Raw genomic sequence first — 52,219 nt, forward strand, 5'->3', positions numbered from 1 at the left:
TTTGAAAGAAATTTCAAAAATTTCAGACGGCCTTGATATTTTAAAGGTTAAGCCGATAAATTACGCTTCTTTTGTTTCAACTGCTTTCTGACGCAGACGCAGGCTCAATTCGCGAAGTTGTTTGTCGTCGACCACATTAGGTGCATTGGTCAGCAGACATTGTGCACGTTGTGTTTTCGGGAAGGCAATCACATCGCGGATGGATTCGGCACCGGTCATCAGCGTTACCAGACGGTCGAGGCCGAATGCAAGGCCGCCGTGAGGAGGCGCACCGAATTTCAGGTTGTCCAAGAGGAAGCCGAATTTCTCTTGTTGCTCTTCAGGGCTGATTTTCAGCGCGGCAAACACTTTCTCTTGTACGTCTGCACGGTGGATACGGATAGAGCCACCGCCGATTTCCCAGCCGTTCAATACCATATCGTAGGCACGGGCCAGGCAGTTTGCAGGGTCGGAGACCATCAGGTCTTCATGACCTTCTTTAGGCGCCGTAAACGGATGGTGTACGGCAACGTAGCGGTCGGCTTCTTCGTCGTATTCGAACATTGGGAAATCGACAACCCACAAAGGCTTCCATTCGTCTACGAAGTAGCCGTTGTCTTTGCCGTGTTCCAAGCCGACTTTGATACGCAATGCGCCGATGGCTTCGTTCACGACTTTGGTTTTGTCCGCACCGAAGAAGATGATGTCGCCGTTTTGTGCGCCGGTACGCTCGATGATTTCTTTCAGGGCGTTTTCGGACAGGAATTTCACGATTGGAGATTGCAGGCCGCTGTCTTCGCCGTTGGAAAGGTTGCTGATATCGTTTACTTTGATGTATGCCAGACCTTTCGCGCCGTAGATGCCGACAAATTTAGTATATTCGTCGATTTCTTTGCGGCTGAATTTCGCGCCGTTAGGCACGCGCAGAGCGACTACGCGGCCGCCTTTCATGTCGGCTGCACCACGGAAGACTTTGAATTCTTCGGTCTTCATTAGGTCGGTCAACTCGGTGAATTTCAAGTTGATGCGCATATCCGGTTTGTCAGAGCCGTAGTAGAACATGGCTTCAGAATAAGGCATGCGTGGGAAGTCGCCCAAATCTACGTTCAAAGCATCTTTGAAGACTTGTTTGGCCATGCCTTCGGTGATGTCCATGATTTCATCCTCGTTCAAGAACGAGGTTTCCAAGTCGATTTGGGTAAATTCAGGTTGACGGTCGGCACGCAAATCTTCGTCACGGAAACATTTGGTGATTTGGTAGTAACGGTCGAAACCGGCAACCATCAACAGTTGTTTAAACAATTGTGGAGATTGCGGCAGAGCGAAGAATTCGCCCGGATGAACGCGGCTTGGTACGAGGTAGTCGCGTGCGCCTTCTGGAGTGGAGCGGGTCAGCATCGGTGTTTCAATGTCGATGAAGCCTTGCGCGTCCAAGTAGCGGCGAACGCCCATAGCGACTTGGTAACGCAGGCGCAGGTTGCGTTGCATGGTAGGACGGCGCAAGTCGATAACGCGGTTGGTCAGGCGAACGTTTTCGCTGATGTTTTCATCGTCGATTTGGAACGGAGGCGTAGCGGCAGCGTTCAAGACTTCGATTTCTTTGGCAAGGATTTCGATTTTGCCGGAAATCATTTTGTCGTTGGTTGTACCTTCAGGACGGTTGCGTACGCGGCCGGTAATGCTCAAAACGTATTCGTTGCGGGAAGAGTCGGCAGCGGCAAATGCTTCCGGAGTGTCAGGGTCGATAACGACTTGAACGATGCCTTCGCGGTCGCGCAGGTCAATAAAAATCACACCGCCGTGGTCGCGTCGGCGGTGTACCCAGCCTTTGACGGTAACGGTTTGGTCTAAGTATTGCTCGCTGATAAGGCCGCAATAGTTGGTACGCATATTATTTCCTTGTTTATATATTGAAGTGTTTAATTTATAACTAAGAAATTGGTAATTATGGTGTCCAACCAATTTCTGTAATTTGAATCACATTTTTAATTTTTTTAAAGCCTACTTCCATTCCTGAGTTTTCGGCTTCGGGATAAGTCTGTGCTACAAACACATGATTCTTATTTTTCCAATTAATATTAATTTCTACTTCATTTCTAGAAGTTTTATATCGACGATTTTTATTTGGAAGAACGTTTGGGGCCTCGCCTAGATTTTGAGTTAGATTGCGATATTCTTGATAAGCTTCATTTATAGATGATCCATGATAAGTACAATTCCTTTTCCAACCCTCTGTTACATTAATGGGTATGATTTTTTTGCATGAAAGCTCCCCTGATGAAAATGCTAGTGAGCTATATGTAGCTAGAAAAATAATAGATAGTATTTCCCGTTTCATGATTATCCCTGTGAGTAAAATGTGAGGAGATTTATTTACGGATTAGTGCTGTGGTAATGATATTGGCATGGTTGTGTGAGTCATTCTCTTTGCCTTGTGTAACCATGCTTAAAGTATTTCCTAAATATCTTTGAAATTAAATATGCAGGGGGCTATTCCAGTTACTGCGCAGTTCTCCGCTTTATAATAACTACGTTTCCAAAAATTCGCAAAATTACTATTACATTCAATCATATTTAGATACTTCTAGTAAGTTCGCAGTCTGTGTAGGTTGTCAGTCATCATGAATTAGTAAGTGCGAGCTTTGTGGTAATTCCTTAGTGGTTATATTTTTTGGGATAGGCTAAATATTATGATTAATGGATATTTATGCATTATTCTGTTGTTAAGAATTTGATTAATAAGTGCTATAAACTATCAGTTTTTTTATCTTGGATGGTTTTAATTTGTATTTCATCCGGCATCACCATGCCCAGTGAAATCACATATTTCAATGCCTGATCCACACTCATGTCCAGCTCGCGAACGTCGCTTTTTTTAACCATGATGTAATAGCCGCCGGTCGGGTTGGGCGTGGTTGGGACGTAAACGGAAATATAGTCGTCGTCTTGCGGCAGGCTGCCTTTGAGTTTGTCGGGGATATGGCCGGAAACAAAGGCTATCGTCCAAATGCCCGGTTGCGGAAAGGGAACCAGTACGGGGGTTTTGAACGAGCGGCTGCTGTCGGAGAGCAGGGATTCGGAAACTTTTTTAACGCTGGAGTAGATGGATTTGACGACGGGAATCCGACCCAAAAGGCTGTCCCATGCGCCGAGAATCCGTCTGCCCAATACGTTGGCGGCGAATACACCGGTAACGAACAAGACGACTGTGGCGGCGACGATGCCCAAGCCGGGAATGTTGAACCCCCAGAAATGCTGGGGCTGCCAGCTTTCTGGTAATAGGTTGATTAGTCTGTCGGTGGCGGAGATGATATAGCTCATCGCCCAGATGGTTACGGCAATCGGCAACCAAACCAGTACGCCTGTAATTAGGTATTTCTTTAAAGCCTTGGCGATTTTTCCGCTTTCGGCTGCGGCTTCTGTCATCTTTGTTTCATTCCGGCAAGTTTTGCCCAAACTTTGCATTATACGCGTTTGGACGCTAGGAAACGAGTATTTTAAACGAATGGCTTGTTTTGTTTTATTGTTTCAGACGACCGCCTTGATTGCAAAGGCCGTCTGAAACAATATGGGGTCATTTAGATGCCGTCCCAGTCGTTGAACATCAGGCCGAAGCCGATGCCGTTTTGTTTGTGGTTGTAGTCAATCAAGCTTTCGCCGTAGCCGTGGAAGCCGCGGACAACGCCTTTGAGTTTGCCTTTGATGGGGAAGGTATAAGCAGCTTCAACGGCACCACGTCCGCTTTTCGGGTTGTAACGCAGGACGGAATAAACATTTTGTTTGTCATTGAGGCGGTATTGGACTTTCAAGTCGCCGTAGCCCATGTATTTGTTGATGTCCGGATTGTCGTCGTCCTCTCCTTTTTGGTCGAAGGCGCGCATCCAAACCCTGGGAATGACGGTCAGCTTGCCCCATTCCATGCCTGCCATGGCGTAAACCCGGTTCCATGAGCGTGATTCGGGGCGGCTTTGACCGTTGGATTGGTGAACAAAACCTGCGCCAACCATACGCAGTTTGCCGCCGAAAGGCAGGTCTGCTTTAACGGGTTGGGTAATGAAGATTTCGGGCTCGTAGTCGGTATTGCGGAACGGAGCGGATTTGCGGCCTTGGTTGAAGATTTGCCAGTCGGATTTTTGGGTGTAGCCAAACCATACGTCGGCACGGGTTTTGAATAAATCTTCGGCAATCTTGCTTTTGAAGGAAACCTGCATTTTGGTTTCTAGGCGTTTTTGCTCGCTGAATTTTTCCTGTGTGGTTACGCCGCGGCTGGGGGATTCCGGGTAATAGTTGGGGCTGCTGTTGTACCAAACTGGCATGAGGTACATAGGGTTGTGCTCGCGTACGCTCAACAGGCCGCGTGTGTCGTTTTTATCCAAATCGTACATCAGGCTTAAAGGTGTGTAGCTGTCGGCAGTTTCGCTTAATACGTCGTCTGAAATATTCGGATGGGTAGGGTTGTCGAATACGATGGCCGCTTCTTTTTTCTCGATGCTCTTGCGCACGCTTTTTTCGAGGTCAACTGGTGTTTTGACGGTTTCGGTTTGCGCTTGCGGCAGTGGGGATTGAGGGGGAAGTTGCGCCGAGTAGATGTTGTCGTAACACGCCAAACGGGTGGCGTTGTCTTGAATGGTGGTGCAGTGTAGGGCGGTATCGGCGGCAGCCAGTGGGGCGGCGACAATGAATCCGATACTTAGGGAATGTTTCAACATCTTGTTCATGAGAGTTTCCGTTGTTTTTCAGACGGCCTGATGAAAGGGTAAATGGTTTTATTCAGTCGGTTTGGGCGGTGAATACGGCAATGCCCCTGAAAGGCAGGACCTCAGGGGCATCGTATCAGCTCGATTCATCCTGTTTTGATTGTCAGGATTTCCGGCATCTGCGTCAGTATTAAGCCAAAGCTTTTACTTTAGCAGACAGACGGCTTTTATGACGGGCTGCTTTGTTTTTGTGGAATACGCCTTTGTCAGCGATACGGTCGATGACTTTAACGGATTCTTGGTAAACTGCTTGAGCAGCAGCTTTGTCGCCGGTTTCAACTGCTTTCAACACTTTTTTCACAGCGGTACGGAATGCAGTACGCAGGCTGGCGTTGTGGGCGCGTTGTTTAACCGACTGGCGGGCACGTTTGCGGGCTTGTGCGCTGTTTGCCATATTGAATATCTCCTGAAAAATAAATTCTGTAAACGCGCAATTTTAAAGACAGATTTCCTTGTATGCAAGCTTTTTCTCTATAAACGCGCGCAAATCAGCCGTATTTTGCCCAAAAACGACAGCCGGTGCAACGCTTTTGGTAAAAAGATGGTGTTGCTTTGCCTTATTTCAATAAAAATCAGATGGATATTGCTTTGCGTTTGCTTACGTTTCCATTACAATAGCCTAACTCTGCGCCGGGGTGTTTATGGGGTGCAGGGTTTCTTATTTATTGACATTAACCACTCTTTCATCAGGAATCTGCCCGTATGAAAAAATCTGTATTAGCCGTATTGGCCGCATTGTCTTTGGCCGCGTGCGGCGGTGGCGAGAAAAAAGCCGAGCAACCTCAAGCAGGCAGCGCGCCTGCTGCCAATGCCGAAGCAGCCGCCACCGATACTTTGAATATCTACAACTGGTCAAACTACGTTGACGAAAGTACAGTCGAAGACTTCAAAAAAGCCAACAATTTGAAGCTGACTTACGATTTGTATGAAAACAATGAAACGCTGGAAGCCAAAATGCTGACCGGTAAATCCGGCTATGACTTGGTTGTGCCCGGTATTGCCTTCCTGCCGCGTCAAATTGAGGCGGGTGCATACCAAAAAATCAATAAGGACTTGATTCCGAACTACAAAAACATCGATCCTGAATTGCTGAAGATGTTGGAAACCGCCGATCCGGGCAATCAATACGCCGTTCCATACTTCTCAGGTGTGAATACGATTGCGATTACGGCGAAGGGCAAGGAGCTTTTGGGCGGAAAATTGCCTGAAAACGGCTGGGATTTGCTGTTCAAACCTGAATACACCAACAAGCTGAAATCTTGCGGCATCGCTTTGTGGGATACCCCGAGCGAAATGTTCCCAATCTTGTTGAATTACTTGGGTAAAGATCCTAAAGGCTCGAATCCTGAAGATTTGAAAGCGGCTGCAGAAGTTTTGAAAACCATCCGTCCTGACGTGAAACGTTTCAGCCCCTCCATCATTGACGAATTGGCGCGCGGCGACATCTGCTTGGCGGCAGGTAACGGCGGCGACTTGAACTTGGCCAAAGCGCGTTCCGAAGAAGTGAAGAACAATGTCGGCGTCGAAGTATTGACTCCGAAAGGCATGGGCTTCTGGATTGAATCTTGGTTGATTCCGGCCGATGCGAAAAACATCGTCAATGCCCACAAATACATCAACTACACGCTTGATCCAGAAGTGGCTGCGAAAAACGGTATTGCCGTAACCTTCGCCCCAGCCAGCAAACCTGCACGCGAAAAAATGCCTGCCGAGCTGGTGAACACACGTTCTATTTTCCCGAACGAGCAAGATATGAAAGACGGTTTCGTCATGCCTCAAATGAGCGCAGATGCGAAAAAACTGTCTGTCAACTTGTGGCAAAAAATCAAAGTCGGTTCAAATTAATTGTGAGCTGATTGTTTGAAGCAAAGCAAAGGCCGTCTGAAATTTTTCAGACGGCCTTTTTTTGATATCCCAATCTTTATCGTTTCAAAGCCAAAGTCAATACGCCTGCGGTTACCAAGCCTAAGCCTATCCATTCCTGCGTGCTTGGGCGTTCGTCTAAGAAAACGACGGCCATCAGGGCGACCAAGACCAGGCTAAATTTGTCGACGGGTGCGACTTGCGAGGCGTTGCCCAGTTGCAAGGCTTTGAAGTAGGCGAGCCAAGATGCGCCGGTAGCGAGGCCGGATAGGATGAGGAATGTCCAGTTGCGGCCGGTAAAGCCGTTCACGCCCTGCCATTTGCCGGTGTAGGTTAAAAACAGTACCAAAGCGGCGAGGATGACCAAGGTACGGATAAAGGTGGCGAAATCTGAATCTATACCCTGTAAACCCATTTTGGCGAAAATGGCGGTCAATGAGGCGAAGCCTGCCGATGCCAATGCCCAAAACAGCCATGCGTTGCTGCTCATGTTTTATTCCTTTGTTTTAAATTGTTGACAATATGAATCCGCTTGTTGATGAAATATCGAAATTTTCACTGCGGTTTGTCTTTGGAAAACGCTATAATAGAACGAATATTCTTTTTCTTCCAGCCGTCTTTATTATATTGTTTCAGACGGCCTTTCCCTCTCTCAATAAAGGAAAATCATGAGCTTCAAAACCGATGCTGAAATTGCCCAGTCTTCCACCATGCGCCCGATTGGTGAAATTGCCGCCAAGCTGGGTTTGAACGTTGACAACATCGAGCCCTATGGTCATTACAAAGCCAAAATCAATCCCGCCGAGGCATTCAAGCTGCCGCAAAAACAAGGCCGTCTGATTTTGGTGACCGCCATTAATCCGACTCCTGCGGGTGAGGGTAAAACCACTGTAACCATTGGTTTGGCGGACGCATTACGCCACATCGGCAAAGACTCGGTTATCGCCCTGCGCGAGCCTTCTTTGGGACCGGTGTTCGGTGTTAAAGGCGGCGCGGCAGGCGGCGGCTATGCCCAAGTGTTGCCGATGGAAGACATCAACCTGCACTTCACCGGCGACTTTCACGCCATCGGCGCGGCGAATAACTTGCTCGCTGCCATGCTTGATAACCATATCTACCAAGGCAACGAGTTGAACATCGATCCGAAACGCGTCCTGTGGCGTCGCGTGGTCGATATGAACGACCGTCAGTTGCGCAACATCATCGACGGCATGGGCAAACCTGTTGACGGCGTGATGCGTCCTGACGGTTTCGACATTACCGTTGCTTCCGAAGTGATGGCGGTATTCTGTCTTGCCAAAGACATCAGCGATTTGAAAGAGCGTTTGGGTAACATCCTTGTCGCTTACGCTAAAGACGGCAGCCCTGTTTACGCCAAAGATTTGAAAGCAAATGGCGCGATGGCGGCATTGCTCAAAGATGCGATTAAGCCTAACTTGGTACAAACCATCGAAGGCACGCCGGCCTTTGTACACGGCGGCCCATTCGCCAACATCGCCCACGGCTGTAACTCCGTTACCGCCACCCGACTGGCGAAACACCTTGCCGATTACGCAGTAACCGAAGCAGGCTTCGGTGCGGATTTGGGCGCGGAAAAATTCTGCGACATCAAATGCCGTCTAGCTGATTTGAGACCTGATGCGGCTGTTGTCGTCGCCACCGTCCGTGCTTTGAAATACAACGGCGGCGTAGAACGTGCCAACCTCGGCGAAGAAAACCTCGACGCTTTGGCAAAAGGTCTGCCTAATCTCTTGAAACATATTTCCAACCTGAAAAACGTATTCGGCCTGCCCGTCGTCGTCGCCATCAACCGCTTCGTGTCCGACTCCGATGCCGAGTTGGCCATGATTGAAAAAGCCTGCGCGGAACACGGCGTTGAAGTTTCCCTGACCGAAGTATGGGGCAAAGGCGGCGCGGGTGGTGCAGACTTGGCGCACAAAGTCGTCAACGCCATCGAAAACCAACCGAATAACTTCAAGTTTGCCTACGATGTTGAGTTGAGCATTAAAGACAAAATCCGTGCGATTGCCCAAAAAGTGTACGGCGCGGAAGATGTTGATTTCAGCGCGGAAGCGTCTGCCGAAATCGCTTCACTGGAAAAACTGGGTTTGGACAAAATGCCGATCTGCATGGCGAAAACCCAATATTCTTTGAGCGACAACGCCAAACTTTTGGGCTGCCCCGAAGGCTTCCGCATTACCGTGCGCGGTATCACTGTTTCCGCAGGCGCAGGTTTCATCGTTGCGTTGTGCGGCAATATGATGAAGATGCCGGGCCTGCCGAAAGTTCCGGCTGCCGAGAAAATTGATGTGGACGCAGAAGGCGTGATTCATGGCTTGTTCTGATTTAGATTGCTCTTGAAATAGACAAAGGCCGTCTGAAACTTAGGTTTCAGACGGCCTTTTATGATTTAAGTGAATTTCAACTGGCTTTTTAAGAAATTGAAGAACTTGTCTATCATGTCGAACATGGTATTGCGGTCTTCGCCAAACAATGAAATGCTGCGGTCTTTGCTGATTCTGTCATAGGCGGCAAAAATGGTTTTCAGCTCTTCAGTGGTCAAGCGCAGTTGCTTTTCGTACAAGATGCGGCTTAAGAGCGTTACTTCCGTCGCATTCAAATCAGGGAAGAGATGACTGATCCACAACTCCATGGTGTATTGGACGGATCTGTTGATTTTGTCTCTTTTTTTGCTTTCTTGAGTTGTGTGTATCCTGTATGACAACAAAGGCTCGGGCAGGTTGGCAAAGGTTTTGCCATGTAGGGCGCATTGCACCCACATATGGAAATCGGGTGCGGTTTCCGTCGCGGTGTAGTTTATTCCGAGGTTTTTAATGCTGTCGTGCCGCCACATGGTGGTGGGGTTGAACATGTTTTGGGCGGCAAAGGAGAGAAAGGCTTTAATGTCTTTGTCGAGCAGGGGGAGGTCGCTTAAAACGGGTTCTCTTCCGGTTTGGTCATCAAAAAAGATGGTGGCTTGGCTGCCGACAATATCGATTTCGGGATGGCTGTCTAAGAATTGAATCTGTTTTTCAAAACGATCCAAGGCGCAAATATCGTCCGCGTCCATTCGTGCCACATATTCGACTTCTACGTCTTTGAGCATATCCATGGCAAATTGGCAGGCAAACGGCTCGCCCCTGTTTTCCGGAAGGTGGAAAACCTGCAAACGTGAATCTTTGGCTGCGTAAGCCTCGAGGATTTCGCCGGTTTTGTCTGTTGAAGCATCGTTGATGGCGATGACGAAAAAGTCGCGGAATGTTTGATTCAATACCGAGTCCAAGCATTCGGGCAAATAAGCTTCGGCGCAATAGGCCGGCAAAATAACGGCGAGTTTCATGTTTGCTTTCGATGTGTTTTGATGTGTAGTCGGTGGAAGATTTTACTATAAATTTCCCAAAAGCTAAGGCCGTCTGAAACCTTATTGCCAAGTTTTCAGACGGCCTTAGTGTTAATCCGATCTACGGATTATTTAACGATTTGGTTCAATTCGCCTTTGGCGTATTTGGTTGCCATTTTTTCCAAAGAAATCGGTTTGATTTTGTCGGCTTGGCCTTCGCAACCGAATGCGAGGTAGCGGTCAAGACAGATTTGTTTCATGGCTTCGACGGTTTTGCTCAAGTATTTGCGCGGGTCGAATTCGGCTGGGTTTTCTGCCATGAAGCGGCGGATGGCGCCGGTAGAGGCGAGGCGCAAGTCGGTGTCGATGTTGACTTTGCGCACGCCGTGTTTGATGCCTTCGACGATTTCTTCAACCGGTACGCCGTAGGTTTCACCGATTTTGCCGCCGTGTTCGTTGATGACTTTCAGCCATTCTTGCGGAACGGAGCTGGAGCCGTGCATTACGATGTGGGTGTTGGGCAGGGCTTGGTGGATTTCTTTGATGCGGTCGATACGCAATACGTCGCCTGTGGGCGGACGGGTGAATTTGTATGCGCCGTGGCTGGTACCAACGGCAATAGCCAATGCGTCAACGCCGGTATCTTTAACGAAACGTACGGCATCTTCAACGCTGGTCAGCATTTGGTCGTGGGAAAGTTTGCCCACTGCGCCGACGCCGTCTTCTTCGCCGGCTTCGCCAGTTTCGAGGTTGCCCAATACGCCGATTTCGCCTTCAACGGACACGCCGCAAGCGTGGGAGAAGTTGACCACGGTACGGGTGGCGTTGACGTTGTATTCGTAAGAAGAAGGGGTTTTGCCATCTTCCATCAGCGAGCCGTCCATCATCACGGAGGAGAAGCCCAGTTGAATGGAGCGTTGGCATACATCAGGAGATGCGCCGTGGTCTTGGTGCATCACGACAGGGATATGCGGGAATTCTTCGACTGCGGCCAAAATCAGATGGCGCAGGAATGGGGCACCTGCGTATTTGCGTGCGCCTGCGGATGCTTGAACGATAACGGGGGCGTTGACTTGGTCGGCCGCCTCCATGATGGCGCGCATCTGTTCGAGGTTGTTAACGTTGAATGCGGGCAGACCGTAGCTGTTTTCGGCAGCATGGTCCAACAGTTGGCGCATGGATACGAGTGCCATGAGAAGCTCCTGAAGTAGTGAAGGGTAAATTTATCCGATAAATTATAATGTTTTTTGCTATGAAAAACTACAAGCTGCTACATTGTTTTTATATATTAACGAACAGGGTCTCGGTTTATAATGGCAGAGTATTGAAAACGGGTGTGTAAAATGGATAGGATTTCGGTGGCCGAGTGTGATAAGCCTTTGTTTCAGACGGACTTGATGGTGCAGGTGGGCGATGTGAACTATGGCGGCCATCTGGCGAACGATGCGGTGTTGCGTTTGTGCCATGAAGTGAGGATGCGTTGGCTGGCGAAGCTGGGTTGGAGTGAAATGGATGCCGGAGGGGCTGGCCTGATTATGGCGGATGCGGCGGTGCAGTATTTGGCGCAAGGTCATCATGGCGATGAGCTGTCGGTGGAAATGGGGGCGGCGGGTGTGGCCGGAGTGGGCTTTTCTTTGTTGTACCGTATCCGCAGGATTTCAGATGGCCTTGTGCTGGCGAAAGTGCAGACAGGTATGGTGTGTTTCGATTATGGCAAGCAGCGTGTCTGCCGTTTGCCTTCGGCATTGAAAACAGCATTGGAGGCCGTCTGAAATGGCGGAATCAAACAATTTTGCGCCCCATTTTGAACGCTATCTGAAAACCTTGCTGCAACAAGGCAAGTCGGAGCATACCGTTTCCGCTTATCGGCGCGATTTGAGTGAGTTGATGCGCCTGTTGCCCGATAATCTGGAAAACGGCCTGCCAACGCGCCGTGATTTTGTGGCGGTATTGAAAAAGCTGTCGCAAAAGGGCTTGAGCGAAAGTAGCTTGGCGCGGAAATTGTCGGTGTGGCGGCAGTATTGCAGTTGGCTGGTGCAGATAGAAGTCATGGAAAGCGACCCGACATTTAATATGAAAGCGCCGCACCTGCCCGAACGCCTGCCCAAAGCGCTGCCGCAAGAGCCTTTAAACCATATCCTTGACCATGCGCCGGTTGATGATGAGTTGGATGTACGCGATAAGGCCATGTTTGAATTGATGTATGGTAGCGGCTTGCGCCTGAGCGAGATACAAGGTTTGAATCTGGACGGTATCGTTTTGGACGAAGGTTGGGTCAGTGTGAATGGTAAAGGCGGCAAGCAACGGCAAGTGCCGTTGGTAGCTAAAAGCATTGCAGCATTGCATGATTATTTGGCAGTGCGTATTGCCAAAGAGGGCGAGCAGGCCTTGTTCACCAATAAGAACGGCGGCAGGCTGGGGCAACGTCAAATCCAAAAACGCCTGCAGGCGTGGGCAGTGCGCGTGGGCAGTGCCAGCCATATCTCACCGCACATGATGCGCCACAGCTATGCAACCCATCTTTTGCAGGCATCGGGCGATATCCGTGCTGTGCAGGAATTGTTGGGACACAGCAACCTTTCCGCTACGCAAGTTTATACAAAGCTGGATTTTGATCACTTAGCGCGCGTTTATGATGAGGCGCACCCAAGGGCGAAACGGAAAAAATGATTTTGTTTGAATCAGGCCGTCTGAAAGAATGTTTTCAGACGGCCTGATGTTTTATGGATAAAAAATACAGATTATTTGAAACCATTTGAATTTTTATCGGTCTGATGAGGTTTCGATATTGATTTAATGTGCGGATAGCATAAACGCCGGAAGAATAGGCTGTTTTGTCTTACCGCTTATCTTTTAAAACGACCTTTTGTTTGATAATATTAGTAATGAGAGCTAATATCATATTATGATATGCAGCCTTTAAAACAGCAGGTCTATAAACTTTCTCTATAAGCATTAATGCTTATTTTGACTGTAAAACGACTTGCAAACGGGAATTGTTGCTATTAACATAACGGAATTATGGATAAAAAACGAATTTTAACTCCAGCCGTCGTGACTTCCGTTGCGTTGATTCACGTCGGCTTGGTTGCACTTTTATGGCACGCGCACAAACCGCCTCCTGTCGAAATGGCGAATATTGAATTTGTCGATTTGGGCGATTTCGGCGGAGGCGACGGCAGCCCTGAGGGCGAAGGCGCACCTGCCGCACCCGAGCCAACCCCCGAACAACCGAAACCCAAGCCGAAACCCAAACCTAAGCCTGTCGAGCCGCCCAAACCTGTTATCAAACCTGTGGTAACGAAAAAAGAAAAAGCGGATATCGTACAGCAAAAGGAAAAACCGAAACCTATCGAGAAACCTAAGCCCGAGCCTAAGCCGGAACCTAAACCTGAGCCGAAGCCCGAGCCAAAACCTGAACCAAAACCAGAGCCGAAGGCAGAACCTAAACCGTCTCCAAAAGCATCGGAATACTCAGGCAGCAAAACCGGGCCGAACACTGCTGAAAACGGTAAAGGCAACGGCGAAGGCAAAGCCTTGGGCGGAGAAGGAAAAGGCAACGGCGGCGGTACGAAAGGTACAGGCAGCGGCCGTGGCGAAGGCAGCGGATCCGGCAGCGGCGGTGCGAAAGGCGAACATGGCTCCGGTACCGGCGGTGGCGGAGGTGGTGGCAGCGGTACAGGTGCCGGCAGCAGTAAAGGCAATCCGGCAAAAGGAACCTGCCATATTCCGAGACCTCCGTATCCTTCACTGTCCACTGAAAATGGCGAAGAGGGCTTGGTTGTTTTGAAAGTCTTGGTTGGTCCCGGCGGTAAAGTGGATTCAATTAGTGTGAATAAATCAAGTGGTTATAGCCGTCTGGATAATGCAGCGCGTAAAGCCGTTAAAGATGGTAGCTGTCATGCAAGCGTTTGGACTGAATTTAAAGTACCTGTCAAATTCACGCTTGAATAAGTATCTAGGACTAAGCTGATTGATTGGAAAATATATGCTGTTGGGAAATATTTTTAAATGACCCGATAGAAATTTTAATTTTATTTTTAACTTGGAAAAATTATGGATTTAAGTTTAGTTTTCAAATCAGGTGATGTGGTACTGATTGGTGTATTTGTCCTGATGTTGTTGATGAGTGTGGTGACTTGGAGTGTCATTGTGATTCGCTGCATCAAATACCGCAAAGCGAAAAAAGGCAATGCTCAGGTAAAAGAGTTGATGTTGAATGCGTTTACGCTGGCCGATGCTGTACAGAAAGCCAAAGCGGTAGAAGCACCAATGAGCAATGTTGCCGATGAGTCTCTGCGCGCATACCAAAACTACCGTCAAACGACAAGCAAATCGCTGATTGACGAATTGCCTTTGAACGAATACTTGGTTGTTCACATCCGCAACAGCATGTCCCAAACCATGCGTCAGTTTGACTACGGCATGACCGCGTTGGCCTCCATCGGCGCAACCGCTCCGTTTATCGGCCTGTTGGGTACTGTTTGGGGTATTTACCATGCCCTGATCGGCATCAGCGAAAGCGGTCAAATGAGCATTGCTGCGGTAGCCGGTCCGATTGGTGAGGCTTTGGTATCGACTGCTGTCGGCCTGTTTGTGGCGATTCCGGCCGTATTGGCGTACAACTTCCTCAATCGCGGTACAAAAACCATCGCGCAAGATATGGACGCATTTGCACATGACCTGCATGTCCGCCTGCTGAACCAAAAGGATTAAACCATGGCTTTCGGATCAATGAATTCCGGCGATGATGCGCCGATGTCGGATATCAACGTTACGCCTTTGGTGGACGTGATGCTGGTGTTGCTGATTGTATTTATGATTACCATGCCGGTGCTGACCCACTCAATTCCTTTGGAGTTGCCGACTGCTTCGGAAAAAGCGGCGAAAGAGGATAAGCAGCAGCCTAAAGATCCTTTGCGTTTGAATATTGATGCCAACGGTGCTTATGTCGTTGGCGGCGATTCCGATACCAAAGTGGATTTGGCAACGGTAACTGCCAAGCTGAAAGAAGCCAAAGCGAAAAACGAAGATGTGATTGTGGCGATTGCGGCGGATAAAGCGGTTGAATACGATTACGTCAACCAAGCCCTGCAAGCGGCGCGCGAAGCCGGTATCAGCAAAATCGGTTTTGTAACGGAAACTAAAGCGCAATAATCTCTTTGAATAAGGGGTAAGCGGATTAAATGGTTGATCTTACCTTTGCATGAGAGTGAGACAGACTAGCATCTCATCGGATTATCTGGTTGATGCTTCACCTACTGCTGGTGCATGTTTCCTTCGCTAATTCCAGCAAGAACCCCACACGCCTCAACTTCCCGGTCATCGTTGCAACTCGCTCTCAGTGAAACGAGTTGTTTCTCAAGCGCTTGCAGAGCGGTTATCTGCGACCGCACATGAGAGATGTGATCATCGAGCAAGGCGTTGACGGCGGTACAAGGCTGATGAGGGTCGTCCTGATAGCTCTGTAGTTCGTGAATCTCAGCCAGTGACAGGCCCAGGATTCTGCAGCGACGGATGAAGGCCAGCCCCTCACCATGCTTCTCGGTATAGACACGGTAACCGTTGTCCTGCCGATCAGGCGGCGGCAATAAGCCCTGCTGTTCATAGAAGCGGATCGTCTGTGTTTCGACCCCTACCAACTGCGCCAACTGACCAATGCGCATCAGCCTCCTCCCCAACGGATTCTTTACTCTATTGACCTTATAGTAGCTTTATAGTTTAAAATGGTACCACAACATTGTTCAAGTGGAGTCATATTATGAGCAAATCCTGTGGTGGCGCCTGTGGCGGTGATGCAACGTCCGCAGCGGATACCGATATACAGGCCTCCTCCGAGGCGACAGGGAGATGGGTCAGTGTTTATGCAGTGCCGAAGATGGACTGTCCATCAGAAGAACGAATGATTCGCCTAGCCCTGAACGGCTTTGAGGAGATTCGGGCGCTGTCCTTCGACTTGTCGAACCGCCGGCTGAAGGTCGTGCATGACGGCGAGATCGAGCCCGTCACCTCGAAACTGAAGACCTTGGGGCTAGGCGCCTCGCTTCAGGAAACCGTCGCTGCAAATCCAGAGACCATCAAGGCCGCCGAGTTTTCGGCAGCTTCTGCTAAGCAAGAATCCTGGACCCTGCGCTGGTTGCTCGGCATCAATGCACTTCTGTTCGTAGTGGAAATGACTGCCGGTCTGATCGCCCAGTCCACCGGCCTGATTGGAGAATCCCTGGACAATTTTTCCGATGCGGCGGTGTACGGGCTTGCCCTTTATGCGGTTGGACATAGCGTGAAAATGCAGGTACGTGCCGCGCATCTTGCTGGTGTACTGCAACTGATCTTGGCTGTGGGCGTGCTCGTAGAGGTGGTGAGACGCTTTGTATTCGGTAGTGAGCCTGAATCTCTGGTGATGATGGCTATCGCATTCGTCGCATTGATTGCCAATACCAGTTGTCTGCTGCTCATATCCAAACATCGGGAAGGCGGGGCGCACATGAAGGCAAGCTTGATATTCTCGGCCAACGACGTGGTGATCAACCTGGGGGGCATCACCGCCGGCGCCCTGGTCGCGTGGACCGGTTCCAATTATCCAGATCTGATTATCGGCACCATCACGGGGGTGATTGTACTTAACGGTGCCAGACGCATTTTGGCGTTGAAGGGTTAAATAATGCTCATTATTGGCAAAAAGCTCTCGCCGTATGCCCTATTGTCCATATCGGGCCTGCTGGCAGCGTCTGATCAGGCTGTAAAGTGGCTGGTGCAGCAATCAATGGCCTATGGCGAGTATGTTTCGGTGACCCCGTTCTTTAACTGGGTGCACCTATGGAACACCGGTGCCGCATTCAGTCTTTTTGCGAATGGTGGAGGCTGGCAGCGCTACTTTTTTATCGGAATCGCGGTAGTGGTCTCGATTTTTCTGATCAAGCTGATCCTTGAAAATCGTCATAAAGGAGAAGCCATCGCTTACAGTCTTATCCTCGGTGGCGCCATGGGCAACCTGATTGACCGGGTCTTTCGCGGCTATGTTGTGGATTCCTTTGATTTCTATTGGCGAGACTGGCATTGGCCGGCCTTCAACCTGGCTGATATTGCAATTGTCCTCGGTGCCTTACTTTTCGTTTCCAGCAGCTTGTTGGGTAAAAAAGCAAACACCAATGCCGAGTCGGATGGATCTGACTGACACCTACGCCTATACAACACCATGACCGAACTTCCCGACAACATCCTTCACCTGCCGCAATACCAAGTACTGGGCTGCAAATCAACCGACGACGAAATGCACTTCCAGGTGGACGTGCCCGATCCCATCGCCTGCGAGGAATGCGGCGTGCAGGGTGAGTTCGTACGGTTCGGCAAGCGTGACGTTCCCTATCGTGATCTGCCCATCCACGGCAAGCGGGTCACTCTCTGGGTGGTCCGCCGCCGATACACCTGCCGGGCCTGCAAGACAACATTCAGGCCCCAGCTACCGGAGATGGTGGACGGATTCCGTATGACACTGCGGCTGCATGAGTACGTGGAGAAGGAATCCTTCAACCACCCCTACACCTTTGTGGCGGCACAGACCGGCCTGGACGAGAAGACGGTGCGCGACATCTTCAACGCCCGCGCCGAGTTCCTGGGGCGCTGGCACCGCTTCGAGACGCCCCGCATCCTGGGCATTGACGAGCTATACCTGAACAAGCGCTACCGCTGCATTCTGACCAACATTGAGGAGCGAACCCTGCTCGACCTGCTGGCCACCCGCCGCCAGGACGTGGTGACCAACTACCTGATGAAGCTGAAAGACCGGCAGAAGGTCGAGATCGTCAGCATGGACATGTGGAACCCCTACCGGGCAGCGGTCAAGGCTGTACTGCCCCAGGCCCGTATCGTGGTCGATAAGTTCCATGTGGTGCGCATGGCCAACGATGCCCTAGAGAGAGTGCGCAAGGGCCTCAGAAAGGAGCTGAAACCGTCCCAGAGCCGGACTCTCAAGGGAGACCGGAAAATCCTGCTGAAACGCGCTCACGAAGTCTCAGACCGGGAGCGCCTCATCATGGAGACCTGGACAGGCGCGTTCCCGCAACTGCTGGCCGCCTACGAGCACAAGGAGCGCTTCTACGGCATCTGGGACGCCACCACACGGCTCCAGGCAGAAGCCGCCCTGGACGAGTGGATAGCCACCATCCCGAAGGGCCAAAAGGAAGTCTGGAGCGATCTGGTCAGGGCAGTGGGAAACTGGCGTGAAGAGACCATGACCTACTTCGAGATGGACATGCCCGTCACCAACGCTTACACGGAGTCCATCAACCGACTGGCCAAGGACAAGAACCGTGAAGGGCGCGGTTACTCCTTCGAGGTGATGCGGGCACGAATGCTCTACACCACGAAGCACAAGAAGAAGGCACCGACTGCGAAGGTCTCTCCTTTCTACAAGAAAACCATCGGTTACGGACTGCCGGACTTCGCAGAGGAACTCAACTACGGAGTCGATCTATCAACCATCTGAGGGTGGTATCAGATTGATGGGGTGAAGGTGCCCCATCAACCATTAAATCCGTATACCCTGAATAAGTAAAGGCCGTCTGAAATTTGAGTAAAGTTTCAGACGGCCTTTTGTTGTATTTGGTAACTATATGTCCAAGCTGTATAATTAGCGGATTAAATTGAATAATGACAATACAGGAACCACTATGACAGAAACCATCGAGCGCGACAGTATGCAATACGATGTCGTGATTGTCGGCGCAGGCCCGTCGGGTTTGTCTGCCGCCATCAAACTCAAGCAGCTTGCCGAAAAGAATGGACGTGAAATCAGCGTTTGCGTGGTGGAGAAGGGTTCGGAGGCCGGTGCGCACTCGCTTGCCGGTGCCATCATCGATCCGATTTCTTTGAATGAGCTGATTCCTGATTGGAAAGAAAAAGGCGCGCCGCTGACGCGTACAGTGAAGAAGGACAGGGTTTTGTTCCTGACCGAGAAAAAAGCCTTCAACTTGCCGGTTACCCCGAATTTCGACAACCATGCGAACTATATTGCCAGCTTGGGCGAAGTCGTGCGCTGGCTGGCGGAGCAGGCGGAAAATTTGGGCGTGGAAATCTATCCGGGCTTTGCCGCCGCCGAAGTGCTGTATCACGAAGACGGTTCGGTCAAAGGCATTGCGACCGGCAATATGGGCATCGGCAAAGACGGCGAGCCAACCGACAGTTTCCAACCCGGCATGGAGCTTTGGGCGCAGCAAACCATATTTGCCGAAGGCTGCCGCGGTTCGCTTTCCAAACAAGTCATAGAACGCTTCAAACTCGACCAAAACAGTCAGCCGCAAACTTACGGCTTGGGCATCAAAGAGATTTGGGAAGTGCCGTCTGAAAAACATCAGCCAGGTTTGGTGATGCACAGCGCAGGCTGGCCGCTCGACAGCAAAACCTACGGCGGCTCGTTTATTTATCATTTTGACGACAACAAAGTCGCTGTCGGCTTTGTGGTCGGTTTGGATTATCAAAACCCGTATCTGTCGCCGTTTGAAGAGTTCCAACGTTTCAAAACCCATCCTGAAATCCGCAAAACCTTTGAAGGTGGCCGCCGTATCGCGTATGGCGCGCGTTCGCTGATTGAAGGCGGTTTGCAAAGCCTGCCGAAACTCTCGTTTAAAGGCGGCGTTTTGGTCGGCGATGCCGCAGGTTTCCTGAATATGCCACGCATCAAAGGCATCCATACGGCCATGAAATCCGCCATGCTTGCCGCAGAAGCAGTGTTCCCTATGTTGGAAAACCTCGAAGAAGTGGAAAGCTTCGACAGCGGCAAAGAGGCCACCGATTATCAGCAACGTTTTGAACAAAGCTGGCTGTATCAAGAGCTTTACGCCGCGCGCAATGTCCGTCCGTCATTCAAATGGGGCGTTTACCTCGGATCAATCTATACCGGTATCGACCAAATGATTTTCAGAGGCAAAGCCCCTTGGACTTTGAAACATCACGGCAAAGACAACGAGCAGCTCAAAAAAGCCTCCGAATGCAAGCCGATTGATTATCCGAAGCCCGACGGTGTTTTGACCTTTGACCGTTTGAGTAGTGTTTTCCTTGCCAACCTTGCGCACGAAGAAAACCAGCCCGACCATTTGGTGCTGAAAAATCCGCAGGTCATGATAGACGTAAACTACAAAGAATACGCCTCGCCCGAAACGCGCTATTGTCCGGCCGGCGTATATGAGATCGTCGAAGAAAACGGCAGCCCGCGCCTGCAAATCAACGCCGCCAACTGCGTTCATTGCAAAACGTGCGACATCAAAGACCCGACGCAAAACATCACTTGGATTTGTCCTGAGGGTGCGAGCGGACCGAATTACGGCGGAATGTAATTTACTGTTTTGAAGTCAAAACCTAAAGGCCGTCTGAAAAGTTTCAGACGGCCTCTATCCTATTATTTCATCAATGGAAGCATTATGAACACACGCATTTGGCAGGCAGGCCGATTTGAAATCGCCTTGGACAAACCGAAAATCATGGGCATCGTCAATCTGACCCCCGATTCATTTTCCGATGGCGGCACCTATTCGCAAAATGTCCAAATAGCATTGGCACATGCCGAGCAGCTGCTGAAAGACGGTGCGGATATTCTCGATATCGGCGGCGAATCTACCCGCCCGGGTTCGGATGATGTTTCTCTCGAAGAAGAATGGTCCAGGGTGCAGCCGGTTTTGGCGGAGGTGGCCAAGTGGAATGTTCCCGTCAGCTTGGACACGCGCCGCACGGTGATTATGGAAAAAGCCTTGGCGCAAGGCGGCATCGATATTATCAACGATGTTGCCGCATTGAGTGATGAAGGTGCAGTCGCATTGCTGGCGCAACAGCCGAAGACAGGCGTGTGTCTCATGCACATGCAGGGTTTGCCCAAAACCATGCAGCTTAATCCGCAATATCAAGATGTCGTCGAAGAAGTTGTGCGTTATTTAAAAGCACGCGCGGCAGAATGCGTTCAAGCAGGTATTGCCCCTGAACGCATCACACTAGACCCCGGCTTCGGTTTCGGCAAAAACCTGCAACACAACATTACCCTGATAAAACATTTGCCTGAATTGATGGACGCAACCGGATTCCCACTTCTGATCGGCGTGTCGCGCAAACGTATGATTGGCGAACTGACAGGCGAACAAGATGCCGCCAAACGTGTACACGGCAGCGTTGCAGCCGCTTTGGCCACAGTGGCTAGAGGCGCGCAAATCATCCGTGTTCACGATGTCAAAGCAACATCGGACGCTTTGAAAGTTTGGGAAGCATTGGGCATATCGGCATAATACCCGAATAGAAAACCAACAGGCCGTCTGAAACATTTTTCGGCATTTTGAACAAGCAACAAGTTATGCTATAATCCGCGTCTACTCTTGACGGGTCTGTAGCTCAGGGGTTAGAGCAGGGGACTCATAATCCCTTGGTCGTGGGTTCGAAACCCACCGGACCCACCAAATATTAAAAATGCCCGAGGCTTTTGGCTTCGGGCATTTTTGTATTTATTGGTTTGTGAAGGGTTGGAATATAATGTCGAGTATAGCAATTCGGTTATGTCGTCCAATATGTTTTTTAGGGAAAATTCTTTTTAAAAAAGAAGGAGTAGTTTGGTGGAGTTATTGCCTTATTTTCTGTTTTTTTTAGTATTTGTGTATTTTATTGTAATTATCATTAATCTAGTAATGCTATATAAAATATCAAAATTAGAAGGGATGAATGCGGGTTTTTTTGAATATCTGTTTATTGCTAGAAGAATGCAATTTAATTTTTTCAAGGTGCTGTTTGGAGTGCAAAAAATCTCCAATAAATTTTATTTGAAAGTATTAAGAATAAATTTTACGGTTGCTATGATTATTCTTATTTTAGGTTTTTCTATTGTCTTATATTCGACATATTTAGTATAAAAATTAACCTATCGAATGAAAGTCAGCTATTTAAGTTGTAGAGTGTTTTGTAAACCAATGCCGTCTGAAAATCTTCATTTCAGACGGCATTTTTTATTATTTAAGTAATACCATTTCAGTATGACTGGATTGTTTTCAGACGGCCTGAAGATTTAGTCGGCCGTTCCGCGTATTTCGTTGATTGGGATGCGCGGTGTATAAAGTATGTCGTAAGTCGGCTTGTCCAGCAGATCTTGCAGTGAATATTGATCTAAATGATTGAAGAAGGCTTTGATGGCGCCGGTGATGATGCCGGTCAGTCGGCAGGATGGGGTGATGAGGCATTCGTTGTTATCGCCCATGCATTCAACGACCTGCATCGGCTCAAGATGGCGTACAACTGCACCGATATTGATGTTTTCAGGATTGTCTGCCAAGCGTAAACCGCCGCCTTTGCCGCGCACACTGACCAGAAAACCGCCTTTGACTAATGAGGTAACTACTTTCATCAAATGGCTTTTGGAAATATTGTAAGTCTCGGCAATGGTGCCGATATTGACGAGGGTGTCGTCGTTGATGGCGGTATAAACCAATACGCGCAATCCGTAATCGGTATGTTGGGTCAGATACATGGCTGGCTCTTTGAATATTTTTTCTTATATGTCAAAAGGGTAGTGTTTGGTAAAGGGTTGTTTGACTTTATGTGGGATTGGGTTTCATAATATCTGAAACATTTAAATTAATCCAGTTTGACAAACTGTTACCATTATAACGAACTTATGAAGCCCTTGAAACGCCATCCTGCCTTAATAGAACTTTCCCGCGAACATCATGGCTCGCTATCGTTGTGCGTCCGTCTTCTGCGTACGCCCGATCAAAGCCATCAGGCGGAGCTGGAGCCTCATTTTGTTGAGCTTGAGCCACATTTTTTGGAAGAGGAAACCATGTTTGCTCCGTATTGGGATAAAATTGACCCTGCGTTGCAGCAGCGTTTTGAAGGCGATCATGCCAAATTGCGTGCGATGATGGCGCATCCTGAATATATGAATGAATCATGGAATAAGGAGTTTGCTGTCACTTTGCGCGATCATGCGCGCTTTGAGGAGCGCGAGCTTTTCCCTGCGATTGAACCTTTTTTGCCTTTGCCTGAAAATGTGTAACAGGTAAAGGAGTCGATGGCCGTCTGAAAAGTTTCAGACGGCCTCTGTTGCTGTTTTATGATGATATAAAAATTGAAGGAACCACCATGACCGATTTGTTCAAACACCCGGTTTGGGCAATGGCCTTCCGCCCGTTTTATTCGTTGGCGGCTTTGTATGGCGCATTGTCTATACTGCTTTGGGGCTTCGGCTTTCAGGGTATGCCTGAGTTGCCGGGTTTCTATTGGCATGCCCATGAAATGATTTGGGGCTATGCCGGATTGGTTGTCATTGCATTCTTATTGACGGCCGTGGCGACTTGGACAGGCCAGCCGCCGACACGCGGTAAGGCGTTGGCCGGTTTGACCGCATTTTGGCTGTTGGCCCGCATTTGTATGTTTATTCCTGGTTGGGGGGTAACGGCAAGCGGCATATTCGGTACGATTTTTTTCTGGTATGGCGCGGTATGCATGGCTTTGCCGGTAATTCGTTCTCAAAACAAGCGCAACTATGTTGCCGTGTTCGCTATTTTTGTTTTGGGCGGCACCCATTTCGCCTTCCATCTGAAAGTGCAGCCGTTTGATGCCATTGCGCTGATGACCGGTTTGCAATCCGGTTTGATTATGGTGGCCGGATTTATCGGTTTGATCGGTATGCGGATTATCTCGTTCTTTACGTCCAAGCGCCTGAACGTGCCGCAAATTCCCAGCCCTCAATGGGTAGCGCACGCTTCACTTTGGCTGCCTATGCTGACCGCCATGTTGATGGCGCATAACATTTTGCCGGGACTGGCCGCGTTGTTTGCTCTGGCTGCCGGTGTGATTTTTACCGTGCAGGTGTACCGCTGGTGGTATAAAGCCGTGCTGAAAGAGCCTATGCTTTGGATTTTGTTTGCCGGCTATCTGTTTACCGGCTTGGGTTTGATTGCGGTCGGTCTTTCCTATTGGATTTCAAGTTTCCTGAATTTGGGCGTACACCTTATCGGCGTTGGCGGTATCGGCGTGCTGACTTTGGGCATGATGGCGCGAACTGCGCTTGGCCATACCGGTAACTCTATTTATCCGCCGCCTAAAGTGGTTCCTGTTGCCTTTTGGTTGATGATAGCCGCAACGGTTGTCCGTGTTTTGGCTACCTTTGTGAGCGGTACGGCATACACGCACAGTATCCGTTGCTCCGCCGCTTTGTTTGCCGCCTCTTTGCTGTTGTACGCATGGAAATATATTCCTTGGCTGATCCGCCCGCGTTCGGATGGTCGTCCGGGTTAACGGTTTGGCGAAATGAAAAGGCCGTCTGAAAAGTTTCAGACGGCCTTTATTATTGATAATAAAAAAGCCTTTCAGAATATGAAAGGCTTTTATTGAAACTGTGGCCTCGCCAACAGGAATCGAACCTGTATTTTACGCTTAGGAGGCATACGTTCTATCCGTTGAACTATGGCGAGGCGGTAAAGGAGGGGATTTTAAACCTTTCCGGCAAAAAAAGACAATAAGCCGGCGGCAATCAAAGGGCCGACCGGAATGCCGCCGACAAAGGCAACGCCGATGACCGTGCCGATTAATAATCCGGTTACCAGAACAGGCTGTTCGCTCATCAATGGAACGCCGCGTCCGGCAAGCCAGGCAACCAAAATGCCGATAAGGACGGCGGCAATCATTTTGAAATTGATAAACTCAGAAACCGGCGGAATCTGGATTTTACCGGAAACCAGCGGGCTCAATACACCGATGGTCAGCAGGATGATGCCCAGATGCAAACCGTGTTTTTCCACCAAGGGAAGATATTGCGACAAGGCCGTCTGCTGCATGAGCAGCAATACCGCTGCCGAAATCGTAATCGAGTTGTTGTTGCTGACAACGCCCAAAAAAATCAGCGTAACCAGAAACAAAGGGACAAAGCTGAAATTCATCGGATTAAGATACTCGGGCCAAAGATTCTTTTGCCAGTTGGATCATAGCATCTTTGACTTCGCTGTCAGGCAACACGTCCAATGAAGCGATGGCTTTGTCGACGGCTTTTTTCGCCTCGGAAATCGAATACGGCAAAGCGTCGGAGCTGACGACATAGTCGTGGATTTTTTCAAAATAGCTGCGGTCGGCATTTTCCAAAGCGTGGCGCACATCGTTTGCTGCCTGCTCGGAGCCGTTTCGCATCAGGTAAATCAATGGCAGGGTAGGTTTGCCTTCTGCCAAATCGTCGCCGACATTTTTGCCTATTTCTTCGGTTTCGCCTGAATAGTCCAATACATCGTCAATGATTTGGAAAGCCGTACCGACGTACATGCCGTAGTCTTTCAAGGCCTGTTCGTGTTCGGGGGAAGCCTTGCCCAAAATTGCGCCGACTTGCGCGGCCGCTTCAAACAGTTTTGCTGTTTTGTATTGGATAACTTGGACGTATTGCTCTTCGGTAATATCCGTATTGCCGATGTTCATCAGCTGCATGACTTCGCCTTCGGCGATGATGTTGGTTGCATCTGCCATCACTTCCAAGATACGCATGCTGCCAGAACCAACCATCAGTTGGAAGGCGCGTGTATAGAGGAAGTCGCCGACCAAAATAGCCGCCGCGTTGCCGAAGAGGTTGTTTGCGGTTTTACGGCCGCGGCGCAAATCGCTTTCATCGACGACATCGTCGTGCAGGAGGGTGGAGGTGTGGATGAATTCCACCATCGCTGCCAGCGAGTACAGTTTTTCATCGTCATGCCCGACTGCTTTGCCTGCCAAAATGGTAATAATCGGACGCAGGCGCTTACCGCCCGCGCTGATGATGTATGTGCCGATTTGCGAAATCAGCGCAACATCGGATTGAACAGCTTGGTTGATGACCGCATTAACTTTGGCAAGGTCATCGGGCAGGTGGCGTTGGAAGTAAGGCAGGTTTTCGAGCATAAAACATTCTCTGTTGATAAAACGGAGCGGTGGCTCCAATGAATCTGTTTAAACCCGTACATTCGGTCGGGGTAATAACGTTGCATAAAGATATCAGCAATCCAGCGCGTGATTATATCAGTTAAAAAGCATGCAACATATCTTTCAGATGGCATTTTCACTTGTAAATAAAATAAATTTTGACAAAACAGGCAAATAGAAATAGAATAGCTCGTTTCGCACATGGTGTGCGGAATGTTAACCTAATTCTCATGGAGTTGAGTATGTACGCGGTCGTAAAAACCGGCGGTAAACAATACAAAGTTTCCGTTGGCGAAAAATTGAAAGTAGAACAGATACCAGCCGAACTCGACAGCCAAATCGAACTGACTGAAGTTTTGATGATTGCTGACGGCGAATCTGTAAAAGTAGGCGCACCTTTTATCGAAGGCGCAAAAGTAACAGCTAAAGTCGTTGCTCATGGTCGTGGCGAGAAAGTACGCATTTTCAAAATGCGTCGTCGCAAACACTACCAAAAACGCCAAGGCCATCGCCAAAATTTCACCCAAATCGAAATCGTGGCAATCGCCTAATTTCAAGTAAGTTCAGGAGTATTACAAATGGCAAGTAAAAAAGCAGGCGGTAGCACCCGCAACGGTCGCGATTCAGAAGCCAAACGCTTGGGCGTTAAAGCCTACGGCAACGAGCTGATTCCGGCAGGCTCTATCATCGTTCGTCAACGTGGTACTAAATTCCACGCAGGTGACAACGTAGGCATGGGCAAAGACCACACTTTGTTTGCTAAAGTCGACGGTTACGTTGAATTCAAAACCAAAGGCGCGCTGAACCGTAAAACTGTCAGCATCCGTCCTTACACCGGTTCTGAAGAATAATCGTTTTACGATTGAAAGCCGCATTCCTTTTCGGAATGCGGTTTTTGTTTGTCAGACTGTTTTGTCTGTTTGATAAAATCCGTATGTCGTGAAGCTTGATTTATATTAAGGCCAAAGTAAAAACGTGCTTACAATCGATGGTCTTTGTTTTATTCTATCGACTCTTTCTATATAATCTATCAAATGCCTTTGATTTACCCTCATGTAGCTAAACACAGTAAACTTAAGGCCGTCTGAAAAAATCCGTATCAGTTGAATACAAGGAATTCCTCCCATGAGCTTACACAGTGATATTCTCGTCGTCGGCGCAGGCCCTGCCGGATTAAGTTTTGCCGCAGAGTTGGCCGGAAGCGGTTTGAACATAACCCTGATTGAAAGAAGTCCTTTAGAAGTGTTGCAAAATCCGCCATATGACGGCCGTGAAATCGCACTGACACACTTGTCGCGCGAAATCATGCAGCGATTGGGTATGTGGGATTTGATTCCAAAAGACGAAATTTATCCTTTGCGCGATGCCAAAGTGTTGAACGGCCATTCCGATTACCAGCTCCACTTCCCGCAACCGACTCAGGCGCGTGGCGAGCCTGCGGACTGCTTGGGCTATTTGATTTCCAATCACAACATCCGTAAAGCCGCTTATGAAGTCGTGTCCAAATTGGACAACGTGAAAATTCTGACCGGCACCAATGTTAAAGAAGTCAAAACTTCTGACGATGAGGCGCAAGTTATTTTGGAAAGCGGCGAAGTATTGACCGGCCGTTTGTTGTTGGCCGCCGATAGCCGCTTCTCGCAAACGCGCCGTCAATTGGGCATTTCTTCCGATATGCACGATTACAGCCGCACCATGTTTGTGTGCCGCATGAAGCATACTCTGTCCAACCTGCATACCGCATATGAATGCTTCCACTACGGCCGCACCATTGCGTTGCTGCCTTTGGAAGAACACTTGACCAATACAGTGATTACGGTGGACAGCGATAAAGCCGAAACGATTAAAAATATGTCGCCGGAAGAATTGGCAGCCAGTGTGAAAGAGCAACTCAAAGGCCGTTTGGGCGATATGGAATTGGTCAGCACCATTCACAATTATCCTTTGGTCGGTATGATTGCCCAACGTTTCTACGGCAAACGCAGCGCGTTGATCGGCGATGCCGCAGTCGGTATGCATCCGGTTACTGCGCACGGTTTCAACTTGGGTCTGGCAAGTGCCGATCTTTTGGCTAAATTGGTTCTTGAAGCCGAGCAACGCGGTCAGGATATTGGTGCGAAGAGCCTGCTGGAAAAATACAGTACCAAGCATATGCTCCACGCCCATCCGATTTACCACGGCACCAATATGCTGCTGAAACTCTTCACCAATGAAACTGCTCCGGCGAAACTGTTGCGCGGTTTGGTATTGCGTGCAAGTAATAACTTCCCGCCGCTGAAAAAACTGATTACCAAACAATTGACCGGTTAATTGTTTAAAACATAAAAGGCCGTCTGAACGATTAAAGTTTCAGACGGCCTTGTTTTTTATCTACTGCTTATTTGGCTAAAACCGATTCTGGCATTTCTTGACGGACGTTTAAGGAAGTCAGTTTTTTGGTCAAGATGCTCAATACGATGCCGTAGGCGGGCAGGAAGAAGAGGGTGCAGATGGCGAGTTTGAACAGATAATCGACAAATGCGATGCCCTGCCAGTTTGCCGCCATAAATTCATCGTTGCTCGCATAAAAGGCAACGGCGAAAAACACCAGCGTGTCCAAAGCGTTGCCGACAACGGTGGAAGCTGTGGGGGCAATCTGTGGGGTGGTGTTAGTTTTGTCATAGATATATAACGAGAAAAAAAGGCGGAAATTATTGAAAGACTAAGGAAATTTAAAAAAGTGGGGGAAATTTTAGAATTGCGAAAAAAGCGCGAAATCTGACAGTTTTTTGTCGGTTTCGCGCTTTTTTTGTCATGGGAATTATCGGGAAGTTGTTTATTTTGATATGCCGCAGCTCCAGAGGTATTTGCCGAGGATTTGGAAGTCGGCGGGGGTGGAGGCGGACAGGGTCAGTTGGGTTGTCGGGTAGATGGATTTATTTGGGTTGTCGCTGATGATGTTGAGTGTATCGGCGGTCAGGCGTTGCAGGCGTTTGACTCGGAGTTCGTCTTGTTGCCGGAAGAGGTAGATTCCTTCCCGGGTGTAGCGCGTGGCGGTTTGCCATAGGACGGTGCCTTGGTCGATTAGGGTTGGAAACATGCTGTCCCCGTCGATACGGGTACAGAAGCAGTCTGCGGGGGAGAGCTGCAGGTGTTTGAAGAAGGCGGTTCGGAACCACATGGCTTCGGGGTTGGTATCCCACGGTATTGCGCCGCTGCCTGCGCTGGCGAAGACTTCTTTGTAATAGCGGACGGGTACGATGTCGCGCGTATCCTGACGTGCCGCCCAGTCTGCGTAATCCATATTTTCGATATGCGCTACATCGGGTTGAGTGTTGCGGACTTCAAGCGGTGTGTCTGTTTCCGCGCCATCTATCAAATGGAGCAAGCCTTTTTGTTCCAATTCATCAATAACATAAGGAGGAAGAGGGTAGATTCTTTTAACACCTTTCTTCCCACCTTGTGAAGGTGCTTCTTCATATTCCCAATGTTCTCTTTCTGCCCTGTATTGAATGGCGCGTGTTGTATTCGGCAGGCTTATCAGATTCAACTGGGTAATCAAATTCTGAATTTCAGAGATGCTGAATTTTGGCTCTTTCATTTCCATGCTCCAATTAAAAACATGGAAAAAATCTTAGAAATTATTTTCATATTTAAAACAATCACTTGTTAAAACAACATAGAAAAGCATGGAAATTTTAGTTGCGAAATAATTTCCAAGTTATATAATTTTAAAAACAGCGAAACGGCAACTTTAAAACAGTATAACCGATTTTGCAGTGTTCTTTAACAATTTGGAAATAGCCAAAAAAATGACGGGTATTCGGCCCGTCAGGAAGGAGACTGTTTAACAGGTCGTCTGAAACGGTTCGGACGACCGATTAAGCGGTTTTGCTTAGATACTTTATACAGAAAGGAATCAAAATGAAGCACATTGCAAATATTATGCAGATGAACGATTGGGATATGAATCAAGAAAGTACAGTGGGGCGGATATTGGAATATGGTCGCGGGAAGACTAAAAAATTCGTCATCGAATGGTTGGGTGGAGAGAAAACCGAAGTGAAAGGCGGTTATTACGATGCCTGTGCTATAGGTTTGAATGCTGATACTTGGAACTTTATTCGTCGAATTTAATAAGGTTAAACAGGTCGTCTGAAACGGCGGACGACCTGTCTAGATAATAAAGAAAGGAAAACGATGAGTGGTATGCATCCTGAAATGATACGGGCGGAAATCAAAATGAAGGGACTGTCGCTTGCCGATGTGGCTGCGATGGCAGGTATAGGCGAAAGCACAGTGCGTCAGGCTTTGAGAAAGCCGTCGACTGCCGGCGAGATGGCGATTGCGAAAGTGTTGGGCAAGCCCTTGTATGAGCTGTGGCCTGAACGGTGGACGAAAGACGGGCGGCGCATCCGCCCCCGCTATGCTTATTTATATAAAGAGGCGGCAGCATGAAAACGCATTATTCGATTTCCGAGTTATTGGAAATGAACTTGGAAAAATTTCCTAAGACGAACAGAGCAATCTTATATAAGGTTGAACGAGAGAAGTGGTCTTTTATTGAAGCCTCTTGTCAGGGTGGGAAAAACGGCAAACGCCGCGAATATGCACCGCCCCCAGAGGTGTTGAAACTGATTCAGGCGAAGAAGCTGAACGAGGTTTTGGGCGGTTTGTCAGATTTGCCCGCCCCCCTGTCTTCTTATGAAGAAAAAGGCGGCGAGGAGGCGGGGCTGCCCTCTCCCGATGTGCGAGGGGGACAGCTTACCATCGGCGTTGCGGACGGCTCGACGGAGCAACAACGGCTGTGCGAATCGGCACGACGCGGGGTTTTGTCTGCGGTCGAGCTGGTAATGGCGGAATCGGGTGTGTCGAAGGAGGCGGCGATGACGACTGTTTTGACGCAGGCGAAGATGCCTGGCTTCGAGCATATTGCGAAGCTGTTTTCTTTGGCTGCCGACGGGCGCGGCGGCGGTGGGAAGCTGCCGAGCGTACGGACCATCAAGAGGTGGTTTGCGGCGCGGGAATCTAACAGCCTCGCGCCGAAATCTAGAACCGAGGATATGAACGTCCCGTCTTGGCTGCCTGTGTTTTTGGAATGCTACCGGCTGCCGATGAAGCCTTCTGTTTCTGAAGCTTACCGCTTGTTTGTGAACAGGCTGGAGGCTTTGCCCTCTCCCCAACCCTCTCCCACGGGGAGAGGGGGCGATGTGCCGAGTATCCATCAGGTGCGCCGGTGGTTGGGCAAGCTTGGCAATGTGGAGCGTGAACGCGGACGACGCGGCGCGCGGGATTTGAAAAATATCCTGCCGCACAAACGGCGCGATTTCCTGCACTTGAAACCTGCCGCCATCTACACCGCCGACGGTCATACGTTTGATGCGGAGGTGTTGAATCCGTTATCGGGGCTGCCGTTCAGACCTGAAATTACGACGGTTTTGGACGTTGGCACAAGACGGTGTATGGGCTGGAGCGTGGGGCTGGCGGAAAGCCGGTTTACCGTGCTTGAGGCTTTAAGCCACGCGAGCCGCGCGGCCATCGGTGCGCTTTGGTATGTGGACTGGGGTCGTGGCTTTGAAAACTTGATGATGACGGATGAGGCAACGGGTCTGATGGGCAGGCTGGGTATGACGATGACGCATTCGCGGGCTTATAACTCGCAAGCGAAGGGCGCGTCGGAACGCAGCCATAATATTTTCACACGGGCGGCGGCGAACCTGCCGTCTTTTGTGGGAAAAAATATGGACGACGAGGCGCGGCAGAAGCTGTTTAAGTTGTCGCGTAAGGAAGTCCGCCTGCACGGGAAGATTTTGAATTCGCCGATTCCTACTTGGGATGAGTTTAAGGGCTATATCGAACGGGTGGTGGACGAATATAACGACCGACCGCACCGTTCGCTGCCTAAGTTTACCGACCGCGATGGCAAACGCCGGCATATGTCGCCTAATGAGTTTTGGGCTTTGAAGGTGGCGGAGTTTGGCGAGCCGCCGAGAGTGTCGCCGGAGGAGGAAGGGTATTTGTTCCGACCGCAGGTGATGCGCACGGTACGGCGCGGAGAGGTATCGCTGTTCAGCAATACTTATTATTCCGCCGAACTGATGGAGTTCAACGGCGAAACGGTCAGGGTCGGCTACGACGTGCAGGACGCGCTTTGGGTTTGGATTTACGACGATGTCGGCCGCCTTATCTGCAAAGCGGAATGGCATGGCAACTCGACGGACTATATGCCTGTCAGCGTCTTGGAACGCGCGGAAGACAAACGCAACGACGAGCGTCTGAAACGCAACGAGCTGCAACAGCAAAACATCCTGAAAGAACGCCGCGTACCGACCATCGAACATCAGGACTCGGTCAATATCGGGGGGATGGTGCTGGATATGGGCCAAATCAAGGCTAAGGCTGCCGCATTGGCAGCACGCCGAAACCGTGAGGACGATTTAACGGTCGAGGCCGTGGCAGTGAAGGCGGTGGAAATGCCGTCTGAAACGGAAGCTGCCGCGGGCTGGTCGGTACCGTCCGAAGCATCGGAGCGGTTTGCGCTGTATCAGCGTCTTTGCGGTCAGACGGATTTGCCGCCGCAGGCGCAAAGATGGCTGGAGCGGTATCCGCAAAGCAATGAGTATAAGGCGTTGTCCAAACGGGCGATGCTGGCTTGATTTCAGACGACCTTTCGGGGTTTTAAACAAGGTTTATTCACTAATTTAAAAGGATTTTAAAAATGAAAATTGCAAATATCAACAATCTGTCTTTGGTCTCTGTTGCGATGGAGCGTTTGGTTAACCGTCAGGACGGTTTGCCGGGTTTGGGTGTGTTATACGGCCCTTCGGGTTTCGGTAAGACGACGGCGACTGTGGCGGTGGCGAATGAGACACGCGCTTACTATGTCCAGCTGCGCAGCGCATGGAGCAAAAAGACGTTGCTGGAAAAAATCTGCTTCGAGATGGGCTTGCCGCCTGCCCGGACGGCGGCGGGTTGTTTGGATGTGATCTGCGAACAGTTGGCCGCCAGTCAGCGTCCGTTGATTTTGGATGAGGCGGACTATTTGGTTACGCATAAGGGATTGGTCGAGCTGGTGCGCGACATCTACGAGGGCAGCCAAGCCCCGCTGATGTTGGTGGGCGAGGAGATGTTGCCGACCAAGCTGAAGAAATTCGAGCGTTTCCACGGTCGCGTGCTGGCTTGGGTACCTGCGCAGCCTGTCGATTTGGCAGACGCGGAAGAGTTGGCGAAGGTTTACGCACCTGATTTGACGTTTGAAAAAGATGCGCTGTCTTATTTGGTGGATTTGGCACACGGCTCGGTACGCCGCGTAACGGTCAATTTGGTCAATCTGTTGGAGCTTGCCAACCAGCAAGGCTTGGATACGGTAACGCGCGAGGTTTGTGCGAAAGCCGACCTGTACAAGGGCGAAGCACCTAAACGCGGGGTCAAATTATGAGCGTGACGACATTGACGAAGCCCCGCAACCGCCGACAAGAGATTTGGAACTGTCTGCGGGGCAATAAGGACAGGCTTCAGACAGTCTCTGAAATCGCCAAAGCCTGCCAACTGAGCGGGAATACGGTGTACGCGTATCTGAAAGCTCTTAATAAAGGCGGGTTTGTGTCGATACAGAAGGGTTCGGACTTTTGCAGACCGTACGGATACCGACTGGAGCGGGATGCGGGTGTGGATGCGCCCCGCTTGTCTGATGACGGTCAGCCGTTGAAATGTCCGGTAACGGAAGCCTTGTGGCGGACGATGCGGATTTTGAAAACCTTTGACTTGGACAGCCTGACGGCCCACGTCAATATGACACACCCTGTCAGCCGCAGTATGGCCAAGGTTTATGCTCAACACCTTGAAGCGGCGGGTTATCTGAAAAATACGGGCAACGCTCGGAAAAAATCGTTTGTCCTTTTGAAGAATACAGGGTCGAAAGCACCGCAGCTTCTGGCTGTCAGAGAGGTGTATGACCCAAATATAAACGAAATTGTATTAAGGGAGGTTCCTGATTATGAATGAAAAAGATTATATGAAAGAAGATTGGTACGCGGTTTTGAAGGAAGAGGTCGAGAAAGACGGACTGATGAAAACTGCGGCAAAACTCCGATACAGCGCGACAAGCATCAGTCTGATTTTGAACGGTAAATACAACGGCAAGCCAGACAAAGTTGCTGCGAAAGTGGCGGATGTATTTCGCAAGGTGATGTGTCCGTTTGAAGGTCGGCGGATGGAACGAGCCGAATGTATTGAAATCTCTCTCTCCCCCGCTCCGACGCATAACCCTATCAAAATGCAGCACTGGCGGGCATGTCAAAAGTGTGAAATTAAACCATGCGAAAAGCGTAAAAAGGTTGGCTGAAATGAGACACGAATATGCGGTACACGCCGGAGTCTATGAGGACACTTGGCACGATTATGAAACCCATAAACGGCGGAAGATTTGGCGTGCGGATATACGCGGCAAGCGCAAAGAAGGCTTTGCATGGTTGCAAATCCGCCGACTGCGGAAACGCTTCGAGAGCAAAGAGGAAGCCAAGGAATGGGCTGCTCAAGTGAAGGCGGATTGGGTACGCAATAATTTTTTTGCCTTGAGAAAATATTAAGTAATTGATTTATAAGGAAATAGGAAAATGTCTAATTTGTTTTGCGAACGAAAAACCAAGTGGATCGGTTTGGCTTTTTGGTTGTTGTTTTGGGTAGTTTTGGGGGGAACGATGCTGCATAGCTGCTCTAAGCCGGTGGTGTCGGCGGCGAAGTTGGAAATGTCACGCCGCGAGCGGATGGCGGATTTGGAGGCTCAAGCTTTGGGCGAGCAATACGAGTCGATGAGTACGGAGGAAAAAATGAAGGGGATTGTTTATGAGCGATAAGCCATTGAGCCCTACGGCGAAACAAGAGGCTTTGGAACGTGCGCTTAAGGAAATCCGCGCGAAATATGGCGATAAGGCGATTGTGAAAGGATGTGTGAAATGAGTTTCGGACGACGTAATACGGATTGGCAGGCTTGGGGACAACACCGCAGGCGTGCGACGGCGCGAATGGCGCAAAAAAGCCGGGAGCGTGAAATTGAGGAATATCAGGCGCGTTTTAGACGGCCTGCTGAGAAGAAGGAGGAGAAAAAATGATTTGGTTTGTTGTCGGATTGGCGGTGTTGGTGCTGTTGGGGATTTGGCTTGAAATGCTGGCCCGAATCGTCGTGTTGCACATGATAGGCAAATGCCATGACGGATATGACGACAATTAAAACGGTAAGCCGTTGATGTTGCTCTATATTTTTTTGCCTTATTGAAAATATAAGGTATTGATTTAAAAGGATTTAAGAAATGAATGTAAAAGAAATTGCAGAATGGATCGAAGACCGTGGCGAGCTGATGTTGATGAAGAAGGACGGCGAGGGATTTGTAATCGCTGCGCGGTCGCCGGACGGGATGTGGAAGACTGCCGAGGCGGAAACTTTGGCGCGGGCGATAAATTTATGGGAGGAAGCGTGATGAATATCACTAGACCAAATAAAGATGATCTTGACGCAGCCTGGACACCTTAATCAATGATGCGGAGGCTTCAGCGGTATTAAAGGCTGTGTTGGAGATGGATGCTGAATTAGGCAAGGCGGCAATACGGTATATCGGTTTGTTCCGCCCTGCCAAGTCCCAGCTCTCTTGGGCGCGTACCGCGAAACTGCTGAATGAGTTGCTGCCGATGATTAAGGCGCAGGAGGCGGCGCGTGACGGGGTTTGTTTCCCCGCTCCTACCGAAGCTTGGATTCACAGCTTTAACGAGACGGTCAACGCACGCGACCAAGGCCGTCTGAAACTGCCGCTTAAATCGCATGGTTATTTGTTGGAGATTGTGAGCCAGTGGCAGGGTTCGGGGTTGCCCTCTCCCCAGCCCTCTCCCACGGGGAGAGGGGGCGAAGGTGGCGCGCCGTCCAAGCTGCGGCAGGGTGTGGCAGCCTTGGGCGAATGGGCGGGGAATGATTGGGCGAAACGGGAAATCGCGGCAGGATTTGCATTGCTCGCCGCGCTCAATCTGCCCAACCGCCCCGCAGCGCAAGACCTGCCGGTAGTCGCAGAAATTTGGTATCAGCAACTGAAGGAAGCCAAGGAAATCGTCTCGCCGGAGTATGACCCGATACGGATTCAGACGGGGTTTAAGGTGTTGCAGGCGGCAGAAACATGGCCGCAACCCGCCGAACTGCGCCGCAACCTACCGCCACGGTTGATACCGAGGGCGATGTTGGCGAAGCCCGCGCCGGACAAAGAAAAAGGCCGTCAGAAAATGGCGGAAGTGAAAGATGTTTTAAACAAGAAAGGAAAGTGAAATGAAAGTGTATGTTTTTAAAATTAGTAATGAAAACGGTAAGTTAAAGATAGAACTCCCCGAAATCCCAATGGGTAAGCAAATTGACGAAGTTGATTTGATTGCTGGGCTAACCACGGAATTTATTGCAAGTATGTTACGTGATGCCCAAAAAGATCGTCGCAAATTCGTAATCGACGCATCAAATCAATTGGCTGCAATCCAGGTATATCAAAAAATCTTCAATTAAGGAAGGAAGAGAAAATGGCTAAAGTCATTATTACCATTAAAGATAGTACCAAAAACTTATTTGATTTTGAAATCAAAGGATTGGAAGAGGAAAGTGGAAAAACTCCTGCAATCTTTGCCGGACATGCCGCCGCCGGCTATCTGAGGAAAAGGCAAACAGCCCTCCACGAGAATTTTTTAAGTCAAATTTTACGAGACTTATCAGATCAAGATTTTTAGAACGAAAGGAAAAGAAAATGGCTAAAACCCGAATCAAACAGCCCGCTATCGAAGCGGCACAAGACAAAGCGGAAGTTACTGCGTTTATCCGCAAAATCGGCGACTTGCAGCGCGAAGTCAAACGCCTGGAAACCGAGGCAGGAGACAAAAAAGCGGTCATCGAAGAAGAATATGCCGCCAAAGCCGCGCCGATGTGTGCCGAAATCATGAGCCTGACCGAACGTGTGGCCGCCTACTGCGAGGCACATAAGGACGAGCTGACGGAAAACGGTAAAACCAAAACCGTGGACTTTACTACCGGCCTGATTAAATGGCGCATCCGTCCGCCATCCGTCAAGGTAACGGGCGTGGCCGCCGTCTTGGCGTGGCTCTCGGAGAAATCCGCCTTTGCCGAGTTTGTCCGCACAAAAAAGGAAATCGACAAAGATGCCATCCTGAATCAAAAAGAGCGTTTTTCAGACGGCCAAGTGCCGGGAATTAAGATTGTGTCGGGGCTTGAGGATTTTGTGATTGAGCCTACGGAGCAGGAGTTGGTGTGATGGAAAACGGAAATTTAAATACTGATGAGCTGGAATTTTTAAGAATTGCCGCACGCGATTCCTTCTACATCCACGCTCAAGTTGAAAATGCCAACCGAAAATTGGAAACCGCTTTTCTCGTGTGGGGAAAAGTGAAAGAAGGAGAAAAAGAGGCTATGCGCGCCCGAAAAAAAGCCTTTATTTATTACTGCTTCGGGGTGGTTTGGTTTTTTCTTGCGTTGATTTTATTTTTCTTTGGCGTTTAAAGCTTGATTAAAGGCCGTCTGAAATGGGGTTTAAAACCTGTTTCAGACGGCTTTTTTATGTCTGTCAGTTTTGCAAAAAAAAACATCGACTTAATACTATATATTGTATTTTATTGGTATAATATGCGCTAATTTGTACTATATGTTGTATTGGAGAAATAATGCGCCGGGCGTTGATTGCAAAAATTAAAATCGCTCAAAAGGAGTTGGGCTTGGATGATGGTACCTATCGCGCAGTGTTGGAGCGCGTAACGGGCAAGCGGTCGTGTACCGAGTGCAGTATCCCCGAGCTGGAACGCGTAGTAGAGGATTTGCGCCAACATGGGTTTGCGCCGAAGAAAACGGCAGGCCGTCGCCCGAACCGCCGAAGCTCTGCCGATCCGATGATGCGCAAAATCGAAGCCCTGTTGCTGGATAACGGCTGGACTTGGAATTATGCGCACGGTACGGCGAAAAAGATGTTTAAGGTTGACCGTGTGGAATGGTTGTCCGACGGCAATATGCACAAGTTGGTGGCGGCGTTGCAGATTGCGGCGAACCGGAAGAAGAAGGAGGAATAGGAATGAGTGTAAGTTGGGAGATGACAGAGCAGGACTTTGAGGATGTGAAACATCTTCTGCCGCAGAGCGTGGTGGCGATGATTACGGTCATTGGGCTGGAGGCGGCGTTTCACATGGTTAAGGTTTGGGGCGGGACGAATTACCCGATTTCCAACCGTCGCCGCAATACGCGTCAGAGCCGAATTTTACACGCGCAACTGGTCGAGGACATTGGCGAGGAGGCGGCGGGACGATTGGAGCGAGCCTATGCCGGTCAGCCTTTCTTGGCTATTCCACGCTGCTGGGACGCAATGCGTGAGCTGCGCAACCGATTTATACGTCGGCAGTATGATGAGATGAGCGCGGAGGGTATGAGCGATTTGGTTATTGTGCGCGAGCTGGTATTGGCTCATCGGCTGTCTACGCGCAATATCCGATACATTTTGAAAGAGGCCGACCGTGAGGCGGCGGCAAGAGCGCAGACGGATTTATTTGCAGCTTGATTGTGTTGTGTGTTTCTTGTGAGTGGACCTTTGCCCTGCTTTTTGCAGGGCTTTTTTTGTCTGCGGAACAGTAAGTGCATTTGTGCCGACCGTCTTATGCCGTCTGAAAAGGTTAAATAAGGTTTTGAAAATAAATTGTGATTTGATTTTCGGAGATGTTTATGGGCAAAACTGTAACTTTAACCGCCGGACACAGCAACACCGACCCGGGCGCGGTCAACGGAAGCGACCGTGAGGCGGACTTGGCGCAGGATATGCGCAACATCGTGGCATCTATCTTGCGCGATGACTACGGCTTGACCGTTAAAACCGACGGCACGGGCAAAGGCAATATGCCGCTGCGCGATGCGGTCAAGCTGATTCGCGGCTCAGATGTGGCGATTGAGTTCCACACCAATGCTGCGGCCGCGAAAACGGCCACTGGCATTGAGGCTTTGAGTACGCCGAAAAACAAACGCTGGTGTCAGGTGTTGAGCAAAGCTGTTGCCAAGAAAACCGGCTGGAAACTGCGCGGCGAAGACGGCTTTAAACCCGACAATGCGGGCCAGCATTCGCGCCTGGCTTATGCACAAGCCGGCGGCATTGTGTTTGAGCCGTTTTTTATCAGTAACGACACTGATTTGGCCTTGTTTAAGACTACTAAATGGGGCATCTGCCGCGCGATTGCGGACGCGATTGCGATGGAATTGGGAGCGGCGAAGGTATGAAAAAGTCTTTGATTGCTTTGGCTCTGTCTGTCTTGAAACCGCAGCTGCCTGAATTTGAGATTAAGCCTGCCAGTATTGGCTATTTGAAACAACATCCGTCTATGCGCTTGGGTAAGTCGGGTGTGGCGGCTACGAAACGTGCGGCGCGTAAACGCAAGAATCGTCGTTAATCATGGGACAGGTTGAGTTTTACGAAAAGATGATTGAGCTGTGGTCGGCCAAAAGCCGCGAGGCAAGCGAACAGGCAAACTTGGCTGCGTTCGAATTTGCGGAGGGCGAACTGGCCAATTATCAGGAAATGCTGAAACGGCACCTGCAAACCAAAAGTGTGGAATAGCAATGCGTATTTTGGATATTTTTAAAAACCCGGCGACAGGCAATGTGTCGCACTCGAAACTGTGGGCAAACGTTGCCTGCGCGGCGGGGACGTTTAAGTTTGTGATGTTGCCCGACCCGTCGGCGGAGATTTGGGCGGTGTATTTGGGCATTGTGGGCGGCTATGCGGTGGCGCGCTCGTTTGTCAGCGTGAAACGTCAGGAGGTCGAGAATGAATCTCGTGAAACTGCTGGCGAATAACTGGCAACCGATTGCCATCATCGCGCTTGTCGGCACGGGCTTGGCGGTGTCGCACCATCAAGGCTACAAGTCGGCATTTGCGAAGCAGCAAGCGGTCATTGAGAAAATGGAGCGCGACAAGGCGCAAGCCCTGCTGTTGTCGGCTCAAAACTATGCGCGCGAATTGGAACAGTCGCGTGCGGAAGCTAAAAAATATGAAGTCAAAGCACACGCCGTCGGTATGGCTTTGGCGAAAAAACAGGCGGAAGTCAGCCGTCTGAAAACGGAAAATAAAAAGGAAATCGAAAATGTCCTTACTCAAGACCGTAAAAATGCAAGCGGTAATTGTATTGACGGCTTTGGCCATCACGGCCTGCAGCTCTACAACCGCGCCCTCGGCTACGGAAATTAAGGTTGTCGAAAAGGCGGTCATGCCGATGCCGCCTGCCGCATTGATGGTCGCGCCGGTACGCCCGAATCCGCCGAAAGACGGCAAGACGGCCACGCTGTTGGAACATGCCGTCGAGTTTGGCGGCTATGTTTCAGAGCTGGAAAACCAAAACGCAGCGTGGCGCGACTGGGTCAACAGTCAAGCGGAAGTTGACGGTTCGGAGGGCGCGCGATGACGACTTATCGTGAGTTGGTACAACGAACAGTCGCCTGCCGCCATGCGGACTTGGAATTGGGCTTAAGCCGCGCACGCGAACAAGAGCCGTTTGTCATTCATGTTTCCGACCTATTGGATAAGGCGGGCATTGAGTACGCAGTGCGTATGGATAAGGATTTTCAGACGACCTTTTGTGTGGAGTTTTCCGCGACCGCCCCTGCTGATGTGATTGGTATTTTGCGAAAGTATTATTCGGTCTTTTTTGACGGCCAAAAGGTCGAGGCGGCTAGTCGTCATCCCGAAGGCTATGCAGTGCGTATCGTATTTGGCGATGTGCCGGTTTAAAGGGGTTTTAAATGGACTTTGAATTTGGTTTTAAAACTCTGTGGCCGATTGCGACAGCGGCGTTTTGGTTTTGGGTCAACGGTATTTCAGGCCGTCTGAAAGAGGCGGACAAGCGTATTGACGACCTTAAAGAGGAGCTGCACGCGGTCAAGCTCTCTTATCACACCAAGCAAGATGCCCAAGCCGACCGAAAAAATATCGCGGCGTCTTTGGAGCGCATCGAAGACAAACTTGAAAAAATGAATGAAAAATTAGACAGGAAAGCGGACAAATGAGCGACCCGATTTTAGAAGCCTTGGCGCGTATTGAAAACAAGACTGATCAAACTCTGAAAAATCAGAAGGAAATGCAGGCGGAAATTGCACAAATCCGCCAAGACACGAAACGCACGGCCATTACATTCGGCGCACTGGGCGGCGGTGTGATTACGGTCGGCTGGGAATTGCTTAAAGCGAAAATGGGACTGTAATTATGGCTCACCCGCAAGAAATCCGTGAAAAGTTACGCCGGCTCTATGTGAGCGGCGAGCAAACTTTGGAAACGGCGGCCTTAATGTGCGAAATCCCGCAGGCCACTGCGCGTGCGTGGAAACGTGCGGATAAGGAAAAAGGCGACGACTGGGATAAGATGCGCGCTGCCTACACTTTGGCCGGCGGCGGTATTGAGGACTTGAGCCGTGCGATGTTGGCCGGTTTTATGGTGCAGTACAACAGCACGATGACGATGCTGCAGGATTCGAGTACCGAAGATTTGCCGCCATCGGACCGCGCCAAGCTGTTGGCCAGCCTGGCCGATGCGTTTACGAAAACCGTATCAGCCAATGCCCGTGTGATGCCGGAAACGTCAAAACTGGCGACGGCTTTGGAATTGATTGAGTTCTTGATGGCGTTTGTGCAAGAAAAACACCCCAAACATTTGCCTGCCTTTGTGGAGGTATTGGAGCCGTTTGGGGCGGAAGTGGAGAAGAAGTTTGGATAAGTTGAAAGTCGAATACACACATAAGGGCTGGTTTTTATTCTGCCCGATTTGGATTGCCGATTGGGAAAGTGAAACTCCTGCAGTCGCACCGCGCTATAAGCTGGAGCCGTTGTTTTGGCTGGCCGACCAGTTTTTTTACTTTATGTCCGCCATGCATGAAATGAAAACGGGAGAGCCACTTCCTTTTTGTTTCAAGGTTTATCCCAAACCGCTAAAAAAACCTGTCGTTCACTATTACAAGGCCGTCTGAAAAAAAGGTCGGAGTATCAAACCCGACCCTTTGTATTAAACCGACAATGCTGTAAACGTGCCGTCTTCTCGTCTGTGTGCCATGCCAAGAGCAACCTGAAGATTTAAGTGTTCGGTCAATTTAGGCAATGTAATGCTGAAGCCTTGCTCTTCCAATAGATCTTTTATTTCTGATGGTGTGTATCGGCCGTTTTCGAGGATTTTTGCAAGTGAGTAATCGATATTCATATTGTATTTCCTTGTAAACTTTGCAGCAGATTGATAATTTGAGGAGATGTAACAGCGTCGATGGCTTTCTCGGTAAGTTTCGCCAATGCTACATCTCCCATTTTGCTTAAGATAACCTTTAGCTTGCTTTTTTCTTCCGGAGGGATATCTGCTTGGTCAATTTTTGTATTGAGCAAAGCTTGAATAGTGTCACTGTGTAGTTTGACTGTGACAACCCCAAGAATAGCAGAAAGGCCGCCATCATCCATAAGGAAGTCTATGCCTTTGGCCGTGATTTTAACAGTAGCGGTTATGAGAGTCTCATTGTCGAAGACAACCAAGCCATGTTCGGCTAAATATTGCAGATTTGCGGATTGTTTTAATACAAACGAAGCATCTTCTTCTGCTTCTATAACACCACTAGTTTGGGCGATAGCGGCATTTATATAGTAGTCATAAGTAATACTGTCTGGATAAACCTTATAAAGCTCTGACAAAAATTCGTGTTGCAGGTTTCTGTCTAACCAATCCATTTTGAGCGCTCCATATGAAAAATAAAGAATTCCTCAAATCCCTTGCCGAACTGGCCGCCAGCCTGCGCCAAGTCATCGAAGCGGAAGTGGACGGCTTCGATGCATCGCCAAAGGCTATTGCTGCACGCCGTGCCAAGGTGTTTGACCCGGTAGGCGGTTACGAATATTTCGTGAATACCTACTTCCCCCATTATATCCGCTCGCCTGAGAAATCCGAACTGCATGCGTTTTTATTCAGCCGTCTGCCGGAGATTATCCGCTCCCCCAAAGGGGAAAATGAGGCGGTAGGTGCGCCGCGTGGCGAGGGTAAATCGACGCAGGTTACTCAGTTGTTTACGCTGTGGTGTATTGTGACAGGCCAAAAACATTATGCGGTCATCGTAATGGACAGTATCGACCAAGCGTATCCGATGCTGGAGGCCATTAAGGCAGAACTTGAGTTTAATCCACGCTTGAAAACCGACTTTCCGGAAGTATGCGGGCAAGGCCGTGTATGGCAGGCCGGTACGATTGTGACGGCCAATGACGTTAAAGTCCAAGTGGCCGGTAGCGGTAAAAAGCTGCGCGGTTTGCGTCACGGCCCTTACCGTCCTGACTTAACTGTTTTGGACGATATTGAGAATGACGAACAAGTCCGCAACCCGGAACAGCGCGACAAGCTCAATGCGTGGCTGACTAAGACTGTATTGCCTTTGGGCGGTGTCGGTCAGAAATACGATGTGATTTATATCGGCACGATTTTACATTACGACAGCGTACTTAACCGCACTTTGAATAACCCGTTTTGGCACGGTATTAAGTTTAAGGCGATGAAACGCTGGCCCGACCGCATGGATTTGTGGGACAGATGGGAGGAACTTTTCCGCAACGACGGCGAGACGGTGGCCGAGGCGTTTTATCTCGCCAACAAAGACGAGATGGAGCGCGGCGCACAAACAAGCTGGGCGGCTCGCGGCGTACTCGCGCTGATGAAAATCCGCGCCCGCGACGGCCATGCGACATTTGACAGTGAGTACCAAAACGACCCGGTCAGCGGCGAAGATGCGCCGTTTGCCGAAAACATCAAATACTGGTCGGAATTGCCGGACGATTTGGTGTACTACGGCGCGCTCGACCCGTCATTGGGTAAAGCGGGCGCGGGGCGTGACCCGTCGGCGATTTTGGTCGGCGGTTATCAGAAATCAACAGGCCGTCTGTTTGTAACCGTTGCCCAAGTCAAAAAACGCCTGCCCGATTTGATTATCGAGGACGTGATCCGCATCCAAAAAGAGGCGCGGGTCAAGCCGGTATTGTGGGTGGTTGAGACGGTGCAATTTCAAGAGTTTCTCAAGGACGAGCTGATTAAGCGTGGGGCGCGGTCGGGTGTGCATATTCCGGTGCGCGGTATCAAGCCGTCATCGGACAAGATGTTGCGGATTGAGACCTTACAGCCACATATGGCAAACGGGCTGATTTTGCTCAACCCCGACCAAAAGACGCTGATTAGCCAGTTGCGTCACTTCCCGAAAGCCGACCACGACGATGGCCCCGATGCGTTGCATATGCTGTGGATGGCGGCAACGACGGGCAATGTATCAAACAGAGCGCGGGCGATTGATTTGCCTGTGCCGATGTTGGAGATTTAACAATGTGTGATGGAAAACGTATAACCGCTCGTGAAAAAGAGCTGACAGAGGATGTTGAGTACCTCGAGCGTGGTTTGGATAAAGCGATTGCACATCTGCAAGAGGTTGTCTCCTGCTATAAGGCTGGGCGGCTATTAAATCTACATTTTATTGTCGCTGGAATTGAAGGTTTTTTGGCGGCCCGTGGCGAAGAGTATTGATTTTAAGGTCGTCTGAAAACGGTTTCAGACGACCTTTGGAGTAGAAAATTATGTTCGGATTGATTAAAAGCGCAACGCGAAAAACCGCCATCAAGACATTGACGAGCGCGACCGAAGATGCGCTGGAAAGCCTGTTTTCCAATATGGAGGGCACGGACGCGCTGCTTTCGCGTCTCGGCGTGGACAGGCAGCAGGCATTGGACGCGGTGGTAAGCGATGACGAGGTGGCTGCCTGTTTGGAGGATTTGCATTCCGCCATGCAGAACAAGGCGTGGCGCATTTATGGCGAGGACTTGAATGACGATGACAAAGACCGCTTGTGGAAAACGCTGAAACGCCATCTGCCCGCACTTGCCGAAATCGTGTTGACGGCGCGTTTGGGCGGCTATGGTGTCGGTCGGTACGTTTATCAGCCCGAACCCGACGGCTTTTTGACGATTAAGCATATCAGCAACAAAAGCGGCGAATTGGCGAAATACGTTCCCTACCGCGACGGCTCGCTGGTGTATCGCGGCAGCGGCGGTGAGGAAGCCTGCAATACGGACGTGCTGTATCTCTTTATTACCCACCGCGCCACTTCAACCAATCCTGCGGGCGAAATGGCGGCGGCGCGGCTGTATGCGCCGGTTGCATTGCGTAAAAAAGGCTTTGTTTATGCCGCACAATTTATTACGCGCTACGCCCAGCCTTATCTGATCGCTAAAATCCAAGCCAACAGCAACGACGACCACGACAGCTTCATGAGCCGATTTTACCGCTTTGTTTCCGGCGGCGCGTTGAGTATCGAACGCGAAGACGATGTGATGATGCTGCAAAACAGCGCGGATGGTCAGGCATTCCGCCGACTGGAAAACCTTGCCAATGCGCGTATCCAAAAAACGCTGTTAGGCAAAGTCAAAACCAGCGACCTTGAGACCGCCAGCCGCGCCAGTCAGGAAACCGAAGAAAACAACCGCGACGAGCGCATCGGCGCGTATCTCGCTCTGCTCTCCCGCGCTGCACAGCACTTTATCGACGCGCTTGTGATGGTCAACAATGCCTACGGCAAGCCGATTAATGCGCCCAAAGGCGTATGGTTTGAGTTTGAAGACGAAATCAAGGTTGATAAAACCCGAGCCGAACGCGACAAGATGTATATGGATACGGGGCAGCTCGTGTTGACCGAAACCTACTACCGCGACATCTTGGGCTTTGAGCCGGAACATTTCGAGCTGCGCGACCCGAAAGCGTTGTCTGAAAACCCTGCGCCCGCCAAATTCAGCCTGCGCCTGTCTGACGGCCTTGCCCGCAATGCGCCTGATACGGCGGAGCAGGCAATCGCCCGACCGAAGATGGAGGCAGTGTTGGGTTTGCTGGAAAGCTGCAAAGACTACGCTGAATTTGAGGCGAAACTGTCCAAGCTTGATTTGAGCAAGGGCGACAATCTCTTGATCCAGCGTTTGGTTTCAGAAGGCCTTTCGGCTTGGGCTGACGGAGCAGGCGATGGACGGGATTGAATACAGCTTCGCCGGCTTAGTCGATAAAGCCGCTTTCGAGCATTTCAAGGCTAAGAAAATCCTGCCCGGATTCAGTCATTACGATGTTTGGTTGTATCAACACAGCCTTGCCTTTACCGTCGCCAAGATGATGGACGCGGATATGCTTGCCGAAGTCAAAGACGCCATTGAATCTGCGCAGCAGAACGGCACGGCGTTTGCCGATTTTAAAAAGCGTTTAAAACCGTATTTGATGGCTAAAGGCTGGTGGGGCGAGCAAGTGATGACCGACCCGCTGGACGGCGAGCCGAAATTGGTACAGCTCGGCAGTACGCGCCGTCTGAAAACCATTTTCAATACCAATATGCAAACCGCCTTTGCGGCGGGGCAATGGCAGCGGATACAGGCAAACAAAAAAGCCCTGCCGTATTTGCGCTACAACCATTCCGCCGCCGGGCATCCGCGCGACAGCCATAAACGCTACTACGGCTTAGTCCTGCCGGTTGACCACGACATTTGGAAAGTCATCTTTCCGCCCAACGGCTACGGCTGCAAATGCTCGGTTTCCGCGCTGACTCGTCGGCAGGCAGAGCGCGAGGGCATCAGCGGCGAGCCTGATGTAGATATGGTCGAGTTTACCAATCCGCGCACGGGGGAAACGGTATTGATTCCCGACGACATCACGCCGAGCTTCGCGCACAACCACGGCGACCGGCTGGGCGCAATGGACGCGCTGTTTGGCGAGCGAAACGGCGAAGAAGCCCTGGCCGCCATGATTGCCGAGCGCGAGGCGTGGTTGGACAAGCGGTATAGCGTGCCGTCTGATAAAGTGGCGGTGTTGGCTTTGTCGGACAAGGTGTCGGAAAAAGAAGTGCGCAGGTTGACAAAAGAGCAGTCTGCCAACAATACCAAAAACCACGAAGCGAGAGCTGCGGCAGCGTGGCAGGCTGAAACGGGGGATAGGCTGGAGGTGTTTGATTTGCCCGTAGAGAAAGGTAAGGGTCAAGCCGATTATCTGATTGTTTCAGACGACCTGCCCCGTGAAGAATGGGTAAAACTGGATTTTATGTTTACCGAAAATCCCGAACGTGCGGAATTGATGAACCGTTATTTTGCGCACACCGCCGACGCATGGAAAGGGAAGGTTGACAATATTCAAGAGCATTTCAACAAAGCCGATATTGTCCCGCTTGATTTGCGCCATCTGAATGCGGTAAACCGGCATAAATTGTTGCAGTATGTGTTATCATTGCCGAAAGAACAGCGGGATAAAGTCCGCTTATTGGTAAAAATATCGGAGTAAGTCATGCCGTCTGAACTGTATGTCAGCCGCGAAGTAAAAGTATTTTTAGGCGGGAAAACCGCCCCGTCCGAATTGTTGGACTATCTGTACCCGCGTCTTGCTGAAATTGACAAGGAGTCAGCCGAGCAAATGCAGGGCGAGTTTTCGGGCTGCGTATTTTCGATTGCGGATTTGTCCGCTGCGGCATTTTCCCGTGTATGCGGATGGATACTTGAGGCTGCTGAAAAGTCCGAGTGGATTAAGCCGTACAAGTCCGATTTAAAAACCGCCCTGGAAGCCGATCCGAGATTTAAACCTGTATAACCCGAAGGCCGTCTGAAACCGATTCAGACGGCCTTTTTCATAAACGCTCAAATTCCACGTTTTAACGCGTTTATCGGTCAGGATAGGAAAAGATATGTCCGAGAGTTTAAATGCAATCTGACGCAGCCCTAAAAGCCCCCTGAAAACGTTTTTTTAAACCGCTGCCGTCTGCATTTTTGGATATGCCCCAAATTTGCGATTTTAGGCGGGTCGGATGCCGAAGATAGGCAAACCCCCGTCAGAATCTCGAAAATCAATCTAACGCGATTCTAAAGCGGTTTTAAAGTGGGTATTTTCATATTTTACGCATGAGGATTTTCAAAGGCCGTCTGAAACCTGATATTCGGGTTTTAGGCGGCTTTTGCATTTGGATTGGGAAGTGAAATCCTGCCGTCCGTCTTTTTGAACTTGGCAAGGCAAAATGGAGCAATGGATACGAACAACACCCCCCTCAAAATCAAATTGTCCGCCGCTCTGCCGGTTGCCCTGGCGACCGGTGCCGACAAGGTGCGTACTTTTAAAGGCGTTGCCAATTCGGGCAAGCCCTTCGGCTACGGCAGTTATCAGACAGTCGTCGATTTAGCCCAGCTGTCGCACAAAGCGTCCGTCCCCGTCCTGTTGGAGCATTCCCCCGTCAAGATGGCGGGCGTGTGCAGCCTGTCGGTAACGGCGGACGGCCTGATTGCGGAAGGTAGTCTGTTGTCCAACGAGTTTGGCACGCAGATCGCCGAAGCAGCCGACCAAGGTTTCCCTTGGGAAATGTCGGTTTACGCGCAGGCGGAATCCTACGAGGAGCTGGCGGCGGGCGCAGTATTGTCCGTCAACGGCAACGAAGTAACCGGGCCGGCCGTCATCCTGCGCCGTTGTGCGATACGCGAGGTGTCGTTTACCGCCGTCGGTGTAGATGGCGAGACGGAGGCGGTGGTGTTGTCGGACGGCAGTCCCTTGCCGGATATTTTTAAACAACCTTTGGAGTTATCTATGACACCCGAAGAAAAGAAAGCGTTTGACGACCTGAAAGCGGAAGTCGATACGCTCAAGGCTGAAAAAGCCGAAGCCGAGAAAAAGCTGAAAGAAGCCGAAGCGGCTGCCAAGAAAAACCAAGTCAAGGCGAAATTGTCCGCCGCCGGCTTTAAGGAAGGCGAAAACGGCAAGTTTGAAGGCTTGTCCGACGCAACCATGACCGTGCTTTTGTCTGCCGACATTGAAGCGGCAGAAGCCATGATTGCCGATCTGAAGCCGAAAGCCACCCAGTCTGCCGTACCACCCGCACTGTTGAGCGAAGGCGCAGGCAAATGCGAATCCGAACACACCGGCGAGGCGGAGGGCAAATTCTCCGTCGCCAGCCACAAAGGCTTATTGGGAGGCGCTTATGTCTAAAGTGAAAACAGAAATCCTCGGCCCTGCTATTTCCGACTTTTTGAAATACGAAGCGACGCCGTTGACGCGTGTGGCGATTGCTGCTTCGCAAGGCACAAAAGCCGGTACATTTGTTAATTGGAATTTCCGCGGCAGTCTCAAGCTGCTAGCGTTGACAGATGAAGCCGACGGTAAAGTCATCGTACAGCCGTACAATTGCATCATTAATCTGGATCAATGCTCAGACAGTGTAATTCGCGCCGGCGCATCAAAATCGTCAAGTGATGTGATGGAGCAGCTGAATAAAGACGGCGATCCATACGGCATCGTTTATTTTGTTAACCGTAAAGTCAACTCGCGTGACGACGACCTGTAACCACAAGGAAAAAACATGCCTTTATCTGACAACAGCAAATTCGGCGTACAGGCTTTGACCACCGCCGTCAACAAAATCGACCCGGGCGCAAGCCAAATCCGCGAACTGGGTATTTTCGAACCCGAATATCTGACCACCACTTATGCCGACATTGAGTTCCAAGACGGCAAAGTCCACTTGGTAGCCAGCAAAGAGCGCGGTACGGCCGGCCAGGCGGTCGAAAGTCCGAAACGCACCGTGCGTACCGTCAAAATCCCACACCTGCCGATTCATGACGTCATCCGCGCGGACGACGTACAAAACCTGCGTGCTTTCGGCACAACCCAAGCCGCGACCGTCATGGACAAGGTCAACGAAAAGCTGGCCGGCGGCAAATCCGACCTTGAATACACCCGTGAGCACCTGATGCTCGGCGCGTTGCAAGGCAAGATTTTGGATGCGGACGGCAGCGTGATTTTGGACATCAATACCGATTTCAAAGTGCAGCGCAAAACACAAAACATCGAATTGTCGAAAGACACGACCAAAGTCGGCGCGGTATTGGACAAGCTCTTGTCCGAACAACGCCAAAAATTCAACGGTGCGCAAGTGCGCGGCTGGGTTGTCTATTGCGGCATGGAGTTTTTGAGTGCGCTCAAAGAGCATAAGTCTATCTTCGAAGTGTACAAACGCTTTGACGAAGCACGCGCCTACCGCGAAGGCGATACGCTCAATCCGACCGAGTTTGTCCACAAAGGCATCCGCTTTATCGAGTATGCCAACCATTTCGGCAGCGACGCCGACATCGGTGCGGACAAAGCCATTCTGCTGCCGGTCGGCCGCAATCTCTACAAAGAGTATTTCGCACCTGCCGACATGAACGCGACCGTCAACACCCGCGCCCTGCCGTATTACGCCAGCCGCGAGAAATTTCAGCACGACAAAGGCTGGAGCCTGCATATGCAGTCCAATCCATTGCCGATTGCGCTGCGCCCCGAGTTGTTGGCAACGCTGACCATGTCTTAAACGGATTTCAGACGGCCTTTAAGGAAGTTTTAAAGGTCGTCTGAAAACGGAGGACGGCATGATTACCATCCAAGACATGATTACGCGTTTCGGCGAGCAGGAAATGGCGGAACGGTCGAATCATGAGAACTACGAAACCATAGACGAAGCGGTGATGGCGGCGGCAATTGCCGATGCGGAAGAAGAAGCGGCAAGCTACCTTCGGGCGGCGAAACTGTTTTTTACCAACGACACCGCGCCGCAGGTTTTGAAAATCAAAGTCTGCGACATCGCCCGCTACTACCTCTACGACGATGCGGTAACAGGTATTGTCGAAGAACGTTATCAGTCGGCAATCGCTTGGCTGAAGATGGTCGTTAAAAATCCGAATATGCTGGACGAAAGCCGCGTATCGGATGACCGCAGACCATCAACGTGTGCCGTTTATGTGAATGCCGAACCCGATTTGCGGGAATGGCTGAAGGAGTAGGCAATGCGGATTACGGTATCGCACGACTTGTCGCGTATCGCCCAAAGCCTGAACCGCCTGTCGGGCAGGTTGAACGGCAGCCTTGAGGAGCCTTTACGCGCTATCGGCGGCATCCTCGAATCTTCGACTCGCCGCCGTATCGCCGAAACCAAAACCGCGCCTGACGGCAAACGCTGGCAGGATGTCAGCCCCGCTACGGCAGAAGCCAAAAACGGACGCGGCGGGATTTTGGTAGACCACGGCAACCTCTTGGCAAGCATTACGCACGAGGCATCGGCAAACAGCGTGATTACCGGCTCGGTAATGGGCTACTCGGTTTATGCGCAGGAAGGCACGAAAACCATGCCGGCGCGTCCGTTTTTGGGCTTGTCTTCGCAAGATTATCAGGACATTGACGATTTAATGTCCGATTGGCTGGAAGGATTGATTGTCTGATATGGCTTTGAAACAGCATGAAAACTTATTGGCGGTCTATCCTGAAATCCTAGGTCGTCTGAAAACCGTCAAAGGCATTAAGGCGGTCAAGGAGATCGGCGAACTTGCCGAGCTGCTCGCCCAAGGCGCGGTGAAACGCAAAGCCGCCCCGCTGGACGGCGCGGTCTATGTCGTTTACGGCGGCTCGACCTTTGCCGACGAAGCGAAAAACGGCAAATTCCTCAAATCGACGCTGCACTTTACCTTTGTTTTGGCGCGAAGCTATACCGCCAACGGCAAATCCACGCTGTACGAGGTCGGCGAGACCTTGACGGCAATCCAACGGGCGTTTTCAGGCTGGGACGCGGGCGACGAATATGCCGTTACCCCTTTCCGCCGCATCGCCTCGCCATCCATAGAATACAACGATGGCTTTGCTTTTTACCCCATTTCATTCGCCTGCGATACCGTGCAGGCGGCAAACTAAAGGAGCTGCCACATGGCAAAACAAAACGACCACGGCTTAATCTTTGAGGGCGACGTCAAGGTACGCAACCTCAATCAAAAAGGCTCAGGCTTTATCGACATCGGCAACACCACCGCCCTGACCACGCAGACCAGCGTGGAAACCAAAGAGCGCGTGTCCAAGCAAAAAGGCACTTATGGCAGCGCACTGGACAGCCTGAAAACCGTCAAGCCTACCGAAATCGGTCTGAAGCTCGATACTTTCGATAAAGACAATTTGGCATTGGCTTTGATGGGCGAAGCCGCCGTCATCGCGGCTACGGCGGAGACCGTTACCGGCGAGACCGTGACCATCGGCAAAAAAGGCATGGCGTACAAGCTGGCAAACGGCAACATCGACCCGGCTACCGTCAAAGTCAAAAACAAGTCAAACGCCAATGTTGATGCCAAGCATTTGGACATTAATGCCACCTTGGGCATGATTACCATCCTGCCGGTCGCAGATACCGTCAACGAAGGCGAAAACATCACCGTCGACTACAAAACCCGAGATTCCGGCGGCTATAAAGTCTCTGCCGCGACCTTGTCTAAATTGGACTTGGAAATCTACGTCGACGGCCGCAACCGCGTTACCGGCGAGAC

At 50.3% G+C, this 52,219-nt stretch carries 73 protein-coding genes, 2 tRNA genes and 1 pseudogene (1 of these 76 cut by a window edge); 59 read left to right on the forward strand and 17 right to left on the reverse strand.

What is annotated here, in order from left to right:
* Window positions 1-60: 60 nt before the first annotated feature.
* From aspS to rpsT, 5 genes are all read right to left on the reverse strand, one after another.
* A complete protein-coding gene (aspS, locus tag O3681_RS07755) occupies window positions 61-1,869 on the reverse strand; it encodes an aspartate--tRNA ligase (RefSeq protein WP_371459670.1) in 1,809 nt (602 codons plus the stop codon).
* 55 nt (window positions 1,870-1,924) lie between these two features.
* Complete coding sequence (locus O3681_RS07760; protein WP_049332338.1) at window positions 1,925-2,317, reverse strand: hypothetical protein; 393 nt, start codon at window positions 2,315-2,317, stop codon at window positions 1,925-1,927.
* A gap of 407 nt (window positions 2,318-2,724) precedes the next feature.
* On the reverse strand, window positions 2,725-3,405 hold the full coding sequence (locus tag O3681_RS07765; RefSeq protein ID WP_371459671.1) for a DUF502 domain-containing protein: 681 nt from the start codon (window positions 3,403-3,405) through the stop codon (window positions 2,725-2,727).
* Window positions 3,406-3,557: 152 nt separating this feature from the next.
* Window positions 3,558-4,697 (reverse strand): phospholipase A, encoded by a 1,140-nt coding sequence (locus tag O3681_RS07770; protein ID WP_371459672.1) that lies wholly within the window; start codon window positions 4,695-4,697, stop codon window positions 3,558-3,560.
* A 169-nt stretch (window positions 4,698-4,866) separates the two neighbouring features.
* Complete coding sequence (gene rpsT / locus O3681_RS07775; RefSeq protein WP_107723701.1) at window positions 4,867-5,130, reverse strand: 30S ribosomal protein S20; 264 nt, start codon at window positions 5,128-5,130, stop codon at window positions 4,867-4,869.
* A 308-nt stretch (window positions 5,131-5,438) separates the two neighbouring features.
* On the opposite strand from rpsT, the gene O3681_RS07780 reads away from it, so the two are divergent.
* Complete coding sequence (locus tag O3681_RS07780) at window positions 5,439-6,581, forward strand: extracellular solute-binding protein (RefSeq protein WP_107868106.1); 1,143 nt, start codon at window positions 5,439-5,441, stop codon at window positions 6,579-6,581.
* A gap of 76 nt (window positions 6,582-6,657) precedes the next feature.
* Here O3681_RS07780 and O3681_RS07785 read toward each other — a convergent pair whose 3' ends face one another.
* Complete coding sequence (locus O3681_RS07785) at window positions 6,658-7,089, reverse strand: EamA family transporter (RefSeq protein ID WP_003680126.1); 432 nt, start codon at window positions 7,087-7,089, stop codon at window positions 6,658-6,660.
* Window positions 7,090-7,267: 178 nt separating this feature from the next.
* Between O3681_RS07785 and O3681_RS07790 the strand changes: the two genes are divergently transcribed.
* Window positions 7,268-8,944, forward strand: coding sequence for a formate--tetrahydrofolate ligase (locus tag O3681_RS07790; RefSeq protein WP_107723699.1), 1,677 nt, complete (start codon window positions 7,268-7,270; stop codon window positions 8,942-8,944).
* Window positions 8,945-9,009: 65 nt separating this feature from the next.
* On the opposite strand, the gene O3681_RS07795 is transcribed toward O3681_RS07790, so the two are convergent.
* Both O3681_RS07795 and fba read right to left on the reverse strand, forming a co-directional pair.
* A complete protein-coding gene (locus O3681_RS07795; protein ID WP_107723698.1) occupies window positions 9,010-9,939 on the reverse strand; it encodes a glycosyltransferase in 930 nt (309 codons plus the stop codon).
* Between the two features lie 128 nt (window positions 9,940-10,067).
* Entirely contained in the window at window positions 10,068-11,132 is a 1,065-nt protein-coding gene (fba, locus tag O3681_RS07800) for a class II fructose-bisphosphate aldolase (protein WP_070608533.1), read from the reverse strand.
* 150 nt (window positions 11,133-11,282) lie between these two features.
* Between fba and O3681_RS07805 the strand changes: the two genes are divergently transcribed.
* The 5 genes from O3681_RS07805 to O3681_RS07825 all read left to right on the forward strand — a co-directional run bounded on the left by O3681_RS07805 (window position 11,283) and on the right by O3681_RS07825 (window position 15,096).
* Entirely contained in the window at window positions 11,283-11,711 is a 429-nt protein-coding gene (locus O3681_RS07805; protein WP_063069340.1) for a thioesterase family protein, read from the forward strand.
* A gap of 1 nt (window position 11,712) precedes the next feature.
* Window positions 11,713-12,609: a tyrosine recombinase XerC gene (xerC, locus tag O3681_RS07810; protein WP_063069341.1), complete on the forward strand. Its 897-nt coding sequence runs from the start codon at window positions 11,713-11,715 to the stop codon at window positions 12,607-12,609.
* A gap of 351 nt (window positions 12,610-12,960) precedes the next feature.
* A complete protein-coding gene (locus O3681_RS07815) occupies window positions 12,961-13,893 on the forward strand; it encodes an energy transducer TonB (RefSeq protein ID WP_114926063.1) in 933 nt (310 codons plus the stop codon).
* A 102-nt stretch (window positions 13,894-13,995) separates the two neighbouring features.
* Complete coding sequence (locus O3681_RS07820; protein ID WP_049332314.1) at window positions 13,996-14,655, forward strand: MotA/TolQ/ExbB proton channel family protein; 660 nt, start codon at window positions 13,996-13,998, stop codon at window positions 14,653-14,655.
* Window positions 14,656-14,658: 3 nt separating this feature from the next.
* Window positions 14,659-15,096 carry a biopolymer transporter ExbD gene (locus tag O3681_RS07825; protein ID WP_101755979.1) on the forward strand — a complete coding sequence of 146 codons (438 nt, stop codon included), beginning with the start codon at window positions 14,659-14,661 and terminating at the stop codon, window positions 15,094-15,096.
* Window positions 15,097-15,197: 101 nt separating this feature from the next.
* On the opposite strand, the gene cadR is transcribed toward O3681_RS07825, so the two are convergent.
* Window positions 15,198-15,605 carry a Cd(II)/Pb(II)-responsive transcriptional regulator gene (gene cadR / locus O3681_RS07830; RefSeq protein WP_004364961.1) on the reverse strand — a complete coding sequence of 136 codons (408 nt, stop codon included), beginning with the start codon at window positions 15,603-15,605 and terminating at the stop codon, window positions 15,198-15,200.
* 95 nt (window positions 15,606-15,700) lie between these two features.
* On the opposite strand from cadR, the gene O3681_RS07835 reads away from it, so the two are divergent.
* From O3681_RS07835 to O3681_RS07860, 6 genes are all read left to right on the forward strand, one after another.
* A complete protein-coding gene (locus O3681_RS07835; protein ID WP_070588402.1) occupies window positions 15,701-16,597 on the forward strand; it encodes a cation transporter in 897 nt (298 codons plus the stop codon).
* Window positions 16,598-16,600: 3 nt separating this feature from the next.
* The gene (gene lspA / locus O3681_RS07840) at window positions 16,601-17,113 is read left to right on the forward strand and encodes a signal peptidase II (protein WP_003821921.1); all 513 of its coding nucleotides are present in this window, start codon (window positions 16,601-16,603) and stop codon (window positions 17,111-17,113) included.
* Window positions 17,114-17,134: 21 nt separating this feature from the next.
* Window positions 17,135-18,424, forward strand: a complete 1,290-nt coding sequence (locus O3681_RS07845) for an ISL3-like element ISPpu12 family transposase (protein ID WP_049331821.1) — start codon at window positions 17,135-17,137, stop codon at window positions 18,422-18,424.
* Window positions 18,425-18,608: 184 nt separating this feature from the next.
* The gene (locus O3681_RS07850) at window positions 18,609-20,270 is read left to right on the forward strand and encodes an electron transfer flavoprotein-ubiquinone oxidoreductase (protein WP_371459673.1); all 1,662 of its coding nucleotides are present in this window, start codon (window positions 18,609-18,611) and stop codon (window positions 20,268-20,270) included.
* A gap of 84 nt (window positions 20,271-20,354) precedes the next feature.
* Window positions 20,355-21,206: a dihydropteroate synthase gene (folP, locus tag O3681_RS07855; RefSeq protein WP_107723695.1), complete on the forward strand. Its 852-nt coding sequence runs from the start codon at window positions 20,355-20,357 to the stop codon at window positions 21,204-21,206.
* Between the two features lie 92 nt (window positions 21,207-21,298).
* A tRNA-Ile gene (locus O3681_RS07860) sits at window positions 21,299-21,374 on the forward strand.
* 599 nt (window positions 21,375-21,973) lie between these two features.
* Here O3681_RS07860 and O3681_RS07865 read toward each other — a convergent pair.
* Window positions 21,974-22,432, reverse strand: a complete 459-nt coding sequence (locus tag O3681_RS07865; protein WP_004518811.1) for an Rrf2 family transcriptional regulator — start codon at window positions 22,430-22,432, stop codon at window positions 21,974-21,976.
* Between the two features lie 147 nt (window positions 22,433-22,579).
* Between O3681_RS07865 and O3681_RS07870 the strand changes: the two genes are divergently transcribed.
* On the forward strand, window positions 22,580-22,960 hold the full coding sequence (locus O3681_RS07870; protein WP_070588032.1) for a hemerythrin domain-containing protein: 381 nt from the start codon (window positions 22,580-22,582) through the stop codon (window positions 22,958-22,960).
* Between the two features lie 86 nt (window positions 22,961-23,046).
* Window positions 23,047-24,204 carry an NnrS family protein gene (locus O3681_RS07875; protein WP_371459674.1) on the forward strand — a complete coding sequence of 386 codons (1,158 nt, stop codon included), beginning with the start codon at window positions 23,047-23,049 and terminating at the stop codon, window positions 24,202-24,204.
* Window positions 24,205-24,305: 101 nt separating this feature from the next.
* Here O3681_RS07875 and O3681_RS07880 read toward each other — a convergent pair.
* From O3681_RS07880 to ispB, 3 genes are all read right to left on the reverse strand, one after another.
* Window positions 24,306-24,380 (reverse strand) — tRNA-Arg (locus tag O3681_RS07880).
* Window positions 24,381-24,398: 18 nt separating this feature from the next.
* Entirely contained in the window at window positions 24,399-24,845 is a 447-nt protein-coding gene (locus O3681_RS07885) for a DUF441 domain-containing protein (RefSeq protein WP_004518807.1), read from the reverse strand.
* Between the two features lie 4 nt (window positions 24,846-24,849).
* Entirely contained in the window at window positions 24,850-25,824 is a 975-nt protein-coding gene (gene ispB / locus O3681_RS07890) for an octaprenyl diphosphate synthase (protein ID WP_371459675.1), read from the reverse strand.
* A gap of 263 nt (window positions 25,825-26,087) precedes the next feature.
* Here ispB and rplU point away from each other — a divergent pair, with 263 nt between their 5' ends.
* The 3 genes from rplU to ubiM all read left to right on the forward strand — a co-directional run bounded on the left by rplU (window position 26,088) and on the right by ubiM (window position 28,155).
* Window positions 26,088-26,396, forward strand: a complete 309-nt coding sequence (gene rplU, locus O3681_RS07895; protein WP_002216394.1) for a 50S ribosomal protein L21 — start codon at window positions 26,088-26,090, stop codon at window positions 26,394-26,396.
* A 27-nt stretch (window positions 26,397-26,423) separates the two neighbouring features.
* On the forward strand, window positions 26,424-26,696 hold the full coding sequence (gene rpmA, locus O3681_RS07900) for a 50S ribosomal protein L27 (protein ID WP_002212328.1): 273 nt from the start codon (window positions 26,424-26,426) through the stop codon (window positions 26,694-26,696).
* Between the two features lie 274 nt (window positions 26,697-26,970).
* Entirely contained in the window at window positions 26,971-28,155 is a 1,185-nt protein-coding gene (ubiM, locus tag O3681_RS07905; RefSeq protein WP_003680095.1) for a 5-demethoxyubiquinol-8 5-hydroxylase UbiM, read from the forward strand.
* A gap of 67 nt (window positions 28,156-28,222) precedes the next feature.
* On the opposite strand, the pseudogene O3681_RS07910 reads toward ubiM, so the two are convergent.
* Window positions 28,223-28,480, reverse strand: a pseudogene (locus tag O3681_RS07910) (queuosine precursor transporter); the annotation flags it as partial.
* A 180-nt stretch (window positions 28,481-28,660) separates the two neighbouring features.
* Window positions 28,661-29,425 carry a S24 family peptidase gene (locus tag O3681_RS07915; protein ID WP_063076376.1) on the reverse strand — a complete coding sequence of 255 codons (765 nt, stop codon included), beginning with the start codon at window positions 29,423-29,425 and terminating at the stop codon, window positions 28,661-28,663.
* Between the two features lie 323 nt (window positions 29,426-29,748).
* Here O3681_RS07915 and O3681_RS07920 point away from each other — a divergent pair, with 323 nt between their 5' ends.
* The 29 genes from O3681_RS07920 to O3681_RS08060 all read left to right on the forward strand — a co-directional run bounded on the left by O3681_RS07920 (window position 29,749) and on the right by O3681_RS08060 (window position 41,844).
* Window positions 29,749-29,961: a hypothetical protein gene (locus tag O3681_RS07920; protein WP_049352588.1), complete on the forward strand. Its 213-nt coding sequence runs from the start codon at window positions 29,749-29,751 to the stop codon at window positions 29,959-29,961.
* A gap of 63 nt (window positions 29,962-30,024) precedes the next feature.
* Entirely contained in the window at window positions 30,025-30,282 is a 258-nt protein-coding gene (locus tag O3681_RS07925; protein ID WP_049352586.1) for a helix-turn-helix domain-containing protein, read from the forward strand.
* Complete coding sequence (locus tag O3681_RS07930) at window positions 30,279-32,480, forward strand: Mu transposase C-terminal domain-containing protein (RefSeq protein ID WP_063076375.1); 2,202 nt, start codon at window positions 30,279-30,281, stop codon at window positions 32,478-32,480. Before O3681_RS07925 ends, O3681_RS07930 begins: the two co-directional genes overlap by 4 nt.
* Before the next feature lie 62 nt (window positions 32,481-32,542).
* On the forward strand, window positions 32,543-33,262 hold the full coding sequence (locus tag O3681_RS07935; RefSeq protein ID WP_049358176.1) for an AAA family ATPase: 720 nt from the start codon (window positions 32,543-32,545) through the stop codon (window positions 33,260-33,262).
* Window positions 33,259-33,828 carry a hypothetical protein gene (locus O3681_RS07940; protein ID WP_049227043.1) on the forward strand — a complete coding sequence of 190 codons (570 nt, stop codon included), beginning with the start codon at window positions 33,259-33,261 and terminating at the stop codon, window positions 33,826-33,828. Before O3681_RS07935 ends, O3681_RS07940 begins: the two co-directional genes overlap by 4 nt.
* On the forward strand, window positions 33,821-34,168 hold the full coding sequence (locus O3681_RS07945) for a hypothetical protein (protein ID WP_049343892.1): 348 nt from the start codon (window positions 33,821-33,823) through the stop codon (window positions 34,166-34,168). Before O3681_RS07940 ends, O3681_RS07945 begins: the two co-directional genes overlap by 8 nt.
* 1 nt (window position 34,169) lies before the next feature.
* Window positions 34,170-34,412, forward strand: a complete 243-nt coding sequence (locus O3681_RS07950; protein WP_025457345.1) for a toxin PIN — start codon at window positions 34,170-34,172, stop codon at window positions 34,410-34,412.
* A 27-nt stretch (window positions 34,413-34,439) separates the two neighbouring features.
* Complete coding sequence (locus O3681_RS07955; protein ID WP_371459676.1) at window positions 34,440-34,679, forward strand: hypothetical protein; 240 nt, start codon at window positions 34,440-34,442, stop codon at window positions 34,677-34,679.
* 99 nt (window positions 34,680-34,778) lie between these two features.
* Entirely contained in the window at window positions 34,779-34,934 is a 156-nt protein-coding gene (locus O3681_RS07960) for a hypothetical protein (RefSeq protein WP_002246176.1), read from the forward strand.
* Complete coding sequence (locus O3681_RS07965; RefSeq protein ID WP_256388732.1) at window positions 34,931-35,053, forward strand: hypothetical protein; 123 nt, start codon at window positions 34,931-34,933, stop codon at window positions 35,051-35,053. Before O3681_RS07960 ends, O3681_RS07965 begins: the two co-directional genes overlap by 4 nt.
* 79 nt (window positions 35,054-35,132) lie before the next feature.
* Window positions 35,133-35,300: a hypothetical protein gene (locus tag O3681_RS07970; RefSeq protein ID WP_192830391.1), complete on the forward strand. Its 168-nt coding sequence runs from the start codon at window positions 35,133-35,135 to the stop codon at window positions 35,298-35,300.
* Between the two features lie 97 nt (window positions 35,301-35,397).
* The gene (locus tag O3681_RS07975) at window positions 35,398-36,129 is read left to right on the forward strand and encodes a hypothetical protein (protein ID WP_371459677.1); all 732 of its coding nucleotides are present in this window, start codon (window positions 35,398-35,400) and stop codon (window positions 36,127-36,129) included.
* A 1-nt stretch (window position 36,130) separates the two neighbouring features.
* Window positions 36,131-36,358, forward strand: coding sequence for a hypothetical protein (locus O3681_RS07980; RefSeq protein ID WP_371459678.1), 228 nt, complete (start codon window positions 36,131-36,133; stop codon window positions 36,356-36,358).
* Between the two features lie 14 nt (window positions 36,359-36,372).
* On the forward strand, window positions 36,373-36,576 hold the full coding sequence (locus O3681_RS07985) for a hypothetical protein (RefSeq protein ID WP_285070083.1): 204 nt from the start codon (window positions 36,373-36,375) through the stop codon (window positions 36,574-36,576).
* Between the two features lie 17 nt (window positions 36,577-36,593).
* Complete coding sequence (locus O3681_RS07990; protein WP_003751187.1) at window positions 36,594-37,115, forward strand: host-nuclease inhibitor Gam family protein; 522 nt, start codon at window positions 36,594-36,596, stop codon at window positions 37,113-37,115.
* The gene (locus O3681_RS07995; RefSeq protein WP_049336424.1) at window positions 37,115-37,360 is read left to right on the forward strand and encodes a hypothetical protein; all 246 of its coding nucleotides are present in this window, start codon (window positions 37,115-37,117) and stop codon (window positions 37,358-37,360) included. Before O3681_RS07990 ends, O3681_RS07995 begins: the two co-directional genes overlap by 1 nt.
* Window positions 37,361-37,521: 161 nt before the next feature.
* A complete protein-coding gene (locus tag O3681_RS08000) occupies window positions 37,522-37,920 on the forward strand; it encodes a gp16 family protein (RefSeq protein WP_371459679.1) in 399 nt (132 codons plus the stop codon).
* Between the two features lie 113 nt (window positions 37,921-38,033).
* Complete coding sequence (locus O3681_RS08005; RefSeq protein WP_371459680.1) at window positions 38,034-38,402, forward strand: Mor transcription activator family protein; 369 nt, start codon at window positions 38,034-38,036, stop codon at window positions 38,400-38,402.
* A 161-nt stretch (window positions 38,403-38,563) separates the two neighbouring features.
* Window positions 38,564-39,109: an N-acetylmuramoyl-L-alanine amidase gene (locus O3681_RS08010; RefSeq protein WP_049360271.1), complete on the forward strand. Its 546-nt coding sequence runs from the start codon at window positions 38,564-38,566 to the stop codon at window positions 39,107-39,109.
* Window positions 39,106-39,279, forward strand: a complete 174-nt coding sequence (locus tag O3681_RS08015) for a hypothetical protein (RefSeq protein ID WP_371459681.1) — start codon at window positions 39,106-39,108, stop codon at window positions 39,277-39,279. Before O3681_RS08010 ends, O3681_RS08015 begins: the two co-directional genes overlap by 4 nt.
* A 2-nt stretch (window positions 39,280-39,281) precedes the next feature.
* The gene (locus tag O3681_RS08020; protein ID WP_371459682.1) at window positions 39,282-39,446 is read left to right on the forward strand and encodes a hypothetical protein; all 165 of its coding nucleotides are present in this window, start codon (window positions 39,282-39,284) and stop codon (window positions 39,444-39,446) included.
* Between the two features lie 2 nt (window positions 39,447-39,448).
* Window positions 39,449-39,685, forward strand: coding sequence for a hypothetical protein (locus tag O3681_RS08025; protein WP_002219316.1), 237 nt, complete (start codon window positions 39,449-39,451; stop codon window positions 39,683-39,685).
* Window positions 39,657-40,076, forward strand: coding sequence for a hypothetical protein (locus tag O3681_RS08030; protein ID WP_263339325.1), 420 nt, complete (start codon window positions 39,657-39,659; stop codon window positions 40,074-40,076). Before O3681_RS08025 ends, O3681_RS08030 begins: the two co-directional genes overlap by 29 nt.
* Window positions 39,973-40,290: a hypothetical protein gene (locus O3681_RS08035; protein WP_371459683.1), complete on the forward strand. Its 318-nt coding sequence runs from the start codon at window positions 39,973-39,975 to the stop codon at window positions 40,288-40,290. Before O3681_RS08030 ends, O3681_RS08035 begins: the two co-directional genes overlap by 104 nt.
* On the forward strand, window positions 40,287-40,616 hold the full coding sequence (locus O3681_RS08040; RefSeq protein WP_070630692.1) for a hypothetical protein: 330 nt from the start codon (window positions 40,287-40,289) through the stop codon (window positions 40,614-40,616). Before O3681_RS08035 ends, O3681_RS08040 begins: the two co-directional genes overlap by 4 nt.
* An 11-nt stretch (window positions 40,617-40,627) precedes the next feature.
* On the forward strand, window positions 40,628-40,891 hold the full coding sequence (locus O3681_RS08045; protein ID WP_371459684.1) for a hypothetical protein: 264 nt from the start codon (window positions 40,628-40,630) through the stop codon (window positions 40,889-40,891).
* Window positions 40,888-41,085, forward strand: coding sequence for a hypothetical protein (locus tag O3681_RS08050; protein WP_002219313.1), 198 nt, complete (start codon window positions 40,888-40,890; stop codon window positions 41,083-41,085). The genes O3681_RS08045 and O3681_RS08050 overlap by 4 nt, the downstream gene beginning before the upstream one ends.
* A 2-nt stretch (window positions 41,086-41,087) precedes the next feature.
* Window positions 41,088-41,594 (forward strand): DUF1804 family protein, encoded by a 507-nt coding sequence (locus O3681_RS08055; RefSeq protein WP_004520456.1) that lies wholly within the window; start codon window positions 41,088-41,090, stop codon window positions 41,592-41,594.
* Entirely contained in the window at window positions 41,587-41,844 is a 258-nt protein-coding gene (locus O3681_RS08060) for a hypothetical protein (RefSeq protein ID WP_153068315.1), read from the forward strand. Before O3681_RS08055 ends, O3681_RS08060 begins: the two co-directional genes overlap by 8 nt.
* Window positions 41,845-41,879: 35 nt before the next feature.
* Here the strand turns inward: O3681_RS08060 and O3681_RS08065 are convergent, their stop codons facing one another.
* Complete coding sequence (locus O3681_RS08065) at window positions 41,880-42,071, reverse strand: hypothetical protein (protein WP_371459685.1); 192 nt, start codon at window positions 42,069-42,071, stop codon at window positions 41,880-41,882.
* A complete protein-coding gene (locus O3681_RS08070; protein ID WP_371459686.1) occupies window positions 42,068-42,583 on the reverse strand; it encodes a hypothetical protein in 516 nt (171 codons plus the stop codon). The genes O3681_RS08065 and O3681_RS08070 overlap by 4 nt, the downstream gene beginning before the upstream one ends.
* A gap of 14 nt (window positions 42,584-42,597) precedes the next feature.
* On the opposite strand from O3681_RS08070, the gene terL reads away from it, so the two are divergent.
* From terL to O3681_RS08130, 12 genes are all read left to right on the forward strand, one after another.
* Complete coding sequence (terL, locus tag O3681_RS08075; RefSeq protein ID WP_371459687.1) at window positions 42,598-44,208, forward strand: phage terminase large subunit; 1,611 nt, start codon at window positions 42,598-42,600, stop codon at window positions 44,206-44,208.
* Window positions 44,209-44,210: 2 nt separating this feature from the next.
* Entirely contained in the window at window positions 44,211-44,408 is a 198-nt protein-coding gene (locus O3681_RS08080) for a hypothetical protein (RefSeq protein ID WP_063076052.1), read from the forward strand.
* Window positions 44,409-44,458: 50 nt separating this feature from the next.
* Window positions 44,459-45,904 carry a DUF935 family protein gene (locus tag O3681_RS08085; protein ID WP_063076051.1) on the forward strand — a complete coding sequence of 482 codons (1,446 nt, stop codon included), beginning with the start codon at window positions 44,459-44,461 and terminating at the stop codon, window positions 45,902-45,904.
* Window positions 45,891-47,186 (forward strand): phage minor head protein, encoded by a 1,296-nt coding sequence (locus tag O3681_RS08090; protein WP_063076050.1) that lies wholly within the window; start codon window positions 45,891-45,893, stop codon window positions 47,184-47,186. The genes O3681_RS08085 and O3681_RS08090 overlap by 14 nt, the downstream gene beginning before the upstream one ends.
* A 3-nt stretch (window positions 47,187-47,189) precedes the next feature.
* The gene (locus tag O3681_RS08095; RefSeq protein ID WP_371459688.1) at window positions 47,190-47,489 is read left to right on the forward strand and encodes a glycine cleavage system H protein; all 300 of its coding nucleotides are present in this window, start codon (window positions 47,190-47,192) and stop codon (window positions 47,487-47,489) included.
* 429 nt (window positions 47,490-47,918) lie between these two features.
* Window positions 47,919-48,869, forward strand: coding sequence for a hypothetical protein (locus O3681_RS08100; protein ID WP_371459689.1), 951 nt, complete (start codon window positions 47,919-47,921; stop codon window positions 48,867-48,869).
* The gene (locus O3681_RS08105) at window positions 48,862-49,224 is read left to right on the forward strand and encodes an oxaloacetate decarboxylase alpha chain (protein WP_371459690.1); all 363 of its coding nucleotides are present in this window, start codon (window positions 48,862-48,864) and stop codon (window positions 49,222-49,224) included. The genes O3681_RS08100 and O3681_RS08105 overlap by 8 nt, the downstream gene beginning before the upstream one ends.
* Window positions 49,225-49,239: 15 nt before the next feature.
* The gene (locus O3681_RS08110; RefSeq protein WP_371459691.1) at window positions 49,240-50,229 is read left to right on the forward strand and encodes a major capsid protein; all 990 of its coding nucleotides are present in this window, start codon (window positions 49,240-49,242) and stop codon (window positions 50,227-50,229) included.
* Between the two features lie 58 nt (window positions 50,230-50,287).
* Window positions 50,288-50,698, forward strand: a complete 411-nt coding sequence (locus tag O3681_RS08115; RefSeq protein WP_049323787.1) for a phage protein Gp36 family protein — start codon at window positions 50,288-50,290, stop codon at window positions 50,696-50,698.
* A 3-nt stretch (window positions 50,699-50,701) separates the two neighbouring features.
* On the forward strand, window positions 50,702-51,133 hold the full coding sequence (locus tag O3681_RS08120; RefSeq protein WP_371459692.1) for a phage virion morphogenesis protein: 432 nt from the start codon (window positions 50,702-50,704) through the stop codon (window positions 51,131-51,133).
* A 1-nt stretch (window position 51,134) separates the two neighbouring features.
* Complete coding sequence (locus O3681_RS08125; RefSeq protein WP_049335944.1) at window positions 51,135-51,599, forward strand: hypothetical protein; 465 nt, start codon at window positions 51,135-51,137, stop codon at window positions 51,597-51,599.
* A 12-nt stretch (window positions 51,600-51,611) separates the two neighbouring features.
* Window positions 51,612-52,219 carry the 5' portion of a hypothetical protein gene (locus O3681_RS08130; RefSeq protein WP_371459693.1) on the forward strand. Its footprint extends 151 nt past the window's final position, so the window shows 608 of its 759 coding nt (coding positions 1-608); the start codon lies at window positions 51,612-51,614; its stop codon lies off the right edge, out of view.

The organism is Neisseria sp. 27098_8_158 (assembly GCF_041433145.1).
GTDB lineage: Bacteria > Pseudomonadota > Gammaproteobacteria > Burkholderiales > Neisseriaceae > Neisseria > Neisseria subflava_E.

Bases quoted from the DNA above. Each gene is read 5' to 3' on its own strand.
- O3681_RS08035 (WP_371459683.1), top strand. From the start codon at position 39,973: ATGTCCTTACTCAAGACCGTAAAAATGCAAGCGGTAATTGTATTGACG.
- O3681_RS07875 (WP_371459674.1), top strand. From the start codon at position 23,047: ATGACCGATTTGTTCAAACACCCGGTTTGGGCAATGGCCTTCCGCCCG.
- O3681_RS07980 (WP_371459678.1), top strand. From the start codon at position 36,131: ATGAAAGTGTATGTTTTTAAAATTAGTAATGAAAACGGTAAGTTAAAG.
- O3681_RS08025 (WP_002219316.1), top strand. From the start codon at position 39,449: ATGCGTATTTTGGATATTTTTAAAAACCCGGCGACAGGCAATGTGTCG.
- O3681_RS07960 (WP_002246176.1), top strand. From the start codon at position 34,779: ATGAGTTTCGGACGACGTAATACGGATTGGCAGGCTTGGGGACAACAC.
- ubiM (WP_003680095.1), top strand. From the start codon at position 26,971: ATGAGCTTACACAGTGATATTCTCGTCGTCGGCGCAGGCCCTGCCGGA.
- O3681_RS08065 (WP_371459685.1), bottom strand. From the start codon at position 42,071: ATGAATATCGATTACTCACTTGCAAAAATCCTCGAAAACGGCCGATAC.
- O3681_RS08040 (WP_070630692.1), top strand. From the start codon at position 40,287: ATGACGACTTATCGTGAGTTGGTACAACGAACAGTCGCCTGCCGCCAT.
- O3681_RS08085 (WP_063076051.1), top strand. From the start codon at position 44,459: ATGTTCGGATTGATTAAAAGCGCAACGCGAAAAACCGCCATCAAGACA.
- O3681_RS07790 (WP_107723699.1), top strand. From the start codon at position 7,268: ATGAGCTTCAAAACCGATGCTGAAATTGCCCAGTCTTCCACCATGCGC.
- aspS (WP_371459670.1), bottom strand. From the start codon at position 1,869: ATGCGTACCAACTATTGCGGCCTTATCAGCGAGCAATACTTAGACCAA.
- O3681_RS07870 (WP_070588032.1), top strand. From the start codon at position 22,580: ATGAAGCCCTTGAAACGCCATCCTGCCTTAATAGAACTTTCCCGCGAA.
- O3681_RS07785 (WP_003680126.1), bottom strand. From the start codon at position 7,089: ATGAGCAGCAACGCATGGCTGTTTTGGGCATTGGCATCGGCAGGCTTC.
- O3681_RS07995 (WP_049336424.1), top strand. From the start codon at position 37,115: ATGGAAAACGGAAATTTAAATACTGATGAGCTGGAATTTTTAAGAATT.
- rpsT (WP_107723701.1), bottom strand. From the start codon at position 5,130: ATGGCAAACAGCGCACAAGCCCGCAAACGTGCCCGCCAGTCGGTTAAA.
- O3681_RS07820 (WP_049332314.1), top strand. From the start codon at position 13,996: ATGGATTTAAGTTTAGTTTTCAAATCAGGTGATGTGGTACTGATTGGT.
- O3681_RS07975 (WP_371459677.1), top strand. From the start codon at position 35,398: ATGGATGCTGAATTAGGCAAGGCGGCAATACGGTATATCGGTTTGTTC.
- O3681_RS08120 (WP_371459692.1), top strand. From the start codon at position 50,702: ATGCGGATTACGGTATCGCACGACTTGTCGCGTATCGCCCAAAGCCTG.
- O3681_RS07985 (WP_285070083.1), top strand. From the start codon at position 36,373: ATGGCTAAAGTCATTATTACCATTAAAGATAGTACCAAAAACTTATTT.
- ispB (WP_371459675.1), bottom strand. From the start codon at position 25,824: ATGCTCGAAAACCTGCCTTACTTCCAACGCCACCTGCCCGATGACCTT.
- O3681_RS08105 (WP_371459690.1), top strand. From the start codon at position 48,862: ATGTCTAAAGTGAAAACAGAAATCCTCGGCCCTGCTATTTCCGACTTT.
- O3681_RS07865 (WP_004518811.1), bottom strand. From the start codon at position 22,432: ATGTATCTGACCCAACATACCGATTACGGATTGCGCGTATTGGTTTAT.
- O3681_RS07815 (WP_114926063.1), top strand. From the start codon at position 12,961: ATGGATAAAAAACGAATTTTAACTCCAGCCGTCGTGACTTCCGTTGCG.
- O3681_RS08100 (WP_371459689.1), top strand. From the start codon at position 47,919: ATGGATACGAACAACACCCCCCTCAAAATCAAATTGTCCGCCGCTCTG.
- folP (WP_107723695.1), top strand. From the start codon at position 20,355: ATGAACACACGCATTTGGCAGGCAGGCCGATTTGAAATCGCCTTGGAC.
- O3681_RS08090 (WP_063076050.1), top strand. From the start codon at position 45,891: ATGGACGGGATTGAATACAGCTTCGCCGGCTTAGTCGATAAAGCCGCT.
- fba (WP_070608533.1), bottom strand. From the start codon at position 11,132: ATGGCACTCGTATCCATGCGCCAACTGTTGGACCATGCTGCCGAAAAC.
- rplU (WP_002216394.1), top strand. From the start codon at position 26,088: ATGTACGCGGTCGTAAAAACCGGCGGTAAACAATACAAAGTTTCCGTT.
- O3681_RS08050 (WP_002219313.1), top strand. From the start codon at position 40,888: ATGAGCGACCCGATTTTAGAAGCCTTGGCGCGTATTGAAAACAAGACT.
- O3681_RS08055 (WP_004520456.1), top strand. From the start codon at position 41,088: ATGGCTCACCCGCAAGAAATCCGTGAAAAGTTACGCCGGCTCTATGTG.
- O3681_RS07805 (WP_063069340.1), top strand. From the start codon at position 11,283: ATGGATAGGATTTCGGTGGCCGAGTGTGATAAGCCTTTGTTTCAGACG.
- O3681_RS08010 (WP_049360271.1), top strand. From the start codon at position 38,564: ATGGGCAAAACTGTAACTTTAACCGCCGGACACAGCAACACCGACCCG.
- O3681_RS08095 (WP_371459688.1), top strand. From the start codon at position 47,190: ATGCCGTCTGAACTGTATGTCAGCCGCGAAGTAAAAGTATTTTTAGGC.
- O3681_RS08030 (WP_263339325.1), top strand. From the start codon at position 39,657: ATGAATCTCGTGAAACTGCTGGCGAATAACTGGCAACCGATTGCCATC.
- O3681_RS07885 (WP_004518807.1), bottom strand. From the start codon at position 24,845: ATGAATTTCAGCTTTGTCCCTTTGTTTCTGGTTACGCTGATTTTTTTG.
- O3681_RS07970 (WP_192830391.1), top strand. From the start codon at position 35,133: ATGAATGTAAAAGAAATTGCAGAATGGATCGAAGACCGTGGCGAGCTG.
- cadR (WP_004364961.1), bottom strand. From the start codon at position 15,605: ATGCGCATTGGTCAGTTGGCGCAGTTGGTAGGGGTCGAAACACAGACG.
- terL (WP_371459687.1), top strand. From the start codon at position 42,598: ATGAAAAATAAAGAATTCCTCAAATCCCTTGCCGAACTGGCCGCCAGC.
- O3681_RS07965 (WP_256388732.1), top strand. From the start codon at position 34,931: ATGATTTGGTTTGTTGTCGGATTGGCGGTGTTGGTGCTGTTGGGGATT.
- O3681_RS07915 (WP_063076376.1), bottom strand. From the start codon at position 29,425: ATGAAAGAGCCAAAATTCAGCATCTCTGAAATTCAGAATTTGATTACC.
- O3681_RS07935 (WP_049358176.1), top strand. From the start codon at position 32,543: ATGAAAATTGCAAATATCAACAATCTGTCTTTGGTCTCTGTTGCGATG.
- O3681_RS07920 (WP_049352588.1), top strand. From the start codon at position 29,749: ATGAAGCACATTGCAAATATTATGCAGATGAACGATTGGGATATGAAT.
- O3681_RS07765 (WP_371459671.1), bottom strand. From the start codon at position 3,405: ATGACAGAAGCCGCAGCCGAAAGCGGAAAAATCGCCAAGGCTTTAAAG.
- O3681_RS08020 (WP_371459682.1), top strand. From the start codon at position 39,282: ATGGGACAGGTTGAGTTTTACGAAAAGATGATTGAGCTGTGGTCGGCC.
- O3681_RS07925 (WP_049352586.1), top strand. From the start codon at position 30,025: ATGAGTGGTATGCATCCTGAAATGATACGGGCGGAAATCAAAATGAAG.
- O3681_RS07945 (WP_049343892.1), top strand. From the start codon at position 33,821: ATGAATGAAAAAGATTATATGAAAGAAGATTGGTACGCGGTTTTGAAG.
- O3681_RS08080 (WP_063076052.1), top strand. From the start codon at position 44,211: ATGTGTGATGGAAAACGTATAACCGCTCGTGAAAAAGAGCTGACAGAG.
- O3681_RS07850 (WP_371459673.1), top strand. From the start codon at position 18,609: ATGACAGAAACCATCGAGCGCGACAGTATGCAATACGATGTCGTGATT.
- O3681_RS07770 (WP_371459672.1), bottom strand. From the start codon at position 4,697: ATGAACAAGATGTTGAAACATTCCCTAAGTATCGGATTCATTGTCGCC.
- O3681_RS07955 (WP_371459676.1), top strand. From the start codon at position 34,440: ATGTCTAATTTGTTTTGCGAACGAAAAACCAAGTGGATCGGTTTGGCT.
- O3681_RS07835 (WP_070588402.1), top strand. From the start codon at position 15,701: ATGAGCAAATCCTGTGGTGGCGCCTGTGGCGGTGATGCAACGTCCGCA.
- O3681_RS08005 (WP_371459680.1), top strand. From the start codon at position 38,034: ATGGTTAAGGTTTGGGGCGGGACGAATTACCCGATTTCCAACCGTCGC.
- O3681_RS08015 (WP_371459681.1), top strand. From the start codon at position 39,106: ATGAAAAAGTCTTTGATTGCTTTGGCTCTGTCTGTCTTGAAACCGCAG.
- O3681_RS07760 (WP_049332338.1), bottom strand. From the start codon at position 2,317: ATGAAACGGGAAATACTATCTATTATTTTTCTAGCTACATATAGCTCA.
- O3681_RS07795 (WP_107723698.1), bottom strand. From the start codon at position 9,939: ATGAAACTCGCCGTTATTTTGCCGGCCTATTGCGCCGAAGCTTATTTG.
- O3681_RS08110 (WP_371459691.1), top strand. From the start codon at position 49,240: ATGCCTTTATCTGACAACAGCAAATTCGGCGTACAGGCTTTGACCACC.
- O3681_RS07950 (WP_025457345.1), top strand. From the start codon at position 34,170: ATGAGACACGAATATGCGGTACACGCCGGAGTCTATGAGGACACTTGG.
- O3681_RS08115 (WP_049323787.1), top strand. From the start codon at position 50,288: ATGATTACCATCCAAGACATGATTACGCGTTTCGGCGAGCAGGAAATG.
- O3681_RS07990 (WP_003751187.1), top strand. From the start codon at position 36,594: ATGGCTAAAACCCGAATCAAACAGCCCGCTATCGAAGCGGCACAAGAC.
- O3681_RS07780 (WP_107868106.1), top strand. From the start codon at position 5,439: ATGAAAAAATCTGTATTAGCCGTATTGGCCGCATTGTCTTTGGCCGCG.
- O3681_RS08070 (WP_371459686.1), bottom strand. From the start codon at position 42,583: ATGGATTGGTTAGACAGAAACCTGCAACACGAATTTTTGTCAGAGCTT.
- O3681_RS08125 (WP_049335944.1), top strand. From the start codon at position 51,135: ATGGCTTTGAAACAGCATGAAAACTTATTGGCGGTCTATCCTGAAATC.
- xerC (WP_063069341.1), top strand. From the start codon at position 11,713: ATGGCGGAATCAAACAATTTTGCGCCCCATTTTGAACGCTATCTGAAA.
- rpmA (WP_002212328.1), top strand. From the start codon at position 26,424: ATGGCAAGTAAAAAAGCAGGCGGTAGCACCCGCAACGGTCGCGATTCA.
- O3681_RS07940 (WP_049227043.1), top strand. From the start codon at position 33,259: ATGAGCGTGACGACATTGACGAAGCCCCGCAACCGCCGACAAGAGATT.
- O3681_RS07845 (WP_049331821.1), top strand. From the start codon at position 17,135: ATGACCGAACTTCCCGACAACATCCTTCACCTGCCGCAATACCAAGTA.
- O3681_RS08000 (WP_371459679.1), top strand. From the start codon at position 37,522: ATGCGCCGGGCGTTGATTGCAAAAATTAAAATCGCTCAAAAGGAGTTG.
- O3681_RS08045 (WP_371459684.1), top strand. From the start codon at position 40,628: ATGGACTTTGAATTTGGTTTTAAAACTCTGTGGCCGATTGCGACAGCG.
- lspA (WP_003821921.1), top strand. From the start codon at position 16,601: ATGCTCATTATTGGCAAAAAGCTCTCGCCGTATGCCCTATTGTCCATA.
- O3681_RS07825 (WP_101755979.1), top strand. From the start codon at position 14,659: ATGGCTTTCGGATCAATGAATTCCGGCGATGATGCGCCGATGTCGGAT.
- O3681_RS07930 (WP_063076375.1), top strand. From the start codon at position 30,279: ATGAAAACGCATTATTCGATTTCCGAGTTATTGGAAATGAACTTGGAA.